This is a genomic window from Variovorax sp. GW823-FHT04F07, from assembly GCF_058795995.1.
Genome location: NZ_JBXAIG010000005.1, coordinates 448,479 through 497,205 on the forward strand (window position 1 = coordinate 448,479; position 48,727 = coordinate 497,205).

Here is a 48,727-nt window from a genome sequence, read left to right on the forward strand (position 1 = left end):
AATTCCGCAGGTGCTGCGCGACGCGGTCGACGGGTGCACGAAGGACGAGCTGGTCGATCGCGTGCGCGCGCTGGTGGCCGATGCGCCGCGGCGGCGCGCACTGGAAATCGCGGGGCCTCGGGCGCTGCAGTCCTTGCCGCCGCAGCATGAGGTGCTGGCGGGGGCGATGCAGCGCTACCTTGCGGCGGCTCGGCAGCGATGGGTGGGGCACCGGGAACGGCGCATGGATGAGCCTGCCTCGCAGGTGTCCGTCCTGATGGTGACGCGGGACGACGAGGCCGATGTCGCGGAGGCCCTGGCATCGATCGCCGAGCAAGGCCTCGCACCGCACCAGATCATCGTGGTGGACGACGGCTCCACCGATGCCACCGTCGACGTGATTCGCGCGCGCATGGCCGCCGACCCTCGGCTGGCCGGGCTGCTGCTGTTGCAGGCGCCCGTCCTGATGGGCTGGGCCGCCGCCGCGCAATGGGGGTTGATGCAGGCGCGCGGCGACGCGCTGGCGCTGTGGGCACCGACCGTGCGCTGTGCGCCCGAGCGCCTGCAGGTGCAGTCCGCGTTCCTGCGCGCGTCGCCGGAGATCGGCGCGGTCGGCGCCTGGTTCGCCCGCGATGGCGACGCGGAACCACCGATGCAGCGCCTGCCGGAGATGCACGACCAGATCCTGGCCGCGCTGCTTGCCCACTTGCCGCACGAACAGCCGTTGCTGATGGGCGGCCTGATGCTGTCGCTGCCCCGCATCCAGCAACGCGGACTCGGCTTCGACGCCACGCTCGGCCAGTTCGCATGGCTCGGCCTGCTGCTGGAACTGGTGCGCGGCGGTGCGCGGCTGGCCAACCTCGGCATGAGCCTGAGCCATCTGATGACCCGCCACGCTGCGGGACTCGTGGAAACCGATGTGACGGCGCTGACCCATGTGCGGGAACGCCTGCTGCCCCTGGTCTTCCCTGACGTGCCATCTGCCGATGCGCAGCGGCTGGCCCGGCTCTACGGCCAGCAATGGGCGCCCGATGCCGACGATGCCACGGCGCTGCTGCGCGACATGGCGGGCGCCTGCGCGCAGCAGGGCGACGTCCACGCGACCACCGTGCTGCGTGGTGAAAGCCTGCGCGTGCTGGCGGTGTATGCGGAGAACGGGCGACTGGCGCCGGGCTACCTCGACACGCTGATGCGCGAGCCCTTGCTGCGCGATTTCCTGGCGCCGCTGGGCGAGCGCCTGCGTGCATTCGTGCCGTGAACCATGGACCTTGCGCCGGGCGGTGTGCGTAAACGCACTTTCCCAGCCCTCACTCTGTTGCACAGTCCCGGGTTGGCCCCCCCGAATCCACACCCCTGACACGATGACCTCCACCCCGATGACCCGCCTGCTCGGCCGCCGCGGCTTTCTCATGGGCTCGGCGCTGGGCGCGACCGCTGCGCTCGCATCGATGACCGAGATCGCGCACGCGGCCGGCGCTCAACCCGTGCGCCGCATGCCCGTCATCTTCATCGGCCACGGGTCGCCGATGAACGCGCTGGCGGACAACGCCTTCACGCGCCGCCTCGCCGCCTGGGGCCGCGAGCTGCCGCGCCCCACGGCGATCCTCAGCGTGTCGGCGCACTGGCTCAGCCAGGGCGCGACCGGGGTCACGGTGCAGACGCGGCCCAAGACGATCCACGACTTCGGTGGCTTTCCGCAGGCGCTGTTCGACATCGAGTACCCCGCACCGGGCCACCCTGCACTCGCGCGCGAAACGATCGGCGCCGTCAAGCAGGCGCCGGTGATCGCCACCGAGCAGTGGGGGCTGGACCACGGCACCTGGACCGTGCTGAAGCACCTGTACCCGAAGGCCGACGTGCCGGTCTTCCAGCTCAGCATCGACTACGACAAGCCGGCGGCGTTCCACCATGCGGTGGGGCGCGACCTGGCGGCCTTGCGCGACCAGGGCGTGCTCGTGATGGGCAGCGGCAACGTGGTGCACAACCTGCGCGCCACCGACCGCGGCACGCCCGACGGCCCGAAGGCCAGTCGCCCGTGGGCGCAGTCGTTCGATGAGGCGGTGAAGGCCGCGCTGGCCGGCCGGGACGACCGCGCGCTCATCGGCTACCAGAAGCTCGAAGGGGCGTCGACCGCCGTGGCCACGCCGGACCACTACTTCCCCTTCCTGTATGCCCTGGGCGCTGCGGCGCCGGGCGAGCGTGCGAAGACGGTCTACGAAGGCTTCCAGTCGGGCACGCTCAGCATGCGCTGCCTCCAGTTCGGCTGAACGAAGGCCGTGCAGCCTTGCTGCGCTACTGCTCCTCGCCCCAGGCGAAGCCGTCGCGGGCGATCATGGCGCTCGAGGCGCTGGGGCCCCAGGTGCCTGCCGCATAGGGGCGCGGGCCGCCATCGGACTCCCAGGAGTCGATGAGCGGCTCGACCCAGCGCCAGGCTTCTTCCTGCTCGTCGCTGCGCACGAACAGGTTGAGGCGCCCGTCGATCACGTCCAGCAGCAGGCGTTCGTAGGCGCCCACGCGCTCGGCGCCGAAGCGCTTGTCGAAGTCCAGGTCGAGCTGCACCGGCGCCAGTTGGGCGGCGCTGGCGTGGCCGTTGCCGCCGCGCTGGCGGTTGTCCTGCGCCTGCGCGAGCATGTGCAGTTCCAGGCCGTCCTTGGGCTGCAGGTTGATCACCAGCTTGTTCACGTTGCCCGCCGGGGCGCGGTAGATGGCGTGCGGCGTGGGGCGGAAGTTGACCTCGATGCGCGCGTCGCGCGAGGCCAGGCGCTTGCCGGTGCGGATGTAGAAGGGCACGCCGGCCCAGCGCCAGTTGGCGATCTCGGTGCGCAGTGCCACGAAGGTCTCGGTGCGGCTGTCGGGGTTCACGCCCGGCTCGTCGCGGTAGCCCTGCACCCGCTCGCCGTAGGCCGTGCCGGCCGTGTACTGGCCGCGCACCGCGTGCAGGCCCAGGCTCTCGGGCGTCCAGGGCTTGAGGGCGCGCAGCACCTTGAGCTTCTCGTCGCGGATGGCGTCGGCGTGCGCGTTGATGGGCGGCTCCATGGCCACGGCGCACAGCAGCTGCAGCGCGTGGTTCTGCACCATGTCGCGCAGCGCGCCGGTCTGGTCGTAGAAGGCGCCGCGCTTTTCCACGCCCAGGTCCTCGGCCATGGTGATCTGGATGTTGGCGATGTGCTCGCGGCGCCAGATGGGCTCGAACAGGGCATTGCCGAAGCGCATCGCGAACAGGTTCTGCACCGAGGGCTTGCCCAGGTAGTGGTCGATGCGAAAGACCTGCTTCTCTTCGAGCACCTTGCCCACCGCGGCGTTGATGGCGCGGTTGGAGGCCAGGTCGTGGCCCAGCGGCTTTTCGAGCACGACGCGGGTGCGCGGGCCGTTGAGCCCGGCGGCGGCGATCTGCTCGACCACCTGCGTGAAGAGCGCGGGCGCCGTGGCCACGTACATCACGACCGTCTTGGCGTCGCGCTGCTTGAGCAGGTCGGCCAGGCTGGCGTAGTCGGCGGGCTTGGACAGGTCCATGCGCAGGTAGTGCAGCATGGAGGCGAACTTCTTGAACTCCTCGGGGGAGGGGCGCTTGGCGCCTTCGACGGCGCTGAAGCGCGACTGGATCAGCTCGCGGTACTGGTCGTCCGACAGGTCGTCGCGTGCCACGCCGACGATGCGCCCGTCCTGCGGCAGGCTGCCGTGCCTGAAGGCCTGGAACAGCGCGGGCATCAGCTTGCGCCACGCAAGGTCGCCAGTACCGCCGAACAGAACGAGATCGAAGCTCATGAGAAAACTTTCCTTTGTCTGAATGCCGAGCAGGCAACGTGCCAGTCGCGATGGTACTTGTACCGATTCGGCACACCTGTACTAAAGCTACGCTGTCCCATGGCCGCGAGGCCTTTTTTTATTGCCGAGGCAGGGGAATACCAATGAAGAAGCTTTTCACGGCAGCCGCGCTGCTGGGTCTGTCGGCCGCCGCGTCGGCGCAGACCGTCAACGTCATCTGCTCGGTGCAGGCCGAGTGGTGCAACGTGATCTCCACCGTCTACGCCCGCACCACGGGCGTGCGCATCAACATGGCGCTCAAGGGCTCGGGCGAGGCGCTGGCCCAGCTCATCGCCGAGAAGGACAACCCCAAGACCGACGTCTGGTTCGGCGGCACGGGCGACCCGCACCTGCAGGCGGCCGAGCAGGGGCTCACGCTCGAGTACAAGTCGCCCACGCTCACGCAGCTGCATCCCTGGGCCCAGCAGCAGGCCAAGCAGTCGGGCTACAAGACCGTGGGCATCTACTCGGGCCCGCTGGGCTTCGGCTACAACCCCGAGTTGCTGGCCAAGAAGAAGCTGCCCGTGCCCAAGACCTGGGCCGACCTGCTCAAGCCCGAGTACAAGGGCGACATCCAGGTGGCCAACCCCGCATCGAGCGGCACGGCCTACACCATGATCGCCACGCTGGTGCAGCTCATGGGCGAGGACAAGGCCTTCGACTACCTCAAGGCGCTGCACAAGAACGTCGGCCAGTACACCCGCTCGGGCACCGGCCCGATCAAGGCGGTGGCGCGCGGCGAAACCGCGATCTCCATCAGCTTCGTGCACGACGGCCCGGGCGAGAAGATGCAGGGCTTCCCCGTCGAGACCCTCACGCCCAGCGACGGCACGGGCGCCGAGATCGGCTCCATGAGCGTCATCAAGGGCGCGCGCAACCTCGACGCCGCCAAGAAGTTCTACGAATGGGCGCTCACGCCCGCCGCGCAGGAACTGGGCGCCGCCAACAAGCAGTTCCAGCTGCCGAGCAACGCGAGCGCCAAGCTCGATCCGCGCATTCCTGATTTCAAGAAGATCAAGTTCATCAACTACGACTACGCCAAGTACGGCGCCAGCGCCGAGCGCCGCCGCCTGATCGCGCGCTGGGAAAAAGACGTCAACTCGCTGCCGCGCTAAGTGCAGGCGCGTTCCAACGAAGGCGCGCCGGCCAACCCGGCGTCCCTGGCCGCCGCCCGGCGCGCGCGGCGATGGATCTGGGCCTGGGTCGCGCTGGGCCTGGCGGCCTACCTCGTGCTGCCCTGGTATGCGATCCAGGATGCGACCTGGTACGAAGCCGTTCCGCAGGTCTTCGGGCAGGCGGAAGGCGCCAACGGCCTGATGCAGGCGGCCACGCAGGGCCGCAGCTGGCTCTTCATCGGGCTGGCCGGGTTGCTGCTGTGCGCTGTCGGCGCGGCCTTGCCGGCCGGCAAGGCGCAGGGCCGCTGGCTGCTGGCGGGCGGCGCGATCGGCGCCATCGGCCTGGCCGTGGCGGGCTTCACCATCGGCGCGCGCGGCTGGAGCGTCGCGGCGCTCAACACCCAGTTCGGCGAACTGGCCGTCAACCAGTTCGGCATCGGCGCGGGCGGCTTCGTGGCGCTCACGGCGCTGGTGCTGCTGGCGGCCTTCGGCATGGCGCGGCTCGGCCTGTTCAAGGGCGACCTGTTCGTCTCTGCCTCGGTGGTCGGCTGCGGCGTGCTGATGGCGCTGTTCATCGCCTACCCGGTGAGCCGGGCGCTGTCGGGCGCCTTCTTCAACGAAGACGGGCAGTGGTCGATCGCGGCCTTCGCGGCGCGCGTGTTCACCGAGCGCATCTGGGGCCTGGGTTGCCTGGCGGGCGGCGTGCGCTGCGGCGTGGCCTGGAACACGCTGGTGCTGGCGCTGCTCACCGCGGCCGGCACCACCTTCCTGGGCACGCTGATGGCGCTGATGGCCGAGCGCGGCAGCCGGCGCGGGCAGGGCGCATTGCGCGTGCTGGCGCTGCTGCCGATCATCACGCCGCCGTTCGTGGTCGGCCTGGGCCTGATCCTGCTGTTCGGCCGTGCGGGCATCGTCAACCAGGTGCTGGAGAACGTGTTCGGCATCGAGCCCACGCGCTGGTTCTACGGCATGCCGGGCGTGCTGGTGGCGCAGCTGTTCGCCTTCACGCCCATCGCCTTCATGATCATGCGCGGCGTGGTGCAGGGCATCGCGCCGAGCCTGGAAGAGGCCGCGCAGATGCTGCGCGCCGACCGGCGCCGCGCTTTCTTCACCGTGACGCTGCCGCTGCTCAAGCCCGGGCTGGCCAACGCCTTCCTGGTCGGCTTCATCGAGAGCATTGCCGACTTCGGCAACCCGGTGGTGGTGGGCGGGCAGTTCTCGGTGCTGTCGACCGACATCTTCTTTGCCATCGTCGGCGCGCAGTACGACCAGGGCCGCGCCGCGTCGCTGGCCTGGGTACTCACGCTGTTCGCGCTCGGCGTGTTCGCGCTGCAGCGCGGCCTGCTCGGCAAGCAGAACTACACGACCGTGAGCGGCAAGGGCGACGCCGGCATCGCGATGGCGCTGCCCGACGGCGTGCGCCGCACCATCCAGTGCATCGCGCTGCCGTGGATCGCCTTCACCGCCGTGGTCTACCTGTTCGCCTTCGCGGGCGGCTTCGTGCAGACCTGGGGCCGCGACTACAGCTTCACGCTCAACCACTTCAAGAGCGCCTTCGCGCTGGAGTGGGGCCAGTTCGGGCTGGTGTGGGCCGGCACGGCGTGGAACTCGCTGATCACCACGCTGAAACTGGCCGGCATCTCGGCGCCGATCACCGCGGCGCTGGGCCTGCTCATTGCCTGGCTGCTGGCGCGCAACGAGTTCAAGGGGCAGGGCGCCTTCGAGTTCGGCGCGCTGCTGGCCTTTGCGATCCCGGGCACGGTGCTCGGCGTGAGCTACATCCTGGCCTTCAACGTGCCGCCGTTCGAGCTCACGGGCACGGGGCTCATCATCGTGCTGTGCTTCATGTTCCGCAATCTGCCGGTGGGCGTGCGGGCCGGCACGGCGGCCTTCAAGCAGCTCGACCGCTCGCTCGACGAGGCCTCGCTGATGCTGCGCGCGTCCACGTCGCAGACGCTGTTCAAGGTGGTGCTGCCGCTGCTCAAGCCGGCGCTGGTGGCTGCGCTGGTCTACAGCTTCGTGCGCGCCATGACGACGGTGAGCGCCGTGATCTTCCTGGTCACGGCCGAGAACGAACTCGCCACCACCTACATCATCGGCCGCGTCGGCAATGGCGACTACGGCATCGCGCTCGCCTACTGCACGGTGCTCATGGTGCTGATGTCGCTGGCCATTGCGCTGGTGCAGTTCGTGGTCGGAGAGCGCAAGCTGGGCAGACGTGGGGCCACGCCCAACCACCAAGGGCATCACAAAATGGAAAGCCTCTCCGCATGAACGGCATCGAATTCCGCAACGTCACCAAGCGCTACGGCACCGACAAGAACGGGCCGATGGCCGTCAAGGGCATCAGCTTCGAGGTGCCCGTGGGCACGCTCACCACCATCCTCGGCCCCTCGGGCTGCGGCAAGACGACCACGCTGCGCATGATCGCGGGGCTCGAGTCGCCGACCTCGGGCTCGATCTTCATGGGCGGGCGCGACGTCACCACGCTCGGGCCGGGCGAGCGCAACGTGAGCATGATGTTCCAGAGCTACGCGCTGTTCCCGCACATGAACGTGATCGAGAACGTGGGCTACGGCCTGCGCATGAGCGGCGTGAAGAAGGACGAAGCCACGGCGCGCGCGCGCGAGGCGCTCCGGGGCGTGGGCCTGGTCGGCTTCGACGAGCGCCTGCCCAGCGAGCTGTCGGGCGGCCAGCAGCAGCGCGTGGCCCTGGCGCGCGCGCTGGTGCTCGAGCCGGCGGTGCTGCTGTTCGACGAGCCGTTGTCCAACCTCGACGCCCGCCTGCGGCGCGAGATGCGCGAGGAAATCCGCTCGCTGCAGCAGCGCCTGAGGCTCACCGTGGCCTACGTGACGCACGACCAGAGCGAGGCGCTGGCCGTGAGCGACCAGATCATCGTGATGGACCACGGCGTGATCGCCCAGCGCGGCACGCCCGAGCAGCTCTACGGCCGGCCCGAGAGCGAGTTCGTCGCCGGCTTCATGGGCGAGGCGATGGTGTTCCCGGCCGTGGCGCAGGCCGACGGCAGCGTCACGCTCGGCCCGCTGCGGCTGCAGCCGCGCTACGCGGTGGCGCCCGGCACGGTGAAGGTGGCGGTGCGGCCCGAGGCCTGGGACATCGGTGCGCTCGACGGCCTGCCGGCCACGCTGCGCAAGTCGGCGTACCTGGGCAGCTTCTACGAATACGGCTTCGACACCCCGCTGGGGCCGGTCTTCGTGGTCTCGACCGACCTGTCGCGCCCGCTGGCGGCCGGCACGCAGACCACCCTGTCGCTCGGAACCCATGGCGTGAGCGTGGTGCCCGGCGCATGAAACAATGGCGCCATGAACGTGGTTTTCGATCTTGGCGCCGTGCTGTTCGCCTGGGAGCCGGCACGGCTGGTCCAGGCCCATCTCCCCTCTCACGCCCCCACTGACGCCGCCGCCGCGGCCCTGGGCCGGGCCCTTTTCCATCACGACGACTGGACCGGCTTCGACTGCGGCACCCGCACGCTGGACGATGCCATCGCCCGCATGTCGGCGCGGCTGGCGCTGCCGGCCGAGTCGCTGCACGCCATGCTCGACGGCCTGGGGGAGCGGCTGGCGCCGATCGACGTCACGGTCGCGATGCTCGAAGAGCTGCTCGTGCAGCGCGACGCCGGCGAGCCGCTGCGCCTGTACTACCTGTCGAACATGCCCGTGCCGTTCGCCCGCGCTCTCGAGCGTCGGCACGCCTTCATGCGGCGCTTCGACGGCGGCGTGTTCTCGGGCGACGTGAAGTTTCTCAAGCCCGAGCGCGAGATCTACGAGCTGCTGGCCATGCGCCACGGCCTCGACCCCGAGCAGACGGTGTTCATCGACGACTCGGCCGCCAACGTCGAGATGGCCCGCGCCTTCGGCTGGCACGCCATCCATTGCACCGCGCCCGACAAGCTGCCGGCGCAACTGCAGCGCTACCTGCCGGTGAGCACCACCCTGTCGGTGTCGAACCCCAGGCTGCGGGCGTAGTCCAGTTCGGCCTGCAGCGCGTCGTCCTCCAGGCGCGGCGCGCGCGACAGCACCCAAAGGTACTCACGGTCGGGCGTGCCGACCAGCGCCACCTGGTAGTCGCGGTCGAGTTTCAAGATCCAGTAGTCGCCCCACACCAGCGGCAGCCAGCCCATCCAGGCGGGGGCGAAGCGCACCTGCAGCCGTCCCGCGCCGGGCTGGCCGGCCACGGGCACCACGCGCGCGCTGCCGATGGCTTCGTCGAAGTTGCCGTCGTCGCGCACGCAGCGGTTGCGCACCTGCACGGTGCCGTCGGCCTGCGGCGTGTACTCGGCGCTCACCGGGCCGGCGCACTGTTTCTGGAACCGGTTGGGCAGCCGCGCCTGTTCGTGCCAGACGCCGGCGTAGCGGTGCAGGTCGACCGGCGCCACCACCTGCAGCGGCGCGCGCATCAGCGGGGCACCGTCGGCCGGGCCGGCGGGCCGGGCACGGGCCGTGCGTGCGGCGCCCAGCGCGTACCAGGTGGCCACGCCGCCCACGACGAAGGCGGTGGCCATGGTGCCGATCGCGTGGCTGGTGCGGCGGTCGTCGAAGGCGCGACCGGCGGCGGTCGCGGGGCGTGGGGGGCGAGGGGTCATGAGGGCTCCTGGGGAAAGTCGTTCTCGGCGTGGATGCCGCGTCCCGTTCAGGGTGCCCCGGGCTGCGGCCGCCTGCCGTCAGCCGGGGACCACAGCCCCTGTAGGGCAGGGCGGCCGACAACCCTTCGCGCTGCAGGCCGATGGAGCTTCGCGAAAACCCGTGCTACGGTTCGCATGAAAACATCGACCGCCGCGCAACTGCGTGCAGGACTTGTCACACCCCTCCCCGGATAATTGATTTCATGAACCAACTCGATGCACTCCGCCAGTGGACCACCGTGGTTGCCGACACCGGTGACTTCAAGCAGCTCAGCATTTCCAAGCCGCAGGACGCGACCACCAACCCGTCGCTGATCCTCAAGGCCGTGCAGAAGGCCGAGTACCGGCCGCTGCTCGATGAAACCGTGAAGGCCCACGCCGGCAAGCCGCTCGACGAGGTCATCGACCGCCTGCTGGTGCGCTTCGGCACCGAAATCCTCTCCATCATCCCGGGCCGCGTGTCCACCGAAGTCGACGCGCGTCTCTCGTTCGACACCGCCGCCACCGTGGCCCGCGGCGAGCGCATCGTGGCGCTGTACAAGGCCGAAGGCATCGACACCGAGAAGCGCCTGCTGATCAAGGTCGCCTCCACCTGGGAAGGCATCGAGGCCGCGCGCCTGCTCGAGCAGAAGGGCATCCGCACCAACCTCACGCTGCTGTTCTCGTTCGCGCAGGCCGTGGCCTGCGGCGCGGCCGGCGTGCAGCTCATCTCGCCCTTCGTGGGCCGCATCTACGACTGGTACAAGAAGTCGGCCGGCGCCAAGTGGGACGAAGCCGCCAGCGCGGGCGCCAACGACCCGGGCGTGAAGTCGGTGCGCGAAATCTTCAACTACTACAAGCAGCAGGGCATCAAGACCGAGGTCATGGGCGCGAGCTTCCGCAACGTGGGGCAGATCCAGGCGCTCGCTGGCTGCGACCTGCTGACCATCAGCCCCGAGCTGCTGGCCGAGCTGGCCGCGAGCAACGAGCCGCTCACGCACGCGCTCGACGCCAAGGCTGCCGCGAGCGGCACGGCCGAGAAGGTGAGCTACGACGAAGCCGGCTTCCGCTTCGCGCTCAACGAAGACGCCATGGCCACCGAGAAGCTCGCCGAAGGCATCCGCGCCTTCGCGGCTGACGCCGTGAAGCTCGAAAAGCTCATGCAGGAAAGCGGCAAGTAAACATGACCATGACCCTGCGCTGTGACCGCGCGCCGGCCTGGGCGCAACTGCAGTCCAGCTTCGACACGGCCGGTCGCCAGTTCGATCTTCGCCATGCCTTCGTGGAGGACGCCGGGCGCTTCGCGCGCTTCAGCCAGGAGGCGCCGCACGTCTTCGCCGACCTGTCGAAGAACCTCATCGACGCGCGCACCGAGGCGCTGCTGTTCTCGCTGGCGCGCGAATGCGGCCTCGAAGCCCACCGCGACGCCATGTTCGCGGGTGCGCACATCAACAACACCGAAGACCGCGCCGTGCTGCACACGCTGCTGCGCGCGCCGGCCGACGCGGCCACCGGCCGCCAGACGGCCCACGAACTGCGCGAGGTGCACGCCACGCTCGACGCCATGCTGGCCTACGCCGAGAAGGTGCGCAGCGACCACACGATCACCGACGTGGTCAACATCGGCATCGGCGGCTCCGACCTCGGCCCGCAGATGGCCGTGCTGGCGCTCGCGGAGTTCGTGGCACCGGGCAAGCGCTTTCACTTCGTCTCGAACGTCGACGGCCACGAGCTGGCGGGCGTGCTCAAGGGCCTGGCGCCCGAGCACACGCTGTTCCTGGTCGCCTCCAAGACCTTCACCACGGCCGAGACGATGACCAACGCGCTCTCGGCCAAGCGCTGGTACGAGCAGTCGGGCGGCACCGACATCGCCGGCCATTTCGCCGCGCTCACCACCAACGTCGAGGCCGCGAAGCAGTTCGGCATCGACACCACCTTCGGCTTCTGGGACTGGGTGGGCGGGCGCTACTCGCTGTGGTCGGCCATCGGCCTGCCGATCGCGCTGGCCATCGGCGCCGACGGCTTTCGCCGGTTGCTGGCGGGCGCGCACGCGATGGACGAGCACTTCCGCACCGCGCCGCTCGAGCAGAATCTGCCCGTGCGCCTGGGCCTGCTCGACGTCTGGTACCGCAACTTCCACCGCTTCACGAGCCGCAGCATCGCGCCGTACCACAGCGCCCTGAAGCGCGTGCCGGCCTACCTGCAGCAGCTCGAGATGGAGAGCAACGGCAAGCAGGTCGACGCGAGCGGCGCGCCGCTGGCCTTCGGCACCTCGCCCGTGCTCTGGGGCGAGCCCGGCACCAACGGGCAGCACGCCTACTTCCAGATGCTGCACCAGGGCACCGACGTGATCCCGCTCGAGTTCATGGCGGTGCGCGACGCCTCGCACGACCTCGACGGCCACCACCCCAAGCTGCTGGCCAACGCGCTCGCGCAGGCGCAGGCGCTGATGGTCGGCAAGCTCGACGAGGGCGGCCACAAGAACTTCCCGGGCAACCGGCCGAGCACCTTCTTCGTGTTCGAGAAGCTCACGCCCGAAGCGCTGGGTGCCTTCCTCGCGATGTACGAGCACCGCGTGTTCACCAGCGGCGCGCTGTGGGGCATCAACAGCTTCGACCAGTGGGGCGTCGAGCTCGGCAAGGTGCTGGCGCGCGACATCGAACCGCGCCTGGCCTCGGGCGATGTCTCGGGGCTCGATGCCTCGACGGCCGGCCTGCTGCAGCGGGTGAGCGCCTGACGGCACACGTCACCGCAAGGCTTGCGAGCCTTGGCCAAAGGCTCTATTCACTAGGCCTTTAGGCCATTGGTTTGCAGCGCGGTGGCCGGTTTGGCCGAGTTTGTCGTTGCACAGTGCGCCGATATGATGGCCCCGGGGAAATTTCCCTGGGATTCATCAAGAGGAGCGAGTCAATGGACTTTCAAACAGCGGTCAAGACGTGCATCGCCAAGTACACCGATTTCACGGGTCGTGCGTCGCGTTCCGAGTTCTGGTGGTTTTTTCTGGCCCAGTTCGGCGTGCTCGTCGTGACGGGCCTGATCCATGAGTACGTGTACTTCATTGCAGCGCTGGCCCTGCTTCTGCCCGCCCTCGCGGTGGGCGTGCGCCGCCTGCACGACATCGGCAAGAGCGGCTGGTTCTTGCTGCTGTCGATCATCCCGCTGATCAATCTGGTGCTGATCTACTTCTTCGTTCAGCCGTCGCAGCCGGAGAGCAATGCTTACGGCGAACCGCCGAGCGCCTGATCTTTCTGCCAAGGGCCGCACACGCGGCCCTTTTCTTTTGAGGTGCTAGCAGCTCATGCCATCGCCGTCTCGACGGACGCGGGTGCAGCAGGCGCGCCGCTTGCCATCCGCGCGCACAGGTCGAAGGCCTGCTGCAGCCCTTCGATCTGCGCCACGCCCTGGCCGGCGATGTCGAAGGCGCTGCCGCTGGCCGAGGTGGCCACGGGCACGGGCAGGCCGCCGTGCAGGGTCACGCCCTGTTCGAAGCCCATGAGCTTCATCGCGATCTGGCCCTGGTCGTGGTACATCGACACCACCGCATCGACGTCGCCGCGCCGTGCGCCGATGAACACGGTGTCGGGCGAGAAGGGGCCGCGCGCGTCGTGGCCTTCGGCGCGCAGCTGTTCGATGGCGGGCGCGATGATCTCGATCTCTTCCATGCCGATCGAGCCGCCGTCGCCTGCGTGCGGGTTGAGGCCGGTCACGGCGATGCGCGGGTGTGCCACGCCGGCGCGGCGCAGTGCCGACGCGATGATCTTCACGGCGTCGCGCACGCCCTCCACCGTGATGTGCCGTGCCACGTCCTTCAGCGGAATGTGCGAGGTCACGCGCGAGGTCCACAGCGAGCCGGTGAGGTTGAACTCGCAGACGAAGCCGGTGACCGCGAAGCGCTCCTGCATGTAGCGCAGCTCGTCCTCGTGCACGAGGCCGCCCAGGCGCAGTGAATGCTTGTTGAGCGGCGCGAAGAGGATCGCGTCGGCCTGGCCGTTTCGCACGGCCTGCGTGGCCAGCTCCAGTGCTTCGAACGAGGCCCGGCCCGAGCGCTCGTTCGACTCGCCGAGCACTGGTTCCTCGCCCGCCATCCAGTCGCGCACGAGGAGGCTCGGACGGCCGTCCTCGAAGCGCAGGCTGTCGAGGGTGCTCACCTGCAGCGGCGCCAGCTTCGCGCCCGCCACGCGCTCGCCCGCGGCCAGCACGACGGGGTCGGCGATCAGCAGCACGCGCGCGGCGTCGAGGTTGCGCTGGCGTGCGAGCAGCTTCACGGCCATCTCGGGGCCGACGCCGCTGGGGTCGCCGAGCAGCACGGCGATGCGGGGTTTGGCGGAGGTCACGCGCGGGGTGGAGGAGGGGGTGGGCATGGTCGGATGTCTGAGGAAAGAAGAAGGGGGAAGGGAGGGCCTCACTCGGCCTTGATGCGCGCGTCGCGCACGAGCCGGCCGTAGTGGTCGAACTCCTGCCGGTTCATCGCCGCGAAGGGTTCGCCGGTCAGCGTGCCGGGCTCGCCGCCCAGGGCCTTGATGCGCGACTGCACGTCCGCCAGGCCCATCGTGCGCGTGAGTTCGGCGCTCAGCCGCTCGACCACCGGGCGCGGCGTGCCGGCCGTCACGTACAGGCCGTACCAGGTGGACACGTCGGCGCCCTTGACGCCCTGCTCGGCCAGCGTGGGCACGTCGGGCAGCTCGGGCGAGCGCTGCGGCGCGCTCACGGCCAGCGCGCGGAACTTGCCGGCGCGGATCTGGCCCATGGCCGAGGAGGTGCTGTCGAACATCATCTCGACCTCGCCCGAGATGATGTCGATGTGCGCCTGCGAGCTGCCCTTGTAGGGCACGTGGATCGAGGTCATGCCCGTGGCCAGGTTGAAGGCTTCGCCGCCCACGTGCTGCGTGCTGCCGATGCCCGACGACGCGTACTTGAAGCCGCCGGGCTTCGCGGCCATCGCGGCCAGCAGGTCTTTCACCGACTTGTAGGGCGAGCTGGCCGACACCACCAGCACGTTGGGCATCACGGCCACGAGGCCGATGGGTTGCAGGTCTTTCAGCGGGTCGTACTTGAGCTTGAGGATGTGCGGCGCCACGGCCTGCGCCGTGTTGGTGGCCAGCAGCAGCGTGGCGCCGTCGGCCGGCGCGCGGGCCGTGAGTTCGCCGGCGATGGTGTTCGATGCGCCGGGGCGGTTCTCCACCGTCACGGGCTGCTTGAGCACGGGCGCGAACTTGTCGGCCAGCACGCGCGCGAGGATGTCGGTGCCGCCGCCCGGCGAGGCGCCGACCAGGATGCGCAGCGGCTTGTCGGGGTAGGCCGGCTGCGCACCCGCGTTCAGGCAGCCAGCCAGCGTCAAGAGCGCCGCCAGGCCGGCACCGCGGGCCAGGGGAAAGAGGGTCATCGCGTCGTCTCCTGCTTGTTGTGGGCCCGAGCCTACGGAGCTTCTGGCGCGCGATCCAATCGAAAAAGGCCGAAGCTCCATATACTTTTGTGCATGAAACCCGGCCTCACCGACGCTTCGCTGATGCTGCATGTGAGGCCGCGCCAGCTGCTCCTGCTGGCCCGGCTCGATGCGCACCGCCACCTCGGCCGCGCGGCCGAGGCCATGAACATCAGCCAGCCCGCGGCCACCAAGCTGCTGCAGCAGCTGGAGGAGTCGCTGGGCGAACAGCTCTTCGAGCGCCTGGCGCGCGGCATGGCGCCCACGCCCTACGGCGAGATCCTGATCCGCTACGCCCACCGCGTGCTCAGCGACTTCGGCACCGCGCGCGAGGAAATGCTCGCGCTGCGTTCCGGCCTGAGCGGCGCGCTGCGCGTGGGCAGCGTGCCGGGTGCGGTGCCCGAGCTGCTGGCGCCGGCGCTGGTGGCGTACCACCTGCGTCATCCGCAGGTGGCCGTGTCGGTGGTGGTGGAGACCAGCGACCTGATGCAGGCGCAGCTGGAGCAGGGCGACGTCGACCTCGTGCTGGGCCGCCTTACCGACGGCCACGACGAGGCCAAGTACGCGAGCGTGCCGCTCTTGGGCGAGTCGCAGGTGGTCGTGGTGCGCGCCGCGCACCCGGTGTTCGAGCGCACGGCCACGGTCACGCTGGCCGAGATGGCGAACTGGTCATGGGTGCTGCAGCCGCCGGGCTCGCCGCAGCGCGGGCGCTTCGAGGCGGCGATGCGCGAGGCGGGCATCCAGGCGCGGCTGGACATCATCGAAACGGCATCACCCATCGCCATCACGGCGCTGCTGGAGAACTCCGACATGGCCGCCGTCATGCCGGCCTCGCAGGCCAACCATTACGGCCGGCTGGGCGTGCTGCGCACCGTGCCGGTCGAGCTGCCGGTGCGCGTGCCGCCGATCTGCCTCATCACCCGCGAGGACCGCGCGCTGTCGCCGGCGGCGGCGCAGTTCCGGCGTCAGCTGCTGGGCGGGCACGCGTGACGGGCGAGAACTTCAGTCGGACAGTTTTCCATCCTGAATTGCGTTAACTAGGGATTTCACTAGCCGACTGGTGCAACAGAGTACTGGTTGGGCCGCTCGAAATACCAAAATCGCAAGCGCGTTTCTCCAGAATCCGGGCACGGCGACCACGATACCGAGGCGTCGCTCACCCAAGGAGACACCATGAAGCGCTTTCTGAAAGCGGGCCTCGCCCTCGCACTCATCGGCACGGGCCTTGTGTCCCACGCCGCCACCGAACTCGTGATCGCGACCGTCAACAACGGCCACATGATCGAGATGCAGAAGCTCACGCCCTTCTTCGAAAAGGCCAACCCCGACATCAAGCTCAAGTGGGTCACGCTCGAGGAAGGCACGCTGCGCCAGCGCGTGACCACCGACATCGCCACCAAGGGCGGCCAGTTCGACGTGATGACCATCGGCCTGTACGAAGCGCCGATCTGGTCGAAGAAGGGCTGGCTGCAGCCCATCGCCACCGATGCCGCCTACGACGCCGACGACCTGCTGCCCGCCATCCGCGCCGGCCTGTCGCACGAAGGCAAGCTGTACGCCGCGCCCTTCTACGGCGAGAGCTCGATGCTCATGTACCGCAAGGACCTGGCCGACAAGGTCGGCTTCAAGATGCCCGAGCAGCCCACCTGGGCGCAGGTGAAGGAGCTGGCCGGCAAGATCCACGACCCCAAGGGCGGCCTGTACGGCATGTGCCTGCGCGGCAAGCCGGGCTGGGGCGACAACATGGCCTTCCTGACCACGCTGGTCAACACCAACGGCGGCCAGTGGTTCGACATGCAGTGGAAGCCGCAGATCGACACCAAGCCCTGGAAGGACGCGATCGGCTTCTACGTCGACCTCATGAAGGCCTACGGCCCGCCGGGCGCCTCGGCCAACAGCTTCAACGAGAACCTGGCGCTCTTCAACGAAGGCAAGTGCGGCATGTGGGTCGACGCGACCATCGCGGCCTCGTTCATCAGCGACCCCAAGCAGTCGAAGGTGGCCGACAAGGTGGCCTTCGCACAGGCACCCGTCGCCGTGACGCCCAAGGGCGCCAACTGGCTGTGGACCTGGAACCTGGCCATCCCCGCCAGCTCGACCAAGGGCGCTGCCGCGCAGACCTTCGTGAAGTGGGCGACCTCCAAGGAGTACGTCAACCTCGTGGCCAAGGAGCACGGCTGGGGCACGGTGCCCACCGGCACGCGCAAGTCGACCTACGCGAACCCCGAGTTCCAGAAGGTCGCCAAGTTCGCCGCCGCCGAGAAGAAGGCCATCGACAGCGCGAACCTCAGCGACAGCACCTTGCCCAAGTCGCCGTACGTCGGCGTGCAGTACGCGGCCATTCCCGAGTTTCAGGCCATCGGCGTGGCGGTGGGCCAGCAGATGAGCGCGGCGCTGTCGGGCAAGGTCACGGTCGACCAGGCGCTGAAGACCTCGCAGCTCGCTGCGGAGCGCGAGATGAAGAAAGCGGGCTACTACAAGTAAGCCGCGCTTCTTCCCCTCTCCCCGCGGGGAGAGGGCCGCAGCCTGAGAGGAACAGACCATGAAAAGACTCCTGCCCCGCGCCCTCATGGCGCCCGCCGTGCTCACGCTCTTCCTGTGGATGATCGTGCCGCTGCTGATGACGTTGTACTTCTCGTTCGTGAACTACAACCTCATGCAGCCCGGCGAACGCACGTTCGCGGGCATCGAGAACTTTCACTACTTCGTCACCGACCCCGACTTCTGGCCGGCCACGTGGAACACGCTGCTGCTCATCGGCAGCGTGATCGTCATCACGGTGGTGTTCGGCGTGCTGCTCGCGCTCCTGGTGAACGAGCCCTTCCCGGGCCGCGGCATCGTGCGCGTGCTGCTGATCTCGCCGTTCTTCGTCATGCCCGCAGTCAACGCGCTGCTGTGGAAGCACATGATGATGAACCCCATCTACGGCATCCTGGCCGACGTGTGGCGCTTCTTCGGCGCGCAGCCCGTGGACTGGCTCACCGACGTGCCGCTGCTCTCGGTGATCATCATGGTGGCCTGGCAGTGGCTGCCCTTCGCGTGCCTCATCTTCATCACCTCGCTGCAGTCGCTCGACCGCGAGCAGATGGAGGCCGCGCGCATGGACGGCGCGAGTTCGTTCCAGCGCTTCTTCTATCTCACCATTCCGCACCTGGGCCGCCCGATGGCGGTGGTGATCATGATCGAGATGATCTTCCTGCTCAGCGTGTTCGCCGAGATCGCCATCACCACCAATGGCGGTCCGGGCAACGAGAGCACGAACATGACCTACATGATCTTCAAGCAGTCGCTCATGAACTTCGACGTGGGCGTGGCCTCCGCCGGTGCGCTGTTCGCAGTGGTGCTGGCCAACATCGTGGCCGTGTTCCTCATCCGCATCATCGGCAAGAACCTCGACTGAAGAAGGAGCGACCATGCAACCCAGCAACTTCCTTCCCCAGCTGCTGCGCACCGTCGGTGCGTGGGCTGTGGCACTGCTCCTGTTCTTCCCGCTCGGCTGGCTGTTCCTCACGGCCTTCAAGACGGAGCTGCAGGCCATTCATGTGCCGCCGCTGTTCATCTTCGAGCCCACGCTCGACAACTTCGGCGAGGTGCAGCGCCGCAGCGACTACCTGCTGTACGCACGCAACTCGCTCATCACCAGCCTGGGCTCGACCATCCTGGGCCTCCTGATCGCCGCACCCGCCGCGTACTCGATGGCGTTCTTTCGCACGAAGAAGACGCGCGACATCCTCATGTGGATGCTCTCCACCAAGATGATGCCGGCCGTCGGTGCGCTGGTGCCGATCTACGTGCTCGCGCAGACCGCGGGCATGCTGGACTCGCTCACCGCGCTCACCATCGTGTTCACGCTGTCGAACCTGCCGATCATGGTGTGGATGCTCTACAGCGCCTACAAGGACATTCCGAACGAGATCCTCGAAGCCGCGCGCATGGACGGCGCGAGCCTGTGGACCGAGTTCCGCCATGTCGTGATGCCGCTGTCGGTCGGCGGGCTCGCATCGACCGGCTTGCTGTGCCTGGTGCTGAGCTGGAACGAGGCCTTCTGGGCGTTGAACCTCACCTCCGCCAAGGCCGGCACGCTGGCCACGCTCATCGCCTCGTACTCCAGCCCCGAGGGCCTGTTCTGGGCCAAGTTGTCGGCCGCGTCGCTGATGGCCATTGCGCCCATCGTCGTGTTCGGCTGGTTCAGCCAGAAGCAGCTCGTGCAGGGCCTGACATTCGGCGCCGTCAAGTAAAGAAAGGGAGACATCTCATGGCCTACCTCGAACTCAAGAACATCAAGAAGAGCTTTGGCGACGTCCACATCATCAAGGGCGTCGACCTGCAGATCCAGAAGGGCGAGTTCATCGTCTTCGTCGGGCCCTCGGGCTGCGGCAAATCGACGCTGCTGCGGCTGATCGCAGGGCTCGAACCCATCACCAGCGGCAACCTGCTGCTCGACAGCAAGGACATCACCTGGACGCCCTCGGGCAAGCGCGACCTGGCGATGGTGTTCCAGAGCTACGCGCTGTACCCGCACATGAGCGTGTACGACAACATGTCCTTCGCGCTGAAGCTCGCGGGCGTGGCCAAGGACGAGATCAGGACCAAGGTCGAGTACGCGGCCAAGACGCTGAACCTCACGCAGTACCTGGACCGCACGCCGAAAGATTTGTCGGGCGGCCAGCGCCAGCGCGTGGCCATCGGCCGCGCGATCGTTCGTGCGCCCAAGGTGTTCCTCTTCGACGAGCCGCTGTCGAACCTCGATGCGGCGCTGCGCGGCAACACGCGCGTCGAGATCCACAAGCTGCACCGCGCGCTCGGCGCCACCACCATCTACGTCACGCACGACCAGGTCGAGGCCATGACGCTGGCCGACCGCGTGGTGGTGCTGAAGGACGGGCTCATCGAGCAGGTCGGCACGCCGCTCGAACTCTACGACCGCCCGGCCAACCAGTTCGTCGCGCAGTTCATCGGCATGCCGTCGATGAACATGGTGGCGGCGAGCGCGATCCCGAGCTTTTCCGCCGCCACCGGCGGGCGCCTGCCGAGCGACGGCTTCCTGGGCGTGCGCCCCGAAGGCCTGCGCGTGCATCCGAAGCAGGGCGCGGCCGCCGGCGTGCCGGGCCGCGTCGAGCTCATCGAGGCGCTGGGCGCCGACACGCTGATCCACGTGGACGTGGGTGGTGTGCCGCTCATCGCGCGCCAGAACGAACGCACGCCGCTGCAGGCCGGCGACGACGTGGCGGTCGAGCTCGACCCGTCCGTGCTGCACCTGTTCAGCCGCGAAGGCCGCGCCGTCGCCGCCTGATCCGACGCCCCCTCACTTTCAACGGACCTTCCCCGTGACCCTCGCAGCAGCGGGCCTCGTGCCCACCCCACCGGCGCCTTCGGAATTCACGGTGCTTCACCTCGGCCTCGGCTCGTTCCATCGCGCCCACCAGGCCGTCTACCTGCAGCGGCTGATCGATGCGGGCGACACCCGCTGGTCGCTGTCGGGCGCCAACATCCGGCCCGACATGGCCGAGGTCGTTGCGGCGCTGCAGGCCCAGGGCGGGCGCTACACGCTCGAGACGGTGTCGCCGGCCGGCGAGTACCGCTACGAGCAGATCGAAGCCATCCGCGAGGTGCTGTCGTACGAGCCCTCGCTGGCCCCGGTGATCGCGCGCGGCGCCGCGCCATCCACGCGCATCGTCTCCTTCACGGTGACCGAGGCCGGCTACTACCTCGACACCAAGGGCAAGCTCGACCTGTCGTTCGCCGACCTCGCGGCCGACATCGAACGCGCGCGGCGCGGCGAGGCCGGCGAGACGATCTACGGCGCGGTCTGCGCGATCCTGCGGGCACGGCGCGCCGCGCAGGCGGGCCCCGTGACGCTGCTGAACTGCGACAACCTGCGCCACAACGGCGACCGCTTTCGCGCGGGCCTGCTCGAGTTCATCGCGCTTGTCGGCGACGCGCCGCTGCAGGCCTGGGTCGATGCCAACACCCGCTGCCCGAACGCGATGGTCGACCGCATCACGCCGCGCCCGCCGCCCGAGCTGCGCGCGCGCGTGCGCGCCGCCACGGGCCGCGACGACGGCGCGGCGGTCACGGGCGAGAGCTTCATCCAGTGGGTGATCGAAGACGACTTCATCGCCGGCCGGCCCGACTGGGGGCGCGTGGGCGTCGAACTCGTCGAATCGGTGCAGCCGTACGAAGAGGCCAAGATCCGCATCCTCAACGCCACGCACAGCTGCATCGCCTGGGCCGGCACGCTGGCGGGGCTGGGCTTCATCCACGAAGGCACGCACGACGCGGCCATCCGCCAGATGGCCTTCGACTACGTGACCGACGACGTCATTCCGTGCCTGAGCCCGAGCCCGATCGACCTCGCGGCCTACCGCGACGTGGTGCTCGACCGCTTCGGCAACCCCGCGATCCGCGACACCAACCAGCGCGTGGCGGCCGACGGCTTCTCGAAGATCCCGGGCTTCATCGCGCCGACCGTGCGCGAGCGGCTGGCGGCCGGGCAGGGCATCGACAGCGTGGCGATGCTGCCCGCGCTGTTCCTCGCGTTCCTGCAGCGCTGGCACCGGGGCGCGCTGCCCTATGCCTACCAGGACCAGAGCATGGACGACGCCGCCGCGCACGCCATCTGCGACGCGGCCGACCCGGTGGCGGCGCTGTGTGCCGATGCCGGGCTGTGGGGCAGCCTCGCGGGCGATGCGCGGCTGGTCGACGCAGTGCGCCGTGCCGGCGAGCGCGTGGCCCGCTTCATCGAAGAGAAGGCCGCGCCATGAGTGGCCGCCTGCAGGACCGCCATGTGCTGTTGACCGGCGCCGGTGGCGGCATCGGCCTGGCCGTGGCCGAGGCCTGCATCGCCGAGGGCGCGCGCTGCAGCGTGATCGACCGCGCGACCGCCGCGCCCGAGGCCGTGCGCGCGCTGCAGCAAGCCCACCCCGACACGCTCGCCTACATCGCGGCCGACGTGACCGACACGCAGGCCATCGCGCACATGCTGGCCGAGGCGCAGGTCGCCTTCGGCCCCGTCCACACGCTGTTCAACAACGCTGCCGTGTTCGACCTCGCGCCGCTGCTCGACAGCGACGAGGCCTCGTTCGACAAGCTCTTCGCGGTCAACGTGAAGGGCATGTTCTTCGTGATGCAGGCCGTGCTGCGCCACATGGTCGAGGCCGGCACGCCGGGCGCGTCGGTCATCAACATGGCCTCGCAGGCGGGGCGCCGCGGCGAGGCGCTGGTGTCGCACTACTGCGCGACCAAGGCGGCCGTCATCAGCTACACGCAGAGCGCCGCGCTGGCCATGGCGCCGCACGGCATCCGCGTCAACGGCATCGCCCCCGGTGTGGTCGACACGCCGATGTGGGACCATGTCGACAGCCTGTTCGCCAAGGCCGAGGGGCTGGCGCCGGGCGAGAAGAAGCGGCGTGTCGGCCTCGCGGTGCCGCTCGGGCGCATGGGCGTGCCGGGCGACATTGCCGGGGCGGCGGTGTTTCTCGCCAGCGACGAGGCGCGCTACATCACGGCGCAGACCCTCAATGTCGACGGCGGCAATGTCATGAGCTGAACCCTACCTTCCTTCCGCATTTCTGCATGAACGACGACTTCCACCTGTACCTCGACAGCGCCGACCTGGCCGAGCTGCAGGCCTGCCTGCCGCACCCGGTGGTGCACGGCGTGACGACCAACCCGACGCTGCTGCAACGCGCCGGCGTCGGGCGCTCCGATGTGCCCGGTCTGCTGAAACGTTGCATCGACCTGGGCGCGCGCCAGGTGCAGGCGCAGGTGTATTCGAGCGAGGTCGACGGCATGCTGGAAGACGCCGCCGTCCTGCTGCCGCAGTTCGACCCCGGCCAGCTCGTCATCAAGATTCCCGCCACGCGCCAGGGCCTGGACGCCGGCGCGCGGCTCATCGCCCAGGGCGTGCCCGTCACCTGGACCGCCGTGTACGCGCCCGAGCAGGCGCACTTCGCCGCGCAACTGGGCGCGGCCTATGCGGCGCCCTACCTCGGCCGGCTCGAAGACGCCGGCATCGACGGGCTGGCGCTCATCGCGCAGATGCAGTCGCTGGTCGCGCAACGGCCTTCTTCGGGCACGCGGCTGCTGGTGGCGAGCATCCGTTCGCGCGCGGCCTACCTGTCGCTGCTGGGGCTGGGCGTGGGCGCCATCACCATTCCGCCGCGCCTCTTTGCCGAGCTGCTCGACCATCCTGCCACCCTGGCTGCCGAAGCGGGTTTCCTGGCCGACGCCCGCGCCTTGCCCTGACAGAAGAAGAAAATCCAAGCACCATGCGCATTGCACTCACGGGCGAGGCCCTGATCGATTTCACCGCCGGCGAAGGCGGCACCCTGGCGTTCCTCGGCCACGAAGGCGGCTCGCCGCTGAACACGGCCGTGGCCTGTGCGCGGCTCGGGCAGCCGACCGGCTTTCTCACGCAGCTGTCCACCGACCTGTTCGGCGAGCGGCTGATGGCTTTTCTCGAACGCAACGGCGTCGACACCCGGCTCATCCTGCGCAGCGATGCGCCGTCGACGCTGGCGTTCGTCGAGCGCACGCCGCAGACCAACCGCTACGCCTTCTACACACGCGGCAGCGCCGACGCCACCTGGGCGCCCGAGCCGCTGCCGCAGCTGCCGGCGGAATGCCGCTTTCTGCACTTCGGCTCGATCTCGTTGCTGCAGGAGCCGGCGTCGTCGCGCATCGCCGACCTCGTGGCCGCCCACACGGGGCGCTGCGTGATCGTGTTCGATCCCAACGTGCGGCCCAGCCTGATCCCGGACATGGCCGCTTACCGCGCCCGCGTCACCGAGTGGTTCGCCATGGCCGACCTGGTCAAGCTCAGCGACGAAGACGCCGCGCTGCTCGCCCCCGGGCGGCCGGTCGATGTGCTCGCGGCCGAGTGCCTCACGGCCGGCGCGCGCGCCGTGGTCGTCACGCGCGGCGGTGCCGGCGCCACGCTGTGGCGCACCGGCAGCGCGCCGCTCACCGTGGCCGCGCCGCGCGTCGAGGTGGTCGACACCATCGGCGCGGGCGACACCTTCACCGCCGGGCTGTCGGTGGCGCTGCTGGCGCACGGCGTCGAGCATCCGGCGCAACTGGCTGAGCTCGGCGACGACGCCTGGCGCGCCGTGATGCGCTTCGCCGCCACCGCCGCGGCCCTGAACTGCACCCGCGAGGGCGCCGATCCACCGACGCTGGAAGCCGTTCGCACGGCGCTTTCGCAGGAAGACAACGAGGCCGTCGCTTCCCGGCCCTGATCGATCCGTGCCGCCATGACCACGACCACCCGCAAACGCGCGATCCCTCGCCAACGCCAACCCGAGCTGGAGCGCGACTTCGCACGCTCCCCGTCGCTGGGCTACGAGGCCCCGGAAGAAACCGGCCTGGTGCGCTGCCTCGCACACGGCTTTCCGAGCCCGCTGGTGCGATGGCACTTCCATGAAGACTACGAGCTGCACCTGATCACCGAGACCTCGGGCAAGGCCTTCATCGGCGACTGGATCGGGCCGTTCCAGCCCGGCCACCTCGTGCTGTGCGGGCCGCGCCTGCCGCACAACTGGATCTCGCTCGACGTACCCGAAGAAGGCGCCGCCGGGCGCGACCGCGTGATCCAGTTCCGTCACGAGCCCATCGAGCGCGCGGCCGCCGAGATTCCCGAGCTGCGCGACGTGATGCCGCTGCTCGACCGCGCGCGCCACGGCATCGAGTTCTTCGGCATGTCGGCGCAGGCGCTGGCGCACTGGGACGCCATCAAGGCCGCGCGCGGCGTGCGCCGGCTGGGCCTGTTCTGCGAGTTCATGGCCGACCTGGCGCAGTGCACCGACTACCGGCTGCTGTCGAGCGTGCAGATGCAGGGCGTGCAGGGCAGCGACGGCGATGCGCAGGTCGACCAGATCAACGACATCGTGAACCGCATCACCAACAACATGACCGACTCGATCTCGATGTCGGACGTGGCCGCCGAGCTGGGCATGAGCGAGAGCCGCTTCAGTCGCTTCTTCCGCCGCTCGACCGGCAACAGCTTCACCGACTTCGTGAACCGCGTGCGCATCAACAGCGCCTGCCACCTGCTGATGCAGACCGACCACTACGTGACCGACATCTGCTACCAGGTGGGCTTCAACAACGTGGCCAACTTCAACCGGCGCTTTCTCGAAATCAAGGGCATGACGCCCAGCGAGTTCAGGCGCCAGGCCGACACGCGCTTCGGCTGACTTCTTTCAAGGCGAACGCGCCCGCTCCGAAGGCGCCATCAGGGAGACCATCTTGTATCTGGGACTCGACCTCGGCACGTCCGAGCTCAAGGCATTGCTGCTCGCGGACGATCACCGCATCGTCGGCGTGGCACGCGCGCCGCTCACGGTCGACCGGCCGCAACCGCTGTGGTCCGAGCAGGCGCCTGCCCAGTGGTGGCAGGCGCTCGAGGCCGTCATGGCCGAGTTGCGCATCACGCATGCGAAGGCGCTGGCGCAGGTGCGCGCCATCGGCCTGTCGGGCCAGATGCACGGCGCCACGCTGCTCGATGCGGCGGGCGACGTGCTGCGCCCGGCCATCCTCTGGAACGACGGCCGCAGCGGTGCGCAGTGCGAGGCGCTCACGCGCGCCGTGCCGCGCCTGGGCGAGATCGCGGGCAACCTCGCGATGCCCGGCTTCACCGCGCCCAAGCTGCTGTGGGTGCGCGAGCACGAGCCCGAGGTCTTCGCCCGCGTGGCGCGCGTGCTGCTGCCGAAGGACTGGCTGCGCTTCATGCTCAGCGGCGAAGCGGTCAGCGAGATGTCCGACGCGGCCGGCACGCTCTGGCTCGACGTGGGCGCGCGCGACTGGTCCGACGAACTGCTCGCCGCCACGGGGCTTACGCGCGACCACATGCCGCGGCTCGTGGAAGGCAGCGAAGTCTCCGCGCTGCTCGAGCCGGAACTGGCGGCGCGCTGGGGATTGCGCGAGGGCGTGAAGATCGCCGGCGGCGCGGGCGACAACGCCGCCAGCGCGGTCGGCATGGGGCTCGTCGAGCCGGGGCAGGGCTTCGTCTCGCTCGGCACCTCGGGCGTGGTGTTCGTCTCGACCGACCGCTTCCTGCCGAACCCGGCACAGGCGATGCACGCCTTCTGCCATGCCTTGCCCAGGCGCTGGCACCAGATGTCGGTGATGCTCTCGGCCGCCAGCGCGGTGAGCTGGGCGGCGAAGACCTTCAAGTTCGCGGACGAGGCGGCGCTGCTCGAAGCCGCGGCCTCGGTCGCGCTGGCGGACCGGGCGCGTTGCCCGCTGTTCCTGCCGTACCTGTCGGGCGAGCGCTCGCCGCACAACAACCCGAACGCGCAAGGGGTGCTGTTCGGTCTCACGCATGCGCACGGCCCCGCGGAGATTGCCTACGCCGTGGTCGAGGGCGTGAGCTTCGGGCTGCGCGATGGCTTCGACACGCTGCGCCTGCCGGTCGACATGCCGCTGCGCGAAGTCGCGCTCGTGGGGGGCGGCGCGCGCAGTGTGTGGTGGGGGCAGTTGCTGGCCGACATCTTCCAGGTGCCGCTGACGCTCTATGCAGGCAGCGAGACCGGTGGCGCACTCGGTGCGGCGCGCCTGGCATGGCTGGCCGATGGTGGCGCGGTGGCCGAGGTGTGCACGCTGCCGCCGGTCAAGCAGCAACTGGTGCCTTCGTCCGAAGGGGACGATGGGCACAGGACGCGGCATGCGCGATTCCAGGTGCTGTACATGGCGCTGCGCGACCAGTTTCGATAAGCGAGCGCATCTGATCGCCCCATGAAAAAAGCCCCGCCGAAGCGGGGCTTTTTTCTATTTCGCGAAACACCGCGGAACCGGCTTTGCCGGGCCGCAGGTGTTGCCCCCGGTAGGGGGTTGGCGTAGCGGACACGAAGTGCCGCGCAGCCTGGGGGCGAGCGAAATTACATGCCCATGCCGCCCATGCCGCCCATGCCACCCATGTCGGGCATGCCACCGCCGCCGGCGCCGGACTCGTCCTTGGGTGCGTCAGCAACCATGGCTTCGGTCGTCAGCAGCAGCGAGGACACCGAAGCGGCGTTCTGCAGTGCGGTGCGGGTGACCTTCGTCGGGTCCAGGATGCCCAGCTCGAGCATGTCGCCGTACGTGTCGTTCGCAGCGTTGAAGCCGTAGTTGCCCTTGCCGGCCAGCACAGCGTTCACCACCACCGAGGCTTCGCCGCCGGCGTTGTTCACGATTTCGCGCAGGGGCGCTTCGATGGCCTTCAGCACCAGCTTGATGCCGGCTTCTTGATCAGCGTTGTCGCCCTTGACCGACTCGCCCACGGCTTGCTTGGCACGCAGCAGAGCCACGCCGCCACCAGCCACAACGCCTTCTTCCACTGCAGCGCGGGTGGCGTGCAGGGCGTCTTCGACGCGAGCCTTCTTTTCCTTCATTTCGACTTCGGTGGCAGCGCCAACCTTGATCACTGCCACGCCGCCGGCCAGCTTGGCCACGCGCTCTTGCAGCTTTTCACGGTCGTAGTCGCTGGTCGCTTCTTCGATCTGAACGCGAACTTGCTTCACGCGGGCTTCGATGTCACCAGCAGCGCCAGCGCCGTCGATGATGATCGTGTTTTCCTTGCCCACTTCGATGCGCTTGGCTTGACCCAGGTCGGCCAGCGTCACCTTTTCGAGCGTCAGGCCCACTTCTTCAGCGATGACCTTGCCGCCCGTCAGGATGGCGATGTCTTCCAGCATGGCCTTGCGGCGGTCGCCGAAGCCAGGAGCCTTCACAGCCACGACCTTCAGGATGCCGCGGATCGTGTTCACGACCAAGGTCGCCAGGGCTTCGCCTTCGACTTCTTCGGCAATGATCAGCAGCGGACGGCCAGCCTTGGCGACTTGCTCCAGCACGGGCAGCAGGTCACGGATGTTGCTGATCTTCTTGTCGAACAGCAGCACGAAGGGGTTGTCGAGCAGCGCCGATTGCTTCTCGGGGTTGTTGATGAAGTAGGGCGACAGGTAGCCGCGGTCGAACTGCATGCCTTCGACGACGTCGAGTTCGCTGTCCAGCGACTTGCCGTCTTCCACGGTGATCACGCCTTCCTTGCCGACCTTGTCCATCGCGTCAGCGATGAGCTTGCCGATGGTTTCGTCGCTGTTGGCCGAGATCGAGCCGACTTGCGCGATTTCCTTCGAGGTGGTGGTGGGCTTGGAAGCCTTCTTCAGCTCGGCGACCAGGGCCGTGACAGCCTTGTCGATGCCGCGCTTCAGGTCCATCGGGTTCATGCCGGCAGCCACCAGCTTGAAACCTTCGCGAACGATGGCTTGTGCCAGGACCGTGGCGGTCGTGGTGCCGTCACCAGCGTTGTCGCTGGTCTTGGAGGCCACTTCCTTCACGAGCTGGGCGCCCATGTTCTGCAGCTTGTCCTTGAGTTCGATTTCCTTGGCGACCGACACACCGTCCTTGGTCACGGTGGGGGCGCCGAACGAACGCTCGAGCACCACGTTGCGGCCCTTGGGGCCCAGGGTCACTTTGACTGCGTTGGCCAGGATGTTGACACCCTCGACCATGCGTGCGCGGGCTTCGCCGCCGAAGACTACGTCTTTTGCTGCCATGATGAATTAACTCCGAATGGATTGAATTTGGATGGGATCGAAAGGGAGGAGAAGAATTACTTCTCGACGACTGCGAACAGGTCGTCTTCCTTCATCACGAGCAGTTCGTCGCCATCGACCTTGACGGTCTGGCCGCTGTACTTGCCGAACAGGACGCGGTCGCCGACCTTGACGGTCAGTGCGGCCAGTTCGCCCTTGTCGTTGCGCTTGCCCGGGCCCACGGCCAGGACTTCACCCTGATCGGGCTTTTCGGCGGCTGCGTCGGGGATGACGATGCCGGAGGCGGTCTTGGTTTCGCTGTCAACACGCTTGACGATCACGCGATCGGCCAAAGGACGAAGTTTCATTGCATCTCCTGGAAGGGTAAGAAACGGGTTTGTTTGTGGTCGGGCGCCGGAGAAACCGGCGACCTGTCGACTGGATGGGAGGGCTGTTAGCACTCGTCAGCAGCGAGTGCTAATCATAAGGGCATTCGATGACCTTTCAAGGGCGGCGCCCTTGCCGCCGTTTGGCACCGCCGTGCTTTTCCGGGGAAACACTGCGGAACGCCAGTGATGTTTCGTGAGCACGCCACTGGACATTCGTTTTCTTTTAATTTACCCGGGTTAAATTTGATTCGTCGGCGCAATGGGCTTGCTGCGAGGAGGTAATGAGACTGGCAAAGTCAGTCAAAGTTGTTGCCACTAACGATTTCCTGTCCACCTGCGGCGCAGAATTCGTTTTTCCTCAGCACGGGCCTCTTTAGGGGTGGACACATGGACAAGGAAGACGTGATGGTGCTTCTCGAAGCGAACCTGCAGCCCATTTGGGAAGAGCAGTTTGAGCAGTCGGCCCGCATCACCACGGTGCGCTTCTTGCTCGAAGACTTGTTCGCGGACAAGTACTCCGACCGGCTGTCAGAGTTCACAGCTCGGATGGAGCGACTCTTGGAGATGACGCGTAACGCACCAGTGAAAGGCGGGCCCGCGGGTGTGGAGCAGTTGAAAGAGATGCAGGTGCGCGTTGCAACGCATCTCGACCGATTCCGGGGCGAAACCGAGCGAAAGATCGTGGCACGATCCTCGAAGTAAGGCACTCTCCATGCCTAATTCTGAACCAGCGATGACGCAAGATCATCCTTCTCATCGAAAACTTGCCATCGCGTCGTACTCAGCAATGAAAAAACCTCGCAAGCCTGTCGCAATCGCCGATTGCACGTTGACCTGTCAGAAAGCATGGCTGGAAGAGTTCAAAGGCGCATTTCGCGAATTCGCAGGCGGCGAACTCGACGAAAATTGGCTTGACGATGTCTGTCGTACCATCTATTTGTACTCGCCTGGTCAGAGCCCGCGGTACATGGCGAACCTGATGAACGCAGTCATGATGTTTGAAGTTCCAGCCTCTCCGAAGGCCAGACACGGATTACGCTGTCGAGCATACCGGCGGAGCAGGAAATGCGGCTGGGGTCACTGGACGCCGAGATGGTAGTTCCCGAGCTCCGAACGTCAGTCAGTGCAGATGGGGTGCTCTTCCATGTTCGACTATTGCAAGGGGAGTTCTTTAATGTCTGCGATCCGTTGCAGTTGCTGCAGGTACTCGGGCTTTTGCTTCGCGAGCCATCGAACGACTGCGGCGTTCTCCAGCAACGATGTGCCGATGTAGGTTTTGATGATCTCCAGCTGAAGACTTGCAGGCCCGTAGTCCTCTTCAAGCAGCCGAGTATCGGCTTGCATAGCCGACAGTTCTCGCTCTAGACGTACGATCGCCTCGACAGGACCTCCTCGCTGTGTTTTGGCTGCAGATCCCTTCATGAGTTGATCCGAAGGGGTGTTCTGCAGCATCGCAGCCGCCAGCTTTATCGAGTAGTTTCCGAGATTGATCATGGTCTGTACAACATCGATCTGTCGGAATGGTTTCATCTGCTTGAGAATAGGAAACATGCCGTAGGTAGCGGGCTTATCGGCCAATAGCGCCACAGCTTCGCTACAAATTCCCTCAAGCAACCGGAATTTCTCTCGGATAGCGCCGGGCGACACATCGAGCGCTTCCGCCAACTGCTGCACGGAGACCCCCCGCTCAGCCGCTCGCACAATCATGCGATGTGCCTGCACCACAGAGAGGCGGTTCACCCGCTTGTTGTAGGTATAACCTTCATCGTCAGTGGAAATTAGGCAAAGCACTCGCTGCACCCCAAACTCGCGCAACACCTCTATCCGAACTCGGCCGTCGAGCACAAAAAAAGAGCGCTCTTCCGAACGATCAAGCGAAACAACAATAGGCTCGACTAGTCCAATCGCATGTATCGAACTACGGATCTGCCGATATTTTATGGATTCCTTGATGCTAGCCGGCAATGGGACTAGACAATGGATCTGGTCCAGAGCGATATCCATACAGTCCCGTTCGAATCCAAGGCGAACCGGTTTCGGTGACGCCTTCGTCATCGCCTTGGGCCTCCATGAAGCAGCAGGTCGGCAAGAGGTTGCGGAACGGTTGCTAGCTTCTCGGCTTCAAGGGTTTCGCAAAACTCCTTGTCGGAAAATAGCTCCTTGAAAATCTGCCGAACCAAGAGTAGCGACTGGTGCACGTACTCGGATTTTTTCCGAATTCTCCGATGCACCTCTACATCCTTCTTATAGAGCTTCCCCAAGTCTTCCGGCGTCATGGGCTGGCGATTCAGAGGCTTTGATAATGAGTCAAATCCACTCTTTCCGCTGCGGGCACGCTGTCCCAATATCTTGCGAGCGACCGTCACCTTTTGGCCTTTTAGCTCCCCGCACTCGTATGCGTCCAGCAGCAATTTTTGCGCCTCGTTATCGCTGGCCCGCGAGATGCTGACGGCCAGGTTTAGAGGAATTTGGCCGGCCTCCGCTGCCGTCAGCAGTCGCTTTTCTCCGCGCTCCAAAAGGTGACTCACGTTGTTCACCCAAGAGGAGGTGCAACCCAATTTCGTCGCGATTTCTGCGTCGCTATACCCGCGCTGTCTGAGAACTCGAACCTGTTCCATCGTCTCAACTGCACTCGGTGTGCGTCGAGCAATGTTCTCCACGATGCTCATGACATGGCCAGTCTCATCGCTAACGTCTAGTACGAACGCCGCGATTTCGGTCTCGCCCAGCGATTTGCAAGATTCCAGCCGTCCCTGCCCGCAGATCAGTGCGTACGGCATTTCACCTTCGCCTGCTAGAACACGGCGGACGGTGATCGGCCTCTTGAGGCCAACTCTTTCGATGCTGTCGGTTATGGTCTTGTGAATTTTTGGATTGCGAACGCGTGGGTTGACAACGGCGATTGCAGCGATCGGGATCATCTCGATGCGAGATGGTTGATTTGTCATCCGACCTCCGGAAGCGGCACTCTCCCCGCCATCTGATAGATGATCTCCAACGAGTCAGTGCGATAGGCGTCTAACGTGAATCCATTGTCTTCAAGGACCGGCAACGTGTCCGTTGAGAAGTCAATTGCCGGGAAAACATAGTAGTCATGAGCACTGCGATTGGATGGATCCATGCGCGCCACAACCGTTACATCGGGGTGAAGGCTTGCGTCAAACCGGATGCGCCATCGATAGGTTCCCGCTGCTGTCGGCTTGCATCGTGCAATGACCAGCGTCATGGTGAACTCACCATTAATCGTGAGCAGATCGGTAACGCCATTTCGCACTGCCCACCCCCCATTCTTCTCGATGCCGGAGGTAATCTCGTTGACCAATTCTGGGTGACGCCTGCGCAGAGCCTTGTTGATCTCTAGGTAGGCATAGTCACGTCGAGGGGTGTAGCCGATCAGGCTATAGGCTCGAAGCAAGCTGCCAAAGCGGCTTCGGTAAGCGGAACTAGAAGGCGCATCACCGTCTTCATCGATCAAAATTCCAGATAGCGCGCCATGTTTTTCCAACGTCTGCCGCAGAATCCCCAGCATCTGACTGTCGTCCAAATGAAGCGAACGTTCTGCGATGATGGCTTGCGCCTGCGCGAACATCTCAATTGGGACGATTGCTTCGAACGCCCCATCCCGTCGAACCCACTGTTCCGGTGGATTGCGCACATGTTGGACCTTCAGCTTGAAGGACGATCGGTTGTAGACGTTATGGCCTATGTATTTTTCGTTGGTGAGAATTTGATGAATGGTGCCCCGCGTCCATTGAATGCCCGCATCGGAGGTCAAGCCTTCACGATTGAGAACAGAAGCGATAAGCCGCTCTGACATGCTCTCTTGGAGAAAGAGTCGATAGATGCGGTGCACGAGCGCAATCTCTTCTGGAGGCCCCGGCACCAACACTACGCGGTCCGTCTGGATGCTCTTCCTCTCTCCACGCGGAAGTAGTCCCTTGACGTTGTGCTGTTCGTCAATAAGTTGCCGCCGAAGGCCGAAGCCGGGTGCACCGCCCTGGCGATATCCGTGTCTGACGATGTTGCATGCGCCGGCGAAGACTTTGACAGAGAGTTCGCGACTGTATTCAGCCGCCATGCTGCGCTTGATGCCAATGAAGACGGTCGATGGCAGCGACCCATCATTGTTGAAAGGTTCTGCACAGTAAATCACTCGAATGCCGCGGCTTTTGCACGCATGCACGTAGGCTGCGGCTTCGTCCGGATCGGGAAACCGTCCCCAGCGACTGATGTCATAGACAAGTACTGCCTGAAACCCCGGGAACGGCTCTTCAACGTCATGCAGCAGCGTCTGCAGCCCGTTGCGCCCCTTGAGGTTCAAGCCGCTCTTGCCGGAGTCCTCGTAGGTCTTAACGATCCGCATGCCATGCAAGCTTGCGTACTCGGATATTGCTGCCGTCTGATTCTCAGTGGAGTACTTCTGATGCTCGGTGGACATGCGAACGTACTGGGCTACCGGTATTCCGGCTTCCCTCAAATCCTCGTCAATGAACGCCGCGCTTTGGTCTGACACTCAGCAACTCCACCTTGACGATGCCTACGGAGGCCTCGGAAAGGTATGTCGAAGACATGACGTTTTCATGAACCTCTGGTCGGATTCAGCACGAACGTGATGAGCCCTCCGTCGAAAGTCGGAAATGAATCTGAAGCGGTAAGCCCAAGTGGCGCCGACGAACGCCATCGTCGAGTGCCCCGGCACCTCACGCTGTCAGTTGCGCCTTCAGCGCAGCAGCGGCAATCCAATCAGATCCTCAAAAGCACTCGACCACATCGAGGAGCTTCAGGCCTTTCGGCGTGCACTTGAGCGTGGTGCAGGTGTCGAGCTACCGCGCGATCGCGCGGTTGGTGTTCGGGGCTGGCGTCGGCATCGTGCCGCGTTCAGGGGCGGGCCTTCGGACTCCAATGCGCTCACAGTCCTTGGACTGAAGGAAAGCTGGGCGGCGCGGCACCATCGCGTCTGTGCGAGGCCAACGACGCTGGCGTTGAACCGCTACCTGCGCGAGCTCGTGAAGGCGCTTTGTCCTGGAGGGCGCGAGGGACCGGCCGATTTCTGAATGGCCGCGCTCGGGCTACTTGGAGGCCGTGCAAGCGCGCCCTCGTGCCCCAGCTCGACGGCAGGCCGAAAGCCACACTCCCGACGCAAGGAAGCCGCTACGCTCGGTTGGCGGTGCAGGTGGTGGTGTTGCCGATCACCCGGACTTGATCTGTTCAAAGAGGGGCGTGTGATTTGACAAGGGGCAAGCGGGCACTCGACGATGAGGTCCAGCGGCAAGGAGCGGCCACTTGATTTCAAGGATTTCTTGACGAAGTTGGACGGAGGGCGAGAGTAGATCGCACGCGAGCGTCTAGGGATTCATCCACCAACGCAAGCCTCATTGATCCCGAATGGGAGTTTCAAGCTCGACCTTCTGTAAGTGTCCGAAGTTTGGGGAAACTGGAAGAAACTAGCTTGGCTAGAAGCTCGTTGGCCTCGCGAAGTGACGGATGTTCGTCCCGCCACCTTGTGAACCACTCTTCGCACCAACGAAGACATGCCTTCTCACGATCAGGGCTGGTGGTGACTCTCAGTTCCAGCAGCAAAGCGCTTAGTGCGTCTGGATGCCCGATGCGAATGAACCGTTCCATGTCGTTGTTCGTGCTGTAAGGCAATGTACCCGCCATCTGGTGAAGAACGACCTGAATCTCGATCAGGCTGGTTTCAACAACTTTCGGGGAAAGTCGACCTGTTAGCCACCAATGGCAAGCGAGCTGGACCGTTGAATCGCGGTCTCCTTCGAGAGTCAACACCTGGAAGAGTGGGGTTTCATAGAACTGCGCGATCGCGGGACAGCGTAGAAGGGCCCAACAAATCACGTTGCTCGGCGACGACTGAATGCGTGGTACCTGTTGACCCTTTCCGTAGCGCGTAAATGCATCGGGCTTGCGGATCATCTCCGCGTGGCGGCCCGGCTGAGTTTCTTGAAGAAAGAGGTTCTCCAGGGCCGGCCAGGACAAGCCGGTTTTCTCCCTCAGGAGGCCGAAAGCCAGTGCTGTTCGACACGCCTCGACCGCAGATCGGTTGGGACGACCTCTACGCCGCGTAGACGGGACTGTCTGGCTGGTTGTTTTGGTCATACGTCGAGAAATTTGGCTCGCCAAGGATTTTTGCCCGATCTATGCATCCTGGCAAAGGAGCACAACAATGACGAACAAAACAGCCACTACCAGCAACATCAATGCGAGTCGAACTGGCGCATTCTGAGAAGAGAACCGGAAGCGTGACGTGTGTAGGTGACGCAGTGGGTTTGTCAACTCACCCCTTGACTCGGACATCTGAGGAGGTCAGAGCCGAATTCAGGGCCACAGGGATTTCCGTTGCAGACTGGGCGCGGACGCATGGATTCAGCGTTGCGCTTGCACGCATGGTTGTTGCGGGTCAGCGTAAATGCCTTCGAGGCCAATCGCACAAGATAGCGGTTGCGCTCGGCATGAAAAACCTACCGCCGGCGACCCGGCTTCTCGGCCGCTAGAACGAACGTCCGATCTGCATAAACCACGGAGAACGCCTTAGAAAAAAGCAAAACGCCAACCACCCTTTCAGATGATCGGCGCTTGCCGGCAGCAACAGAGAGCTACCGCCTGGGTTTCGAAGACTTGGTGATGACTCTACTCCTGTGAATGCTGCTGCGTCAAGCCGCGCGCGCTTCGAGCTTGTTGCGTGCCGTGGGGCCGATCGCGCTCCTCATTCTTCAAGGAGGGACTATTCATGGTTCGCAAAGTCGTCACGCGCGCTCCAACTCGTGAGGTCGGCATCGTCAATCCGACGTGGTTGCTTGACCACGCAATCGAACACGAGTCACACCTCGAGCGTCGTTTCATCATGGCAGCGCTTGCCTGCCCTGTCGTTCGGGATGTCATCCATCAACCCTTTGAGATGACTCTGAGCGATCCTGATTCGAGCAGGGTGCATCGCTATACCCCCGACTTTGAAATATTTTTCCGAGACGACACGCGACTCGTCGTGGAAGTAAAGCCTGAAACTTTTGTTGGTCAGCATGCGGCGAAGTTAAAACTGGCGGAGGTGTTCCTTCGCGCAGAAGCGCGGAGATTTGTCGTCGTGACGGATGAGCACATTGATGGAAACGGGCTCGGCGCTCGCGCCACTCTCCTGATGCGCTATGGCCGGCTTCGTTTCAGTGAGACTGATGAATCCGAGTGTCTGACTCAACTGAAAAAAGCGTGCAACGGAACGGCTTCCGTTCGAGCGCTCATCGCGCTTGGAAGTTCTGAGGCCTTGATTTGGCACCTGGTCGCACGGCACGAGTGCCGAGTCTCGGCTGACCTCTCTTTCGATGCTGATCAAGTTGTGACCACTAATCCTGTTTCGGGAGGCTTCCATGATTACTTTCTCGCGTGGTTTGGTATTGCGACGCGGTGAGCGGGCCCTGGAGTTCATGCGGGATCTTGGAGACGGCCGAGTCCAGTTCGAGTATCAGGACAATCGGGAAGCCTGCACGATGCGGCTATCGAAGGCCTACGGCGATGTGCTTGCCGGAAGACTCATCGCTGTCGTCGTTTCATCTTCCAGTGCTGCCCCCGCATCCGGAATACCGCCAGCACTTGTAAAGCTGACCCTGAAGCAAGAGCACTTGATTGAGTTCCGTCTCCGCTTTGTGCTGGCGGTACTGCGCTCTCCGAGCAGGCATCTATCTCGTGAGCATTGTGGTGAAGTAGTGAAGCAGGTCTGGCGAGATGAGGCGAAGGCGCAGAAGTCCGCGCTTGGCCCAGAAAAATTGGCATGCCCGTCGGCATCTACGGTCGTCAATTGGGTTCGTCGATACCTTCATGCAGACCGCAATGCTGTCGCGCTACTCGATCGTCGGGCCATGAGCGCGCGGCCGCGGCGCTTGAATTTGGCCGTTGAGAGCATTGTTGACCAACTCATCGCGAAGTTCTATCTGCAGATCAAGGGCGTTTCCGTCAAGGAGACCTATCGGCGAATATGCACGCATATCCAACGGCACAACCAACTGCATGGAGAAGACCTTTGCCTGCCGTCAGAGCGGACGCTCAATCGACGCGTGCTAAGCATTCCTCCATACATACGTGACTACAAGCGGGGCGGACCAGCATATGCCCGAAACAAGTGGCGCTATAGCCTCGCGGGCGACCAGAGCACTCGAATCCTGGAGCGCGTCGAGATCGATCACACATTGCTTGATATTTGGGTGTTAGACCCCCGTAGCGGCGTGCCGCTTGGGCGCCCCTGGATCACATTGCTCATTGATCGCTACTCAGGCTACCTGCTTGGCTTCTACATCAGCTTCTACGGACCTTCTGCGGCCACTGTTGCTCGAGCCATGAAGGTTGCGATCCTTCCCAAAGACGATTGGGTCGACAGCCTTGGGCTAGGCAACGACGCATTGCCCTGGACAGCGATGGGCGTTGCTGAGTGCTATGTTGTTGACAATGGGCTTGAGTTCCATTCGGCCACATTCCTTCGCCTTGCCTGGGAGCTTCGTTCCGACCTGATCTTCAACCCCGTCAGGCAACCATGGATGAAGGCCGCCATCGAACGAGCGGTCATGGAGGCGAACCGGACGCTACCGTTGAAGGGACGAGTTCACACGCCGGCAAGAAATGCCGTGACTCCAGATCCAGGGCAGAGTGCCGCAATCCTTTTTGACGACCTTTGCTACGCCTTGCTGGAGTGGGCGTCGCAGAAATTCCCTCGGCAGATTCATACAAAAACCCTGTGTCGACCGCTGGATCTTTGGGAGGAGGGGCGAGAAGCCATGCCGCCGGTCATGCTGCCTTCCAGTATGGATGGTCTGGATCTGCTATGCGGGCTGAATGCCCAGCGCCGTGTGGATGGCGACGGGGTTTCTTTCCAATACCTGAGATTCAATTCGATCGAATTGCAGGACTATCGTCGAACCCATGGCACGTCGTTCACAACCGAGATCCGCTTCAACCCTGACGATCTTCGACTGATTCACGTCCTCTTGCCCAGGGCCAAGCAATGGCTCAGCGTGCCGCTGCAGCGGCCATCACTCGTCGGCGGTCAGTCGCTGTCGTTAGTCCAGCTACAAGTCATCCGCGCCGAAGCAGGCAAGAAGCTCACACGAGCGAATGCATATGAAGAACTTGAGAAAGCTGAGGCTCGTTTGCGCGAGAGGTGGGAGAACGCAACGCGGCGTGGTTTGCGCATGCGCCGCGACGCCAAACTGGTTCGCTTGCAGGGGCTGACTTCGGTACCGTTGGATCTGGATGGGCCACAACCTGGATCACCCGTCACCGCTGCTCCCCTTGAACTTAGTCCAATGATGGCCCAGTCGCTGCCGGACTTGGCGCCGTTTAGCTCTTTCGCGATGGAGGAGTTCTAGATCATGAGTGCAGCTGATTTTTCTGGGCGACGAAGCCCTGAAGTGCTTCAGGTCGGCCAGCAAGTTCTGGATACCGTAGTGGACCACGCAGTGTTTCGCCAAATCCGAGATGCTTGTCTGGATCTGGCCGAAACGATGCGTTCACTACGCATGCCGGGTGGAATTCTCATCCAAGCTGATCCAGGGATGGGAAAGACGCTTCTTCTTGAACTCGTGCGACGTGCCTTGGTCAGCCGAGGTGCGGAATCCGGAGAATATGGCTGCCTCCGCCTGGCTTTGGACAGTGCAGTGGATACCCTCGGCATTGCGGCTGCCTCGATGCTGGCCTTGGGATACCCTGCGTTGCCTTCGCGTCCGAACCTCGTGACCATGAATCACTTGGTCAATACTGGACTGGAGCGCCGCCGACCATGGGGGATGCTGATCGACGAGATGCAGCACGTTTGTGAGGGCAACAAGGACATCACCGCTCGCTCAGTAACTGATTGGCTCAAGGTGCGCATGGATGCGCACAATTTTCCGGTGATCTGCGCTGGGACGCGCGCCCTGGAACGACTGACGATTGTCAATCCTCAATTCACCAATCGGGCATCGGCCAATTTCGTGATCCATCCATTCCAGTTCGATGACTCGTGGCGACAGCTACTTGCTGGATTCGCCTCCGCAGTGAAATCTGTGGACCTGAGTGTTGTCAACTCGGCTGCCTGCCGGCCGCTTCACTTGGCTACAGGTGGGAACATGCGGTCGCTCAAGTCCGTGCTTACCTATGCCTGCATGCACGCAATGACGCAGGCCAATCGCATCGTGACGATGGAGTCACTTGCCAGAGGTTTCGTCGACGCCCGTGGGCAGGTCGGCGCGCAGAACAATCCGTTCAGAACTCAAGGGCGGGGAGGCGCATGACTATCGAGCTGAACACTGACCTGGCTCATCATCTGCTGGCCGCACCCAGTCCGTTGCCGCAAGAAAGTTGCGCGTCGTGGATTCAGAGAATTGCCTGCGCACACCAGTACAGCATGGTCAGGCTTGCAAATGTGCTGGAGCTGAACCCGCCAAGCCGGGATTGGGACGGCCCATTTTCGCAGGCGAGTTGGTCACGTATTTGCATGCTGGCGGGCCTCAAAGAGGCCAGCCATCTGGCGTCCTTGCAGCTGCTGGAAAAGCTGCTGGCCAAGTCCAATGACCGGTTGTTGTTGAGAGAGCGGGGTCGACCCTACTCTCGTTGGTGTGGATGCTGCCTGCAAAGTGACAAGCTTCCCTATTTTCGCTGGCATTGGCGGCTTGGTGCGGTGAGCGAATGCTGGGTACATCGGACGCAACTTCGATCGCGTTGCCCGACCTGTGGAGCGCTGGCGTGGTTTGATCGAACACGTTTGGTCGCCTGTGGTCGTTCCGGGAAGGCGTTCACTTTAGCGGAGTGCGACGTGTGCAGGGCTCCATTGCATGAAGTCACGCCATCTAGACATAGCCGAGGGGGAGCGCATCAGAAGGCTCTTCGGATCAATTTGACGCGACTGCTGACCGGCTCTCAGGTTCGTTCTGACGTCGCCGTCGGATGTGAGATCAGCAATTTGCTCGATGCACGAAGTCGTCTACGGCACCTCTTGAGCCGGTCGAAACGTCACCGTCTCGAGGGCCCGCCGTGCGGGGAGGTCAGAAAAACTGGCGCTGACGGAAGGGGCCAGTCACGAGAAATTTTCCGCTCCACCTCATCAGAGCGCGGCGGTGGGGTGGCTCCATGAGGCGTCAGCTATACGGATTCGAGGGCGGCGCTTGCGGCCTGCCATTCCAGGATGAGATTCGGGCTGGCGAATCGGGCCAAGGTTATGCATTGCGCATGGCATGCAGTAACGGGCTGGATGGCATCGGCCGACTAATGCAGTGGCTGGGAAGGAAGCATGCGGCTGCGGTGCTAACAGCCGCGGATGCACCTGCCCTTGCGGAGTATTTCGGAGCCAGCCTCCCGCGGCTGACGCTGGCGCTAGAGCATCTACGTGAGGGCCGGCGTGAGCTGGGATCCCGCTACGCGGGACATACGATGGGGCGGTGCTATTTTCTCAACCGATCCCATCCCAGGGTGTGCCCGATGTGTCTGCAGGAGTTGGGCTACTGCCGGGTGGCTTGGGATTTTTCGTTGGTGGTGGCCTGCTCGCGACATGGATGTGCATTGCTCGAGCGTTGCCCCGTTTGCGGACGCGCGTTGTCGTGGAATCGTCCGTCGGTGAGTGGTTGCCGTTGCGGCTATCTGTGGGATGGCGATGTTCCGGTGGCAGCTACCCCTGGGGAACGGACGATGGCAAGCTTGGTGGACCAATGGATGGAGGACTTTGAGTCTAGCTTCCAAGTCTCGATCGACAGCGAATCGAAGGGCAGTGAAGAGGCCATGATTCTTGCTGCATTGTTTAGAGGGATCTCGCTGGATGGCGTAATGCGTGTTGCATACGCGCTCGCGACAGCGGCCGCATACGACCAAGATCTCCCAGTTCAGTATCGTGAGCGTGGTTTGCTGTGTAAGGATCGACAGACGGTCGCTTTGGTCGTCGCGTTTGGAGCAAAGGTGGCTCGTCAAGAGTCATTGCGCCTGCGTAAGCACCGGCCTTCAGTGTTGATGGATCTCTTGGGAGATATCTCGGACTCCCGGACGGTCATGCCGGCGGATCAGAGCCTAGCTCAGTCAATGCTGCGCGGACTTCTAGCCAACCCACCAACATCAAAGATGGCCTCGAAGCATGCATTGCTCGCTCAGCGGGCGCTTTTCTAGCGCGTGGGCCAACGAAAAAAATGCAGGTTCCAATTTCAGGAGAGACCCTATGGAAAATGTCGATGATGAGCCGACACCCGATGAGCTCGATCTGAGCCCTCCCGCTGGCTATGAGAGCTGGCTGGTGTATGCCGTCGCAACCTTTGATGCACGGCCGGCAATCACTCATACCATCTTCTACGACACGAGTTCGACATCGAGGGACAAAGTCCAGGCCGCTGTCTTGGCGGAGTTCAACGAACTCCGGGTGCGTGCAGGGCTGACGCCAATCGAGTCGCGATAGGGAGCATTTCAAATCTCACTTATCGTTCATTGCGGCTAGCGTGTGACGCTTGGTGCCTCGCCTGCGGCGAAGGCGAGGGGCCAGTACCGTCGGGCACATCCAGGAGAATATCCCTTGTGGGCCAATTCTCATGAGAAGCGTCGTCGAACGGTGGAACTAACACTGCCGCAGCGCACCTATCCGTCATAGACGGGGACCCACAGCCTCAGTATCTAGCAGAGAGTTCCCAACGTCTCGTTTTCCCCAACGACGGCATCAGAAATGATGCCTTCATCACCTAGTAGTGTTCTTACGGCGTAGGAACTTCGGGGGAAATGATCCGACGGCTCATCCAAGTATTGATCCTGAGAACTATTCGTCGAAGTCCTGCATCGTTCGGACTTGACTTGCCGACGGGTGCCAGAGCCTCGTATACGTCACGATAGACACAGAGCATGGCGAAGGCCAGGACGAGCGATGTCAGTGCTATGAACGCGTGATCCATAAGCTGGATGGCATTCATTCCATCCCAGCCCGCGAACCAGCCGTACACGCTTGTGGGAAGGATGACTCCTGCTACGACGACCAACGACTTGACGACGCTCCAAAAGAGAAATCGAAAGGCCGGTCCGATGAAGATCGGCGCTGAAGCACATCCATGCAACACACCACTGAGCGCCCAGCTTGCGAACTGTGGGATGACGACCAATCCCACCACGCAGCCATAGACGACGAAGGCAGTTTTTATATCCAACGTGCTCTTGAGTAGCTTGAGGAGCATCGTGCCAGCCGTCCCCCTAAAACTGCCAGATGCATCGATAGCACCTGCACTACCGGCCCACCAGGCGATCATGAAGGTGACTGTCACGGTCAACGAGAACAGGTACCAAACAATGCGGACGTCTGAGGAATGACGACTAGCAAGCATCCGTCCCGAGTATCCGATGAGGAGGACGCTGCCACACAATGCAATAGGAATGGCGAAATAGTGCTGCAACTGATCAACGAAGGTCATGATTGTCAGGTTTTTTCAGCGTCGGCTGGGTCGGCGACAAATCCACACACCCAACCTGAAAGGAGAGCATCAAACACTTATTCGTGAGGCCTTCTGGCTCACAAATCGGATGGGTCAGTATTCAATGGAAATCCAGGGTCGAAGATCGGAAGGAATGAAAACTTTTCAATTACTCCCTTGGTGCTTTTAATATGTATGAATTACTTTGTTGCAATTGTCGAATTGCTGAAATCAAAGTATCTTAATGTTTCAATTACTATTCGACGAGGCCTCGAATGGGCGTGGGGGAGACAGTTGCTGTATCACAGCACGGAGAGGTTGGCGCGCCGCCGCAAAGCGCCCCTGAAGCCGGGGGCGTTGCGAACCCTTCCCTTGTCGCTTTGTGCACTGTCGCGCGCTTCCACCAGATCGCAGCCGATACGTTACTGCTTTCGCATCAACTGGGCCTGACGCCCTCCGAGCCGATCGATACCGCCACGCTGCTGCGCGCGGCCAAGCACCTGGGCCTCAAGGCCAAGTCTTCCCGCACCACACCTGATCGCCTGTCCCTGACACCGTTGCCCGCTCTGGCGGTACTTCGAGCAGAGGATGGCAGCGAGCGCTTCGTCATCCTTGCTCAATGCGACGCCCAGCGCGTGCTGCTGCAAGACCCTACCGCACAAACAGCGCGCCCCGTCATCGAACCCCTAGACGTCTTCGCCGCGCACTGGACCGGGGAACTCATCCTTATCACCAGTCGCGCCAGCCTTGCAGGCGAACTGGCCAAGTTCGACTTCTCCTGGTTCATTCCCAGCCTCGTCAAACATCGCAAGCTGCTGGGCGAGGTGCTCTTCATCTCCTTTATCCTCCAGCTCTTCGCGCTGGTCAGCCCGCTGTTCTTCCAGGTCGTGATGGACAAGGTGCTGGTGCATCGCGGCATGACCACACTGGACGTGCTCGTCATCGGCCTGCTGGTGGTCGTCGTCTTCGAGTCGCTTCTGAACGGCCTGCGCAGTTACGTCTTCAGCCACACGACGAACCGCATCGACGTCGAGCTCGGCGCACGGCTATTCCGCCATCTCGTGCAACTGCCGCTGGCCTACTTCCAGGCAAGGCGCGTCGGCGATTCCGTCGCCCGTGTGCGCGAGCTTGAGAACATCCGCAGCTTCCTGACCGGCAATGCGCTGACGGTGCTCCTGGACGTCGTCTTTTCCATCGTCTTCGTGGCCGTCATGCTGTTCTACAGCGTGCCCCTGACGCTGATCGTGCTTGTGAGCATGCCGCTGTACTTCGGCCTGAGCCTGGCGGTGGTGCCCATCCTGCGCCGCCGCCTGGACGAGAAGTTCGCGCGCGGCGCCGAGAACCAAGCCATGTTGGTGGAGACGGTCAGTGCCATCCAGACCGTGAAGGCCACCGCGCTCGAGCCCGCTTTCGGGCGCCGCTGGGACAACCAGCTCGCCGCCTACATCTCGGCCAGCTTCAGAACGCAGAACCTCGCGAGCTGGGCGCACGAAGGGGTCAACCTCATCGGCAAGCTCGTCAACGCCGCCACCCTCTGGTACGGCGCACACCTCGTGATGAACAACGACCTCACGGTCGGCCAGTTCGTTGCCTTCAACATGTTCGCCCAGCGCGTGTCGCAACCCATCATGCGCATGGCGCAGTTGTGGACCGACTTCCAGCAGACCGGCATCTCCATGGCCCGGCTTGGCGACATCCTCAACACCCGCACCGAAGTACCTCCGAGCACGGCAGCCCAACTCCCAGCCCTCAAGGGCCGCGTGACACTGGATGGCCTGACCTTCCGCTATCGGCCCGAAGCTGCGCCCGTGCTCAATGGCGTCAGCCTGGACGTGCGCTCCGGAGAAGTCATTGGCATCGTGGGGCGCTCGGGCTCCGGCAAGAGTACGCTCACCAAACTGATCCAGCGGCTGTACACGCCCGAGCAGGGGCGGTTGTTGGTCGATGGCATCGACATCAGCCTGATCGATGCGGCGCAGCTCAGAAGACAAGTTGGTGTGGTGCTGCAGGAGAACACACTCTTCAATCGCAGCGTGCGCGAGAACATCGCCATCGTCGATCCCGCCGCGCCACTCGACGCCGTGATTCATGCGGCCCAGTTGGCAGGCGCCCACGAGTTCATCAGCGAATTGCCAGAGGGCTACGACACCATGGTCGGCGAGCAAGGGGCGAGCCTCTCTGGTGGGCAGCGCCAGCGCATCGCCATTGCCCGAGCCCTGTTCACGCACCCGCGCATCCTGATCTTCGACGAAGCCACCAGTGCACTGGACTACGAGAGCGAAGCCATCGTGCAACGCAACATGGCCCACATCTGCAAGGGGCGCACCGTCTTCATCATTGCCCACCGCTTGAGCGCCGTGCGGCATGCCAATCGCATCATCGTGATGGACAAGGGGAAGATCGTCGAAGGCGGCACGCACGAGAGCCTGCTGCGCCGGCCCAAGGGCATCTATGCCCACCTGTGGAACATGCAGGGCGGTGGGCATCCGACCGAAGGTGCTGGATCGGGGGCAACCGTATGACGCCGGAAGTTTCCACCACCGCTCCTGCGGCCAATGCGCCCCATGTACGAGACTCGCGGGACATGCGTCATCCGGTCTTCGAATTGCTGGGGCGCTACAGCGCCATCTTCAAGGCCGCCTGGAAGCATCGGCACGAACTGGCTGGGCCGAAGCGCCTTACCGATGAAGCCGCCTTCTTGCCGGCAGCCCTCAGTCTGCAGGACACGCCCGTTCATCCTGCACCCCGGCGGCTGGCCTATGCACTGATAGCGCTGTTCCTCATCGCCTTGACCTGGTCCATCTTTGGGCAAGTCGACATCGTGGCAGTGGCGCCCGGCAAGATCATCGTGAGCGAGCGCACCAAGATCATCCAGCCGCTGGAAGTGAGCGTGGTCAAGCGGGTGTTGGTGCGGGACGGGGACCATGTGGAGGCAGGACAGGCACTGGTCGAACTCGATCCCACCACAGCCAATGCCGACAAGACTAGCATCGACGAGCAGTTGAAGTCGATGCAGTCCGAAGTGCTGCGCACAAGGGCACTCTTGCTGGCGCTCAATGTGCCGATAACCGTACGTTCACCCGAACTGAGCAAGGACATCCCCTCTGGATGGACGGCTGTCGATGCAGATGCCGCGAAGGCGCAACTGAGCGACGAGTGGAGCGACATCACCGCCAAGCTGGCCAAGGCAACCGCTGAGATCGCTCGTCGGCAAGCCGAGATCGCCACTGTGCGCGAGATGGTCGCCAAGCTGGAGACGACGGTACCGATTGCCAAGCAGAGAGAGGCCGACTTCCAGCAACTGGCCAAGCAGGGTTTCATGTCCAGTCATGCGAACCAGGACCGCACCCGGGAGCGTATCGAGCTGGAGCGTGACCTGGCAACGCAGCGCGCGAGGCTGGCGGAGGCCAATGCGACGCTGCACGAAAGCGAGAACACACGGGCGGCCTACATCGCCGAGACCAAGCACAGCCTGAGAACGCGTGAAGCCGCGGCCGAGCTCAAGCGACAGCAGGGCACGCAGGACCTGGCCAAGGCCGGTCAGCGCGAGCGGCTGACGACGCTCAAGGCGCCGGTGGCAGGCACGGTGCAGCAGTTGGCAACGCACACGGAAGGCGGTGTGGTCACGGAGGCGCAACCGCTCATGGTGATCGTGCCCGACGGCGCGCAGGTCACTGCCGAGGTGACGCTAGATAACAAGGACATTGGCTTCGTGAGCCCAACGCAGGAAGCCACGATCAAGTTGGAGACCTTTTCGTACACGCGCTATGGCACGGTCAACGCCACCGTGAAGACGGTGACAGCGGATGCGGTCAATGACGAGAAGCGTGGGGCGATCTTCCCGGTGACGCTGAGCTTGGGCGCCACAACCATCGACGTGGATGGCAAGCCGATCAAGCTGTCTCCAGGGATGAATCTCACGGCGGAGATCAAAACAGGCAAGCGAAGAGTTATTGAGTTCCTGCTCAGCCCGATTCAAAGGGCCGGGAGCGAAAGCATGCGGGAACGGTGATGAGTATCACCGCTTCTGGGGTCGATCCGATATTCATATTTACCTCCGCCTAAAAGTGAAAATCTTTTATTTCATATTTTTTCTGATTTTATTTTTCTGCTCTGCATTTTTTGAAATATTCTTGGCGGCCTCCTATCGACGAAAGGAGGATTTCGATTGTTGGTGGAGGGGGAAAAGGGAGAAGAATAAATTTTTCGATCAAATGGCTTCGAAATTTGATTTGATTGGTGGAATTCGGGTTTGGCTTGTCATTTTGAGCATATTGGGTTTGATTCTTTCAATTCTCATGTAAGGAAGATAATGTCCGCAAGTGATTTTTCAGGTGCTATCAGTGCAGCCAGATTTGCCATTGGGAATGCAATGGGGGTTCTCTATGGCCCTGGTGCTAAAGCCTTTGCAGACATCGCCCTTGGCAATCCAAATTATTTGGCGCAAATGGCTGCGATGGGGGAGAAGAAAGAAAATGGAACGCTTGACAGTGGTGATTATGCTGCTCTGGGGAAAATGGTCGGAGATGTGGCTGTAGGCATAGCAGTGGTGGCCGGAGCTCCAATTTCTGGTGTTGTTTTGGGAGCCTGGGCAATTACAGGGCTTGTTGTTTTTGCCTACAACAACAGAGAGCATATTCAAGAATTTCTCGATAATTTGAGCGCAAGCATCGATGCAGGAAAACCATATTTAGACGGAGATCCATTCACGGGCATGCCTTGGCCAGGTGGGAAAAATCCGTATACGGACGATCCAAGATATAAGCCATTTGATAGCGGCCTGGGGGGGCTTGGTGATGCAACGAATCGGTTTTTTCGTGATGCCCTTGGCTTCCTTCCTAGTTTAGACCCGTTGATGCTGGATTTGAATGGCGACGGTTTGGATCTCAAGCGCGCGGACGGTTCATTTCTTTTTGATCACGATGGCGATGGAATTCGCACCGGAACTGGCTGGATTGGCTCTGGGGACGGGATTCTTGTCCGCGATGTGAATGGGGACGGCGCCATTACTAGCGGCCGAGAGCTCTTCGGCGTGGACACCGTCAAGTCCAATGGGCAAAAGGCGGCCAACGCGTTCGATGCGTTGGCCGACCTCGACAGCAATTCCGATGGGAGCTTCACTGCCGTAGACATCGGCTGGAATCAAGTCAAGGTGTGGCGTGATCTCGACCAAGATGGCATCTCCGATGCGGGCGAACTCTTTACCCTGGATGAGATCGGCATCAGTCGCATCGGGGTCGTAGGAAGCGCAACAAATGCGACTGGAGGCAGCCAGGCTGGGACCATCGTCAACGGCAACTTGATTGCGCAGAGCGCGAGCTTCACCCGCAATGGAGAAGAGCATGCCGTTGGTTCGGTCAGCCTCTCCGCGGGCGCGGTTGATCTCGGGAGCAATAACTTCCATCGAGAATTCACAGACCACATACCCCTGACTCCTGCTGCGATGGCGTTGCCTCAAATGCGGGGGGCGGGCATGGTGCGCGACTTGTCTGAAGCGGTAAGCTTGGATATCGATGTGGCCCAAGCTCTCACAAGCTTCTCGCTCACTTCAACCCGGGAGGGGCAACGCTCGCAACTTGATGACCTGATCACGGAATGGGCCAAGAGTTCGACATTCTGGAGCAGCCTGGAAGACAGCCTCGGTGGCACGGTCGAGATACTTGGGCTGCCAGAGGGCCTGACTGAGCAGGCCTATCGAAAGCTTGTCTCGGTTCTGGAGGCATTCAATGGAGAGAGGTTCTATCGGGTAGCCGATGGCACCCGCCCCGCAACGGCCGGGATGACCATGGTCCAAGGTGGAGGCGGAGGCGGGGGCACAGTTGGCGGGCCCAAATTCACGTTACGTCCGCCCGCGGCCCAACTCGCGCTGCTCCAGCAAAGCTATGAGGCATTGAAGGAAAGTATCTACGGCACGCTGGTCACGCAGACAAGACTCAAGCCGTACTTGTTCAGTATTGAGGTCGCGTTCACTGAGAGCGAAGGGGTCACTCTTGGTGGCGCCGCGCTGGCAGCCAAGCTAGAGGGCAACAGAGCTGTTGATGCACGGGGGGCGTTGATCGATTTGATCGAGCTCAACAGGTACGCCTTGCCCAGCTTGCAAATGGCCGGGTTCGATGGGTTGGGTCTCTTGCGCACGTGGATTGATGCATTGCCTGTCGGCTCCCAGCTGCTCGCCGACCTTGTGAATCTGAACGTATACGCTGGCTCGACGACCGCAGGGACGGCCGCAGGCGACATGTATCTCGGCGACGCCGGCCAAAATAGCTTCAGCGCGGGAGCCGGTGACGATATTCTGGACGGCGGCGCGGGCAATGACGTGTTGGCCGCGGAAGCAGGCGATGACATCTACATCGGTGGTACAGGCAACGACACGCTGACCGACAACAGCGCCACCTCGGCAGACGTCTACCGCTTTGGGCGCGGCGATGGTTCGGACACGATCGTCGACTCGGGTGGCATCGATCGCATCGAGCTCGGTGC

At 64.1% G+C, this 48,727-nt stretch carries 42 protein-coding genes and 1 pseudogene (1 of these 43 running past the window's edge); 32 read left to right on the forward strand and 11 right to left on the reverse strand.

Going from position 1 to position 48,727, the window contains the following annotated elements:
- Window positions 1-1,237: the 3' portion of a glycosyltransferase family 2 protein gene (locus AC1RAA_RS23915; protein ID WP_492732123.1), read on the forward strand. Its footprint begins 725 nt before the window's first position; only the last 1,237 of its 1,962 coding nucleotides appear in the window; its start codon lies off the left edge, out of view; the stop codon is at window positions 1,235-1,237.
- A 103-nt stretch (window positions 1,238-1,340) separates the two neighbouring features.
- A complete protein-coding gene (gene ygiD / locus AC1RAA_RS23920; RefSeq protein ID WP_492732121.1) occupies window positions 1,341-2,246 on the forward strand; it encodes a 4,5-DOPA-extradiol-dioxygenase in 906 nt (301 codons plus the stop codon).
- A 25-nt stretch (window positions 2,247-2,271) separates the two neighbouring features.
- Here the strand turns inward: ygiD and zwf are convergent, their stop codons facing one another.
- A complete protein-coding gene (gene zwf, locus AC1RAA_RS23925) occupies window positions 2,272-3,744 on the reverse strand; it encodes a glucose-6-phosphate dehydrogenase (protein WP_062472648.1) in 1,473 nt (490 codons plus the stop codon).
- 143 nt (window positions 3,745-3,887) lie between these two features.
- On the opposite strand from zwf, the gene AC1RAA_RS23930 reads away from it, so the two are divergent.
- The 4 genes from AC1RAA_RS23930 to AC1RAA_RS23945 are packed head-to-tail and all read left to right on the forward strand — an operon-like array spanning window position 3,888 to window position 8,884.
- A complete protein-coding gene (locus AC1RAA_RS23930) occupies window positions 3,888-4,898 on the forward strand; it encodes an ABC transporter substrate-binding protein (RefSeq protein WP_492732119.1) in 1,011 nt (336 codons plus the stop codon).
- A complete protein-coding gene (locus AC1RAA_RS23935; RefSeq protein ID WP_492732118.1) occupies window positions 4,899-7,172 on the forward strand; it encodes an ABC transporter permease in 2,274 nt (757 codons plus the stop codon).
- Window positions 7,169-8,209 (forward strand): ABC transporter ATP-binding protein, encoded by a 1,041-nt coding sequence (locus tag AC1RAA_RS23940; protein ID WP_492732117.1) that lies wholly within the window; start codon window positions 7,169-7,171, stop codon window positions 8,207-8,209. The genes AC1RAA_RS23935 and AC1RAA_RS23940 overlap by 4 nt, the downstream gene beginning before the upstream one ends.
- 12 nt (window positions 8,210-8,221) lie before the next feature.
- The gene (locus AC1RAA_RS23945) at window positions 8,222-8,884 is read left to right on the forward strand and encodes an HAD family hydrolase (RefSeq protein ID WP_070059991.1); all 663 of its coding nucleotides are present in this window, start codon (window positions 8,222-8,224) and stop codon (window positions 8,882-8,884) included.
- Here AC1RAA_RS23945 and AC1RAA_RS23950 read toward each other — a convergent pair.
- On the reverse strand, window positions 8,830-9,501 hold the full coding sequence (locus AC1RAA_RS23950; protein ID WP_492732115.1) for a lipocalin family protein: 672 nt from the start codon (window positions 9,499-9,501) through the stop codon (window positions 8,830-8,832). The two genes, AC1RAA_RS23945 and AC1RAA_RS23950, sit on opposite strands and share 55 nt — an antisense overlap.
- Before the next feature lie 242 nt (window positions 9,502-9,743).
- Here AC1RAA_RS23950 and tal point away from each other — a divergent pair, with 242 nt between their 5' ends.
- From tal to AC1RAA_RS23965, 3 genes are all read left to right on the forward strand, one after another.
- Complete coding sequence (gene tal / locus AC1RAA_RS23955) at window positions 9,744-10,700, forward strand: transaldolase (RefSeq protein ID WP_062472658.1); 957 nt, start codon at window positions 9,744-9,746, stop codon at window positions 10,698-10,700.
- 2 nt (window positions 10,701-10,702) lie between these two features.
- A complete protein-coding gene (gene pgi / locus AC1RAA_RS23960; protein WP_492732114.1) occupies window positions 10,703-12,256 on the forward strand; it encodes a glucose-6-phosphate isomerase in 1,554 nt (517 codons plus the stop codon).
- Window positions 12,257-12,429: 173 nt separating this feature from the next.
- Window positions 12,430-12,762: a DUF805 domain-containing protein gene (locus AC1RAA_RS23965; RefSeq protein WP_062472662.1), complete on the forward strand. Its 333-nt coding sequence runs from the start codon at window positions 12,430-12,432 to the stop codon at window positions 12,760-12,762.
- 53 nt (window positions 12,763-12,815) lie between these two features.
- Here AC1RAA_RS23965 and AC1RAA_RS23970 read toward each other — a convergent pair whose 3' ends face one another.
- Window positions 12,816-13,880, reverse strand: a complete 1,065-nt coding sequence (locus AC1RAA_RS23970) for a 4-hydroxythreonine-4-phosphate dehydrogenase PdxA (RefSeq protein ID WP_492732113.1) — start codon at window positions 13,878-13,880, stop codon at window positions 12,816-12,818.
- A gap of 41 nt (window positions 13,881-13,921) precedes the next feature.
- Window positions 13,922-14,902, reverse strand: a complete 981-nt coding sequence (locus AC1RAA_RS23975) for a Bug family tripartite tricarboxylate transporter substrate binding protein (protein WP_492732111.1) — start codon at window positions 14,900-14,902, stop codon at window positions 13,922-13,924.
- A gap of 93 nt (window positions 14,903-14,995) precedes the next feature.
- Here AC1RAA_RS23975 and AC1RAA_RS23980 point away from each other — a divergent pair, with 93 nt between their 5' ends.
- The 11 genes from AC1RAA_RS23980 to xylB all read left to right on the forward strand — a co-directional run bounded on the left by AC1RAA_RS23980 (window position 14,996) and on the right by xylB (window position 26,656).
- Window positions 14,996-15,931, forward strand: a complete 936-nt coding sequence (locus tag AC1RAA_RS23980; RefSeq protein ID WP_492732110.1) for a LysR family transcriptional regulator — start codon at window positions 14,996-14,998, stop codon at window positions 15,929-15,931.
- Between the two features lie 183 nt (window positions 15,932-16,114).
- Window positions 16,115-17,425: an ABC transporter substrate-binding protein gene (locus AC1RAA_RS23985; protein WP_062472668.1), complete on the forward strand. Its 1,311-nt coding sequence runs from the start codon at window positions 16,115-16,117 to the stop codon at window positions 17,423-17,425.
- Between the two features lie 58 nt (window positions 17,426-17,483).
- On the forward strand, window positions 17,484-18,341 hold the full coding sequence (locus AC1RAA_RS23990) for a carbohydrate ABC transporter permease (protein ID WP_492732109.1): 858 nt from the start codon (window positions 17,484-17,486) through the stop codon (window positions 18,339-18,341).
- Window positions 18,342-18,354: 13 nt separating this feature from the next.
- On the forward strand, window positions 18,355-19,179 hold the full coding sequence (locus AC1RAA_RS23995; RefSeq protein WP_013539656.1) for a carbohydrate ABC transporter permease: 825 nt from the start codon (window positions 18,355-18,357) through the stop codon (window positions 19,177-19,179).
- A gap of 17 nt (window positions 19,180-19,196) precedes the next feature.
- On the forward strand, window positions 19,197-20,234 hold the full coding sequence (locus AC1RAA_RS24000) for an ABC transporter ATP-binding protein (RefSeq protein ID WP_062472672.1): 1,038 nt from the start codon (window positions 19,197-19,199) through the stop codon (window positions 20,232-20,234).
- Window positions 20,235-20,325: 91 nt separating this feature from the next.
- Window positions 20,326-21,705: a D-arabinitol 4-dehydrogenase gene (gene dalD, locus AC1RAA_RS24005; RefSeq protein WP_492732247.1), complete on the forward strand. Its 1,380-nt coding sequence runs from the start codon at window positions 20,326-20,328 to the stop codon at window positions 21,703-21,705.
- Window positions 21,702-22,490 (forward strand): L-iditol 2-dehydrogenase, encoded by a 789-nt coding sequence (locus AC1RAA_RS24010; protein ID WP_095743731.1) that lies wholly within the window; start codon window positions 21,702-21,704, stop codon window positions 22,488-22,490. The genes dalD and AC1RAA_RS24010 overlap by 4 nt, the downstream gene beginning before the upstream one ends.
- A 26-nt stretch (window positions 22,491-22,516) precedes the next feature.
- Window positions 22,517-23,188 carry a transaldolase family protein gene (locus AC1RAA_RS24015; protein WP_307583302.1) on the forward strand — a complete coding sequence of 224 codons (672 nt, stop codon included), beginning with the start codon at window positions 22,517-22,519 and terminating at the stop codon, window positions 23,186-23,188.
- A 23-nt stretch (window positions 23,189-23,211) separates the two neighbouring features.
- Window positions 23,212-24,180, forward strand: coding sequence for a carbohydrate kinase family protein (locus AC1RAA_RS24020; RefSeq protein ID WP_492732106.1), 969 nt, complete (start codon window positions 23,212-23,214; stop codon window positions 24,178-24,180).
- 15 nt (window positions 24,181-24,195) lie between these two features.
- Window positions 24,196-25,137: an AraC family transcriptional regulator gene (locus AC1RAA_RS24025; protein ID WP_062471853.1), complete on the forward strand. Its 942-nt coding sequence runs from the start codon at window positions 24,196-24,198 to the stop codon at window positions 25,135-25,137.
- A 52-nt stretch (window positions 25,138-25,189) separates the two neighbouring features.
- Window positions 25,190-26,656, forward strand: a complete 1,467-nt coding sequence (gene xylB, locus AC1RAA_RS24030) for a xylulokinase (RefSeq protein WP_492732104.1) — start codon at window positions 25,190-25,192, stop codon at window positions 26,654-26,656.
- A 164-nt stretch (window positions 26,657-26,820) separates the two neighbouring features.
- Here xylB and groL read toward each other — a convergent pair whose 3' ends face one another.
- A complete protein-coding gene (groL, locus tag AC1RAA_RS24035; RefSeq protein WP_042579049.1) occupies window positions 26,821-28,476 on the reverse strand; it encodes a chaperonin GroEL in 1,656 nt (551 codons plus the stop codon).
- A gap of 56 nt (window positions 28,477-28,532) precedes the next feature.
- Window positions 28,533-28,823, reverse strand: coding sequence for a co-chaperone GroES (locus tag AC1RAA_RS24040; RefSeq protein ID WP_056572926.1), 291 nt, complete (start codon window positions 28,821-28,823; stop codon window positions 28,533-28,535).
- A gap of 408 nt (window positions 28,824-29,231) precedes the next feature.
- On the opposite strand from AC1RAA_RS24040, the gene AC1RAA_RS24045 reads away from it, so the two are divergent.
- Window positions 29,232-29,546 carry a hypothetical protein gene (locus AC1RAA_RS24045; RefSeq protein WP_492732103.1) on the forward strand — a complete coding sequence of 105 codons (315 nt, stop codon included), beginning with the start codon at window positions 29,232-29,234 and terminating at the stop codon, window positions 29,544-29,546.
- Window positions 29,547-29,996: 450 nt separating this feature from the next.
- On the opposite strand, the gene AC1RAA_RS24050 is transcribed toward AC1RAA_RS24045, so the two are convergent.
- The 4 genes from AC1RAA_RS24050 to AC1RAA_RS24065 all read right to left on the reverse strand — a co-directional run bounded on the left by AC1RAA_RS24050 (window position 29,997) and on the right by AC1RAA_RS24065 (window position 34,838).
- Window positions 29,997-30,848, reverse strand: a complete 852-nt coding sequence (locus AC1RAA_RS24050; RefSeq protein WP_492732101.1) for a plasmid partitioning protein RepB C-terminal domain-containing protein — start codon at window positions 30,846-30,848, stop codon at window positions 29,997-29,999.
- A 47-nt stretch (window positions 30,849-30,895) separates the two neighbouring features.
- Complete coding sequence (locus AC1RAA_RS24055) at window positions 30,896-31,792, reverse strand: plasmid partitioning protein RepB C-terminal domain-containing protein (protein WP_492732099.1); 897 nt, start codon at window positions 31,790-31,792, stop codon at window positions 30,896-30,898.
- Window positions 31,789-33,357, reverse strand: coding sequence for a recombinase family protein (locus tag AC1RAA_RS24060; protein WP_492732097.1), 1,569 nt, complete (start codon window positions 33,355-33,357; stop codon window positions 31,789-31,791). The genes AC1RAA_RS24055 and AC1RAA_RS24060 overlap by 4 nt, the downstream gene beginning before the upstream one ends.
- An 881-nt stretch (window positions 33,358-34,238) precedes the next feature.
- Window positions 34,239-34,838 (reverse strand): hypothetical protein, encoded by a 600-nt coding sequence (locus tag AC1RAA_RS24065; protein ID WP_492732095.1) that lies wholly within the window; start codon window positions 34,836-34,838, stop codon window positions 34,239-34,241.
- 221 nt (window positions 34,839-35,059) lie between these two features.
- On the opposite strand from AC1RAA_RS24065, the gene AC1RAA_RS24070 reads away from it, so the two are divergent.
- The 8 genes and pseudogenes from AC1RAA_RS24070 (at window position 35,060) to AC1RAA_RS24105 (ending at window position 41,253) form a co-directional block, all read left to right on the forward strand.
- Entirely contained in the window at window positions 35,060-35,353 is a 294-nt protein-coding gene (locus tag AC1RAA_RS24070) for a DNA-binding protein (protein ID WP_492732093.1), read from the forward strand.
- 236 nt (window positions 35,354-35,589) lie between these two features.
- Window positions 35,590-36,261 carry a Tn7 transposase TnsA N-terminal domain-containing protein gene (locus AC1RAA_RS24075; protein ID WP_492732091.1) on the forward strand — a complete coding sequence of 224 codons (672 nt, stop codon included), beginning with the start codon at window positions 35,590-35,592 and terminating at the stop codon, window positions 36,259-36,261.
- Window positions 36,221-38,209 (forward strand): TnsB C-terminal domain-containing protein, encoded by a 1,989-nt coding sequence (locus tag AC1RAA_RS24080; RefSeq protein ID WP_492732089.1) that lies wholly within the window; start codon window positions 36,221-36,223, stop codon window positions 38,207-38,209. The genes AC1RAA_RS24075 and AC1RAA_RS24080 overlap by 41 nt, the downstream gene beginning before the upstream one ends.
- Before the next feature lie 3 nt (window positions 38,210-38,212).
- Window positions 38,213-39,112 (forward strand): TniB family NTP-binding protein, encoded by a 900-nt coding sequence (locus AC1RAA_RS24085; RefSeq protein ID WP_492732087.1) that lies wholly within the window; start codon window positions 38,213-38,215, stop codon window positions 39,110-39,112.
- Window positions 39,109-39,951 carry a TniQ family protein gene (locus AC1RAA_RS24090; RefSeq protein WP_492732085.1) on the forward strand — a complete coding sequence of 281 codons (843 nt, stop codon included), beginning with the start codon at window positions 39,109-39,111 and terminating at the stop codon, window positions 39,949-39,951. Before AC1RAA_RS24085 ends, AC1RAA_RS24090 begins: the two co-directional genes overlap by 4 nt.
- Window positions 39,948-40,367: pseudogene (locus AC1RAA_RS24095) on the forward strand (TniQ family protein); the annotation flags it as partial. The gene AC1RAA_RS24090 and the pseudogene AC1RAA_RS24095, both read left to right, overlap by 4 nt.
- Window positions 40,368-40,502: 135 nt before the next feature.
- Window positions 40,503-40,970 (forward strand): hypothetical protein, encoded by a 468-nt coding sequence (locus AC1RAA_RS24100; protein ID WP_492732254.1) that lies wholly within the window; start codon window positions 40,503-40,505, stop codon window positions 40,968-40,970.
- Window positions 40,971-41,019: 49 nt separating this feature from the next.
- Window positions 41,020-41,253, forward strand: coding sequence for a hypothetical protein (locus tag AC1RAA_RS24105; RefSeq protein WP_492732083.1), 234 nt, complete (start codon window positions 41,020-41,022; stop codon window positions 41,251-41,253).
- A gap of 289 nt (window positions 41,254-41,542) precedes the next feature.
- Here AC1RAA_RS24105 and AC1RAA_RS24110 read toward each other — a convergent pair whose 3' ends face one another.
- A complete protein-coding gene (locus AC1RAA_RS24110) occupies window positions 41,543-42,247 on the reverse strand; it encodes a hypothetical protein (protein ID WP_492732081.1) in 705 nt (234 codons plus the stop codon).
- A gap of 275 nt (window positions 42,248-42,522) precedes the next feature.
- Here AC1RAA_RS24110 and AC1RAA_RS24115 point away from each other — a divergent pair, with 275 nt between their 5' ends.
- The 3 genes from AC1RAA_RS24115 to AC1RAA_RS24125 all read left to right on the forward strand — a co-directional run.
- Complete coding sequence (locus AC1RAA_RS24115) at window positions 42,523-44,769, forward strand: type I secretion system permease/ATPase (RefSeq protein WP_492732079.1); 2,247 nt, start codon at window positions 42,523-42,525, stop codon at window positions 44,767-44,769.
- Window positions 44,770-44,831: 62 nt separating this feature from the next.
- Entirely contained in the window at window positions 44,832-46,259 is a 1,428-nt protein-coding gene (locus AC1RAA_RS24120; protein WP_492732077.1) for an HlyD family type I secretion periplasmic adaptor subunit, read from the forward strand.
- A 300-nt stretch (window positions 46,260-46,559) separates the two neighbouring features.
- The coding region (locus tag AC1RAA_RS24125; RefSeq protein ID WP_492732075.1) for an SPM autocatalytic domain-containing protein at window positions 46,560-48,727 on the forward strand (2,168 nt) is incomplete at its 3' end.

Bases quoted from the DNA above. Each gene is read 5' to 3' on its own strand.
- ygiD (WP_492732121.1), top strand. From the start codon at position 1,341: ATGACCTCCACCCCGATGACCCGCCTGCTCGGCCGCCGCGGCTTTCTC.
- zwf (WP_062472648.1), bottom strand. From the start codon at position 3,744: ATGAGCTTCGATCTCGTTCTGTTCGGCGGTACTGGCGACCTTGCGTGG.
- AC1RAA_RS23930 (WP_492732119.1), top strand. From the start codon at position 3,888: ATGAAGAAGCTTTTCACGGCAGCCGCGCTGCTGGGTCTGTCGGCCGCC.
- AC1RAA_RS23940 (WP_492732117.1), top strand. From the start codon at position 7,169: ATGAACGGCATCGAATTCCGCAACGTCACCAAGCGCTACGGCACCGAC.
- AC1RAA_RS23945 (WP_070059991.1), top strand. From the start codon at position 8,222: ATGAACGTGGTTTTCGATCTTGGCGCCGTGCTGTTCGCCTGGGAGCCG.
- AC1RAA_RS23950 (WP_492732115.1), bottom strand. From the start codon at position 9,501: ATGACCCCTCGCCCCCCACGCCCCGCGACCGCCGCCGGTCGCGCCTTC.
- tal (WP_062472658.1), top strand. From the start codon at position 9,744: ATGAACCAACTCGATGCACTCCGCCAGTGGACCACCGTGGTTGCCGAC.
- pgi (WP_492732114.1), top strand. From the start codon at position 10,703: ATGACCATGACCCTGCGCTGTGACCGCGCGCCGGCCTGGGCGCAACTG.
- AC1RAA_RS23965 (WP_062472662.1), top strand. From the start codon at position 12,430: ATGGACTTTCAAACAGCGGTCAAGACGTGCATCGCCAAGTACACCGAT.
- AC1RAA_RS23970 (WP_492732113.1), bottom strand. From the start codon at position 13,880: ATGCCCACCCCCTCCTCCACCCCGCGCGTGACCTCCGCCAAACCCCGC.
- AC1RAA_RS23975 (WP_492732111.1), bottom strand. From the start codon at position 14,902: ATGACCCTCTTTCCCCTGGCCCGCGGTGCCGGCCTGGCGGCGCTCTTG.
- AC1RAA_RS23980 (WP_492732110.1), top strand. From the start codon at position 14,996: ATGAAACCCGGCCTCACCGACGCTTCGCTGATGCTGCATGTGAGGCCG.
- AC1RAA_RS23985 (WP_062472668.1), top strand. From the start codon at position 16,115: ATGAAGCGCTTTCTGAAAGCGGGCCTCGCCCTCGCACTCATCGGCACG.
- AC1RAA_RS23990 (WP_492732109.1), top strand. From the start codon at position 17,484: ATGAAAAGACTCCTGCCCCGCGCCCTCATGGCGCCCGCCGTGCTCACG.
- AC1RAA_RS23995 (WP_013539656.1), top strand. From the start codon at position 18,355: ATGCAACCCAGCAACTTCCTTCCCCAGCTGCTGCGCACCGTCGGTGCG.
- AC1RAA_RS24000 (WP_062472672.1), top strand. From the start codon at position 19,197: ATGGCCTACCTCGAACTCAAGAACATCAAGAAGAGCTTTGGCGACGTC.
- AC1RAA_RS24010 (WP_095743731.1), top strand. From the start codon at position 21,702: ATGAGTGGCCGCCTGCAGGACCGCCATGTGCTGTTGACCGGCGCCGGT.
- AC1RAA_RS24015 (WP_307583302.1), top strand. From the start codon at position 22,517: ATGAACGACGACTTCCACCTGTACCTCGACAGCGCCGACCTGGCCGAG.
- AC1RAA_RS24020 (WP_492732106.1), top strand. From the start codon at position 23,212: ATGCGCATTGCACTCACGGGCGAGGCCCTGATCGATTTCACCGCCGGC.
- AC1RAA_RS24025 (WP_062471853.1), top strand. From the start codon at position 24,196: ATGACCACGACCACCCGCAAACGCGCGATCCCTCGCCAACGCCAACCC.
- groL (WP_042579049.1), bottom strand. From the start codon at position 28,476: ATGGCAGCAAAAGACGTAGTCTTCGGCGGCGAAGCCCGCGCACGCATG.
- AC1RAA_RS24040 (WP_056572926.1), bottom strand. From the start codon at position 28,823: ATGAAACTTCGTCCTTTGGCCGATCGCGTGATCGTCAAGCGTGTTGAC.
- AC1RAA_RS24045 (WP_492732103.1), top strand. From the start codon at position 29,232: ATGGACAAGGAAGACGTGATGGTGCTTCTCGAAGCGAACCTGCAGCCC.
- AC1RAA_RS24050 (WP_492732101.1), bottom strand. From the start codon at position 30,848: ATGGATATCGCTCTGGACCAGATCCATTGTCTAGTCCCATTGCCGGCT.
- AC1RAA_RS24055 (WP_492732099.1), bottom strand. From the start codon at position 31,792: ATGACAAATCAACCATCTCGCATCGAGATGATCCCGATCGCTGCAATC.
- AC1RAA_RS24070 (WP_492732093.1), top strand. From the start codon at position 35,060: ATGCGAGTCGAACTGGCGCATTCTGAGAAGAGAACCGGAAGCGTGACG.
- AC1RAA_RS24075 (WP_492732091.1), top strand. From the start codon at position 35,590: ATGGTTCGCAAAGTCGTCACGCGCGCTCCAACTCGTGAGGTCGGCATC.
- AC1RAA_RS24080 (WP_492732089.1), top strand. From the start codon at position 36,221: ATGATTACTTTCTCGCGTGGTTTGGTATTGCGACGCGGTGAGCGGGCC.
- AC1RAA_RS24085 (WP_492732087.1), top strand. From the start codon at position 38,213: ATGAGTGCAGCTGATTTTTCTGGGCGACGAAGCCCTGAAGTGCTTCAG.
- AC1RAA_RS24090 (WP_492732085.1), top strand. From the start codon at position 39,109: ATGACTATCGAGCTGAACACTGACCTGGCTCATCATCTGCTGGCCGCA.
- AC1RAA_RS24100 (WP_492732254.1), top strand. From the start codon at position 40,503: ATGGCAAGCTTGGTGGACCAATGGATGGAGGACTTTGAGTCTAGCTTC.
- AC1RAA_RS24105 (WP_492732083.1), top strand. From the start codon at position 41,020: ATGGAAAATGTCGATGATGAGCCGACACCCGATGAGCTCGATCTGAGC.
- AC1RAA_RS24110 (WP_492732081.1), bottom strand. From the start codon at position 42,247: ATGACCTTCGTTGATCAGTTGCAGCACTATTTCGCCATTCCTATTGCA.
- AC1RAA_RS24115 (WP_492732079.1), top strand. From the start codon at position 42,523: ATGGGCGTGGGGGAGACAGTTGCTGTATCACAGCACGGAGAGGTTGGC.
- AC1RAA_RS24120 (WP_492732077.1), top strand. From the start codon at position 44,832: ATGCGTCATCCGGTCTTCGAATTGCTGGGGCGCTACAGCGCCATCTTC.